General features: G+C 72.5%; 48 protein-coding genes, 5 pseudogenes and 1 riboswitch (1 of these 54 running past the window's edge). Of the genes and pseudogenes, 39 read left to right on the top strand and 14 right to left on the bottom strand.

The genetic code is table 11. The features are described 5' to 3' along the window. The 3 genes from ACIQAK_RS17935 to ACIQAK_RS17925 form a co-directional block, all read right to left on the bottom strand. Nucleotides 1-522: the 5' portion of a hypothetical protein gene (locus ACIQAK_RS17935; RefSeq protein ID WP_366389413.1), read on the bottom strand. 237 nt of this gene lie to the left of the window's left edge; the window shows 522 of its 759 coding nt (coding positions 1-522); it begins with the start codon at nt 520-522; the stop codon falls past the left edge of the window. A gap of 9 nt (nt 523-531) precedes the next feature. Further along, nucleotides 532-2,892, bottom strand: a complete 2,361-nt coding sequence (locus tag ACIQAK_RS17930) for an FHA domain-containing protein (RefSeq protein WP_366389414.1) — start codon at nt 2,890-2,892, stop codon at nt 532-534. A gap of 80 nt (nt 2,893-2,972) precedes the next feature. Continuing rightward, the gene (locus tag ACIQAK_RS17925) at nt 2,973-3,389 is read right to left on the bottom strand and encodes an ATP-binding protein (RefSeq protein ID WP_366389415.1); all 417 of its coding nucleotides are present in this window, start codon (nt 3,387-3,389) and stop codon (nt 2,973-2,975) included. Nucleotides 3,390-4,156: 767 nt separating this feature from the next. Here ACIQAK_RS17925 and ACIQAK_RS17920 point away from each other — a divergent pair. From ACIQAK_RS17920 to ACIQAK_RS17910, 3 genes are all read left to right on the top strand, one after another. Beyond that, entirely contained in the window at nt 4,157-5,437 is a 1,281-nt protein-coding gene (locus tag ACIQAK_RS17920) for an MFS transporter (protein WP_366389416.1), read from the top strand. An 82-nt stretch (nt 5,438-5,519) separates the two neighbouring features. After that, nucleotides 5,520-8,690, top strand: a complete 3,171-nt coding sequence (locus ACIQAK_RS17915; protein ID WP_366389417.1) for a condensation domain-containing protein — start codon at nt 5,520-5,522, stop codon at nt 8,688-8,690. Beyond that, complete coding sequence (locus tag ACIQAK_RS17910; RefSeq protein WP_366389418.1) at nt 8,687-9,523, top strand: alpha/beta fold hydrolase; 837 nt, start codon at nt 8,687-8,689, stop codon at nt 9,521-9,523. Before ACIQAK_RS17915 ends, ACIQAK_RS17910 begins: the two co-directional genes overlap by 4 nt. On the opposite strand, the gene ACIQAK_RS17905 is transcribed toward ACIQAK_RS17910, so the two are convergent. Further along, nucleotides 9,520-9,798 carry a hypothetical protein gene (locus ACIQAK_RS17905; protein ID WP_366389419.1) on the bottom strand — a complete coding sequence of 93 codons (279 nt, stop codon included), beginning with the start codon at nt 9,796-9,798 and terminating at the stop codon, nt 9,520-9,522. The two genes, ACIQAK_RS17910 and ACIQAK_RS17905, sit on opposite strands and share 4 nt — an antisense overlap. Before the next feature lie 71 nt (nt 9,799-9,869). Here ACIQAK_RS17905 and ACIQAK_RS17900 point away from each other — a divergent pair, with 71 nt between their 5' ends. The 12 genes from ACIQAK_RS17900 (at nt 9,870) to ACIQAK_RS17845 (ending at nt 21,770) form a co-directional block, all read left to right on the top strand. Further along, nucleotides 9,870-10,886 (top strand): hypothetical protein, encoded by a 1,017-nt coding sequence (locus tag ACIQAK_RS17900; RefSeq protein ID WP_366389420.1) that lies wholly within the window; start codon nt 9,870-9,872, stop codon nt 10,884-10,886. Between the two features lie 86 nt (nt 10,887-10,972). Then, nucleotides 10,973-11,815 (top strand): fumarylacetoacetate hydrolase family protein, encoded by an 843-nt coding sequence (locus ACIQAK_RS17895; protein ID WP_366389421.1) that lies wholly within the window; start codon nt 10,973-10,975, stop codon nt 11,813-11,815. 44 nt (nt 11,816-11,859) lie between these two features. After that, complete coding sequence (locus ACIQAK_RS17890) at nt 11,860-13,572, top strand: non-ribosomal peptide synthetase (protein ID WP_366389422.1); 1,713 nt, start codon at nt 11,860-11,862, stop codon at nt 13,570-13,572. Nucleotides 13,573-13,576: 4 nt separating this feature from the next. Beyond that, on the top strand, nt 13,577-15,349 hold the full coding sequence (asnB, locus tag ACIQAK_RS17885; protein WP_366389423.1) for an asparagine synthase (glutamine-hydrolyzing): 1,773 nt from the start codon (nt 13,577-13,579) through the stop codon (nt 15,347-15,349). An 8-nt stretch (nt 15,350-15,357) separates the two neighbouring features. After that, nucleotides 15,358-16,785 carry an AMP-binding protein gene (locus tag ACIQAK_RS17880; protein WP_366389424.1) on the top strand — a complete coding sequence of 476 codons (1,428 nt, stop codon included), beginning with the start codon at nt 15,358-15,360 and terminating at the stop codon, nt 16,783-16,785. 17 nt (nt 16,786-16,802) lie between these two features. After that, on the top strand, nt 16,803-17,015 hold the full coding sequence (locus tag ACIQAK_RS17875) for an acyl carrier protein (RefSeq protein ID WP_366389425.1): 213 nt from the start codon (nt 16,803-16,805) through the stop codon (nt 17,013-17,015). Beyond that, on the top strand, nt 17,002-18,234 hold the full coding sequence (locus ACIQAK_RS17870) for a cytochrome P450 (protein WP_366389426.1): 1,233 nt from the start codon (nt 17,002-17,004) through the stop codon (nt 18,232-18,234). The genes ACIQAK_RS17875 and ACIQAK_RS17870 overlap by 14 nt, the downstream gene beginning before the upstream one ends. Beyond that, nucleotides 18,231-18,956, top strand: a complete 726-nt coding sequence (locus ACIQAK_RS17865) for an alpha/beta fold hydrolase (RefSeq protein ID WP_366389427.1) — start codon at nt 18,231-18,233, stop codon at nt 18,954-18,956. The genes ACIQAK_RS17870 and ACIQAK_RS17865 overlap by 4 nt, the downstream gene beginning before the upstream one ends. After that, nucleotides 18,953-20,227 carry an APC family permease gene (locus tag ACIQAK_RS17860; RefSeq protein WP_366389428.1) on the top strand — a complete coding sequence of 425 codons (1,275 nt, stop codon included), beginning with the start codon at nt 18,953-18,955 and terminating at the stop codon, nt 20,225-20,227. The genes ACIQAK_RS17865 and ACIQAK_RS17860 overlap by 4 nt, the downstream gene beginning before the upstream one ends. A 39-nt stretch (nt 20,228-20,266) precedes the next feature. Further along, complete coding sequence (locus tag ACIQAK_RS17855; RefSeq protein WP_366389429.1) at nt 20,267-21,007, top strand: alpha/beta fold hydrolase; 741 nt, start codon at nt 20,267-20,269, stop codon at nt 21,005-21,007. Nucleotides 21,008-21,058: 51 nt separating this feature from the next. Further along, nucleotides 21,059-21,370 (top strand): NIPSNAP family protein, encoded by a 312-nt coding sequence (locus tag ACIQAK_RS17850; protein WP_366389430.1) that lies wholly within the window; start codon nt 21,059-21,061, stop codon nt 21,368-21,370. 28 nt (nt 21,371-21,398) lie between these two features. After that, the gene (locus tag ACIQAK_RS17845) at nt 21,399-21,770 is read left to right on the top strand and encodes a hypothetical protein (protein ID WP_401848374.1); all 372 of its coding nucleotides are present in this window, start codon (nt 21,399-21,401) and stop codon (nt 21,768-21,770) included. Here the strand turns inward: ACIQAK_RS17845 and ACIQAK_RS17840 are convergent. Together ACIQAK_RS17840 and ACIQAK_RS17835 are read right to left on the bottom strand one after the other, a co-directional pair. Next, nucleotides 21,710-21,946 (bottom strand): annotated as a pseudogene (locus ACIQAK_RS17840) (EF-hand domain-containing protein); the annotation flags it as partial. The gene ACIQAK_RS17845 and the pseudogene ACIQAK_RS17840 sit on opposite strands and share 61 nt — an antisense overlap. Nucleotides 21,947-22,224: 278 nt before the next feature. Next, nucleotides 22,225-23,433: a Dyp-type peroxidase gene (locus ACIQAK_RS17835; RefSeq protein WP_366389431.1), complete on the bottom strand. Its 1,209-nt coding sequence runs from the start codon at nt 23,431-23,433 to the stop codon at nt 22,225-22,227. Between the two features lie 268 nt (nt 23,434-23,701). On the opposite strand from ACIQAK_RS17835, the gene ACIQAK_RS17830 reads away from it, so the two are divergent. The 6 genes and pseudogenes from ACIQAK_RS17830 to ACIQAK_RS17805 all read left to right on the top strand — a co-directional run bounded on the left by ACIQAK_RS17830 (nt 23,702) and on the right by ACIQAK_RS17805 (nt 29,312). Next, nucleotides 23,702-24,922 (top strand): cytochrome P450, encoded by a 1,221-nt coding sequence (locus tag ACIQAK_RS17830; protein WP_366389432.1) that lies wholly within the window; start codon nt 23,702-23,704, stop codon nt 24,920-24,922. A gap of 19 nt (nt 24,923-24,941) precedes the next feature. Next, nucleotides 24,942-26,075, top strand: coding sequence for a type III polyketide synthase (locus ACIQAK_RS17825; RefSeq protein ID WP_366389622.1), 1,134 nt, complete (start codon nt 24,942-24,944; stop codon nt 26,073-26,075). Nucleotides 26,076-26,175: 100 nt separating this feature from the next. Then, nucleotides 26,176-27,366 carry a S8 family peptidase gene (locus ACIQAK_RS17820; RefSeq protein WP_366389433.1) on the top strand — a complete coding sequence of 397 codons (1,191 nt, stop codon included), beginning with the start codon at nt 26,176-26,178 and terminating at the stop codon, nt 27,364-27,366. Nucleotides 27,367-27,475: 109 nt separating this feature from the next. Next, nucleotides 27,476-27,742: pseudogene (locus ACIQAK_RS17815) on the top strand (hypothetical protein); the annotation flags it as partial. 134 nt (nt 27,743-27,876) lie between these two features. Then, on the top strand, nt 27,877-28,194 hold the full coding sequence (locus ACIQAK_RS17810; RefSeq protein WP_366389434.1) for a cupin: 318 nt from the start codon (nt 27,877-27,879) through the stop codon (nt 28,192-28,194). A gap of 155 nt (nt 28,195-28,349) precedes the next feature. Further along, nucleotides 28,350-29,312, top strand: coding sequence for a YihY/virulence factor BrkB family protein (locus ACIQAK_RS17805; protein WP_366389435.1), 963 nt, complete (start codon nt 28,350-28,352; stop codon nt 29,310-29,312). Here the strand turns inward: ACIQAK_RS17805 and ACIQAK_RS17800 are convergent. Further along, nucleotides 29,296-30,306, bottom strand: coding sequence for a zinc-binding dehydrogenase (locus tag ACIQAK_RS17800; protein ID WP_366389436.1), 1,011 nt, complete (start codon nt 30,304-30,306; stop codon nt 29,296-29,298). The genes ACIQAK_RS17805 and ACIQAK_RS17800 overlap by 17 nt on opposite strands. 56 nt (nt 30,307-30,362) lie before the next feature. After that, on the bottom strand, nt 30,363-31,208 hold the full coding sequence (locus ACIQAK_RS17795) for a M12 family metallo-peptidase (protein ID WP_366389437.1): 846 nt from the start codon (nt 31,206-31,208) through the stop codon (nt 30,363-30,365). A gap of 223 nt (nt 31,209-31,431) precedes the next feature. Here ACIQAK_RS17795 and ACIQAK_RS17790 point away from each other — a divergent pair, with 223 nt between their 5' ends. Beyond that, entirely contained in the window at nt 31,432-32,304 is an 873-nt protein-coding gene (locus tag ACIQAK_RS17790) for an ABC transporter substrate-binding protein (protein ID WP_366389438.1), read from the top strand. 6 nt (nt 32,305-32,310) lie between these two features. On the opposite strand, the gene ACIQAK_RS17785 is transcribed toward ACIQAK_RS17790, so the two are convergent. Further along, nucleotides 32,311-32,736 (bottom strand): nuclear transport factor 2 family protein, encoded by a 426-nt coding sequence (locus ACIQAK_RS17785; protein ID WP_366389439.1) that lies wholly within the window; start codon nt 32,734-32,736, stop codon nt 32,311-32,313. Between the two features lie 151 nt (nt 32,737-32,887). Between ACIQAK_RS17785 and ACIQAK_RS17780 the strand changes: the two genes are divergently transcribed. From ACIQAK_RS17780 to ACIQAK_RS17730, 11 genes and pseudogenes are all read left to right on the top strand, one after another. Then, nucleotides 32,888-33,442 (top strand): PadR family transcriptional regulator, encoded by a 555-nt coding sequence (locus tag ACIQAK_RS17780; RefSeq protein ID WP_366389440.1) that lies wholly within the window; start codon nt 32,888-32,890, stop codon nt 33,440-33,442. Nucleotides 33,443-33,488: 46 nt separating this feature from the next. Next, nucleotides 33,489-33,812: pseudogene (locus ACIQAK_RS17775) on the top strand (MFS transporter); the annotation flags it as partial. A gap of 290 nt (nt 33,813-34,102) precedes the next feature. Beyond that, complete coding sequence (locus ACIQAK_RS17770) at nt 34,103-35,035, top strand: carbohydrate kinase (protein ID WP_366389441.1); 933 nt, start codon at nt 34,103-34,105, stop codon at nt 35,033-35,035. Nucleotides 35,036-35,111: 76 nt separating this feature from the next. Next, nucleotides 35,112-36,245 carry a beta-ketoacyl-ACP synthase 3 gene (locus ACIQAK_RS17765; RefSeq protein WP_401848320.1) on the top strand — a complete coding sequence of 378 codons (1,134 nt, stop codon included), beginning with the start codon at nt 35,112-35,114 and terminating at the stop codon, nt 36,243-36,245. Further along, a complete protein-coding gene (locus tag ACIQAK_RS17760) occupies nt 36,229-37,485 on the top strand; it encodes a beta-ketoacyl-[acyl-carrier-protein] synthase family protein (RefSeq protein ID WP_366389442.1) in 1,257 nt (418 codons plus the stop codon). The genes ACIQAK_RS17765 and ACIQAK_RS17760 overlap by 17 nt, the downstream gene beginning before the upstream one ends. 63 nt (nt 37,486-37,548) lie before the next feature. Further along, nucleotides 37,549-39,573, top strand: a complete 2,025-nt coding sequence (locus tag ACIQAK_RS17755; protein WP_366389443.1) for an acyl-CoA dehydrogenase — start codon at nt 37,549-37,551, stop codon at nt 39,571-39,573. 88 nt (nt 39,574-39,661) lie between these two features. Next, nucleotides 39,662-39,937 carry an acyl carrier protein gene (locus ACIQAK_RS17750; RefSeq protein ID WP_366389444.1) on the top strand — a complete coding sequence of 92 codons (276 nt, stop codon included), beginning with the start codon at nt 39,662-39,664 and terminating at the stop codon, nt 39,935-39,937. After that, entirely contained in the window at nt 39,934-41,157 is a 1,224-nt protein-coding gene (locus tag ACIQAK_RS17745) for a beta-ketoacyl-[acyl-carrier-protein] synthase family protein (RefSeq protein WP_366389445.1), read from the top strand. The genes ACIQAK_RS17750 and ACIQAK_RS17745 overlap by 4 nt, the downstream gene beginning before the upstream one ends. 116 nt (nt 41,158-41,273) lie before the next feature. Beyond that, a riboswitch (cobalamin riboswitch) is annotated at nt 41,274-41,461 on the top strand. A 60-nt stretch (nt 41,462-41,521) separates the two neighbouring features. Beyond that, on the top strand, nt 41,522-42,571 hold the full coding sequence (locus ACIQAK_RS17740; RefSeq protein ID WP_366389446.1) for an ABC transporter substrate-binding protein: 1,050 nt from the start codon (nt 41,522-41,524) through the stop codon (nt 42,569-42,571). Nucleotides 42,572-42,582: 11 nt separating this feature from the next. Next, nucleotides 42,583-43,632, top strand: coding sequence for an iron chelate uptake ABC transporter family permease subunit (locus ACIQAK_RS17735; protein ID WP_366389624.1), 1,050 nt, complete (start codon nt 42,583-42,585; stop codon nt 43,630-43,632). Next, the gene (locus ACIQAK_RS17730; RefSeq protein WP_366389447.1) at nt 43,629-44,408 is read left to right on the top strand and encodes an ABC transporter ATP-binding protein; all 780 of its coding nucleotides are present in this window, start codon (nt 43,629-43,631) and stop codon (nt 44,406-44,408) included. Before ACIQAK_RS17735 ends, ACIQAK_RS17730 begins: the two co-directional genes overlap by 4 nt. A 126-nt stretch (nt 44,409-44,534) precedes the next feature. Here ACIQAK_RS17730 and ACIQAK_RS17725 read toward each other — a convergent pair whose 3' ends face one another. Then, nucleotides 44,535-45,554 (bottom strand): PRC and DUF2382 domain-containing protein, encoded by a 1,020-nt coding sequence (locus ACIQAK_RS17725; protein ID WP_366389448.1) that lies wholly within the window; start codon nt 45,552-45,554, stop codon nt 44,535-44,537. Between the two features lie 197 nt (nt 45,555-45,751). On the opposite strand from ACIQAK_RS17725, the gene ACIQAK_RS17720 reads away from it, so the two are divergent. Continuing rightward, nucleotides 45,752-46,534, top strand: a complete 783-nt coding sequence (locus ACIQAK_RS17720) for an adenosylcobinamide amidohydrolase (protein ID WP_401848315.1) — start codon at nt 45,752-45,754, stop codon at nt 46,532-46,534. A 3-nt stretch (nt 46,535-46,537) separates the two neighbouring features. Here ACIQAK_RS17720 and ACIQAK_RS17715 read toward each other — a convergent pair whose 3' ends face one another. The 4 genes and pseudogenes from ACIQAK_RS17715 to ACIQAK_RS17700 all read right to left on the bottom strand — a co-directional run bounded on the left by ACIQAK_RS17715 (nt 46,538) and on the right by ACIQAK_RS17700 (nt 51,490). After that, nucleotides 46,538-47,809 carry a sulfite oxidase gene (locus tag ACIQAK_RS17715; RefSeq protein ID WP_366389449.1) on the bottom strand — a complete coding sequence of 424 codons (1,272 nt, stop codon included), beginning with the start codon at nt 47,807-47,809 and terminating at the stop codon, nt 46,538-46,540. Nucleotides 47,810-47,858: 49 nt separating this feature from the next. Further along, nucleotides 47,859-49,007 (bottom strand): annotated as a pseudogene (locus tag ACIQAK_RS17710) (homoserine O-acetyltransferase); the annotation flags it as partial. Further along, on the bottom strand, nt 49,004-50,365 hold the full coding sequence (locus ACIQAK_RS17705) for a bifunctional o-acetylhomoserine/o-acetylserine sulfhydrylase (protein WP_366389450.1): 1,362 nt from the start codon (nt 50,363-50,365) through the stop codon (nt 49,004-49,006). The gene ACIQAK_RS17705 and the pseudogene ACIQAK_RS17710, both read right to left, overlap by 4 nt. Nucleotides 50,366-50,614: 249 nt before the next feature. Next, complete coding sequence (locus tag ACIQAK_RS17700; protein WP_366389451.1) at nt 50,615-51,490, bottom strand: RNA polymerase sigma factor SigF; 876 nt, start codon at nt 51,488-51,490, stop codon at nt 50,615-50,617. Nucleotides 51,491-52,322: 832 nt separating this feature from the next. On the opposite strand from ACIQAK_RS17700, the gene ACIQAK_RS17695 reads away from it, so the two are divergent. From ACIQAK_RS17695 to ACIQAK_RS17675, 5 genes and pseudogenes are all read left to right on the top strand, one after another. Then, complete coding sequence (locus ACIQAK_RS17695; protein WP_366389626.1) at nt 52,323-53,084, top strand: GNAT family N-acetyltransferase; 762 nt, start codon at nt 52,323-52,325, stop codon at nt 53,082-53,084. A 266-nt stretch (nt 53,085-53,350) separates the two neighbouring features. Next, complete coding sequence (locus tag ACIQAK_RS17690) at nt 53,351-54,559, top strand: PP2C family protein-serine/threonine phosphatase (protein WP_366389452.1); 1,209 nt, start codon at nt 53,351-53,353, stop codon at nt 54,557-54,559. 10 nt (nt 54,560-54,569) lie between these two features. Further along, nucleotides 54,570-54,821 (top strand): annotated as a pseudogene (locus ACIQAK_RS17685) (TetR family transcriptional regulator); the annotation flags it as partial. Between the two features lie 245 nt (nt 54,822-55,066). Beyond that, nucleotides 55,067-55,765 (top strand): SDR family NAD(P)-dependent oxidoreductase, encoded by a 699-nt coding sequence (locus tag ACIQAK_RS17680; protein ID WP_366389627.1) that lies wholly within the window; start codon nt 55,067-55,069, stop codon nt 55,763-55,765. Between the two features lie 124 nt (nt 55,766-55,889). Then, entirely contained in the window at nt 55,890-56,930 is a 1,041-nt protein-coding gene (locus ACIQAK_RS17675; RefSeq protein ID WP_366389453.1) for an NAD(P)-dependent alcohol dehydrogenase, read from the top strand. Nucleotides 56,931-57,079 lie beyond the last annotated feature (149 nt).

The following is a 57,079-nucleotide window of genomic DNA, read 5'->3' as shown; positions in this document are numbered from 1 at the left end:
CCCCGCCATGCCGGTCCCCGAGGACCCCGCCCCCGACCCCGGCCCCGACTCCACCGCGTACGTGGTCAGCTGTTTCCCGTCGCAGAAGACCCACCGCTCGTGCTCGGCGTCGTACAGCCACACCGACTCCCCGTCCACGACCATGCCCACCCGCATCCCCCGGGTCCGCTGCTGGAAGCTCTCCCCGTCGCTGCGCCCCTCCGCCAGGTCCTGCGCCGCGCGCCGGTACTGGTTCAGGGCCTCCTCCGCCCGGGCCAGCAGGGGGCGCGGGTCCGCCGTGCGGGCGAGCGGCCGACCGGGTTCCGGAGGGGTCCGCGGTACGGAGACGAGGAGCCGCCCGTCGACCCAGGCCGCCCAGCCGTTGAAGCAGGCGACGTACGCCCAGTCGCCGCGCCGCTCCACCAACCGCACCGGCAGCAGGGCGTCGAGCGGTTCGGTGGGCCGGGCGGCGTCGGGCGCCTGCCAGGCGGGCAGCCCGTCCGGCGGGATGACATGGGTGGGACGGAATTCCTCGGTCGCCATGGAACCGCCTTACTTCCGCATGACCGCGGGCTCGTGGCGCCGCAGCAGCTTGGCGACCAGGTATCCGAAGAGGGCGGAGAGGACGACCAGCATCCCCATGTCGAGCAGCCAGACCCCCGCAGAGTGCCCGAACAGCGGGTCGGACGTCAGATCGCCCGGCACGATCCGGGCCAGGTCGATCGTGCCGGCCATCGCTCCCAGCGCCCACCGCGACGGGATCAGCCAGGACAGCTGCTCAAGACCCGGCACCCCGTTCAGCTTGAGCAGGGCCCCGCAGAACACCACCTGGACGATGGCGAGGAGGACGAGCAGCGGCATCGTGACCTCCTCCTTGCGCACCAGCGCGGAGACCAGCAGGCCGAGCATCATCGCGGTGAACGACAGCAGGGCGACGGCCAGGGTGATCTCCGCGAGCGGTGGCAGGAACACGCCTTCGCCGCCCGGCGCGTCGAGGTCGGCGCCCACCAGACCGACCAGGGTCAGCACGATGGCCTGGAGGATCGTGATGGTCCCGAGCACCACGATCTTCGACATCAGGTACGCGGATCTGGACAGGCCGACGGCCCGTTCCCGCCGGTAGATCACCCGTTCCTTGACCAGCTCCCGTACGGCGTTGGCGGCACCGGTCAGCACACCGCCCACACACAGGATGAGCAGCGCGTTCATCGCCGTCTCCTGGGTGAGCCGGCTGCCCGCCAGGGCGCGGGCCATCGCTCCCATGACGAACGGCAGCGCGATCATGATGATCAGGAACGTGCGGTCGGCGGCGAGCGCGGAGGCGTACCGGCGGACCAGGGTGCCCAGCTGGGCCCCCCAGTTACGGGTCTTCGGCGGCGGAGCGACGAAGGCCCCGGGCGCGGCCGGAGGCAGTTGGGGCTGTGCCGAGGCGTTGACGATGTACCGCCGGTGGAAGAGCGAGTCCGCGTACATGGCCGCCCAGTCCCGGTCCCGGTCGTTCTCGAAGGCCTCGAACGCCTCCGGCCACTCCTGGAAGCCGAAGAACGCGAGAGCGTCCTCGGGCGGGCCGTAGTAGGCGATGCGGCCACCGGGCGCGAGGACGAGCAGCCGGTCGCAGACCTCCAGGCTCAGCACGCTGTGCGTGACGACGATGACCGTACGGCCGTCGTCGGCGAGCCCGCGCAGCATGTGCATGACCGAGCGGTCCATCCCCGGGTCGAGCCCCGAGGTCGGTTCGTCCAGGAAGAGCAGCGAGGGCTTCGTCAGCAGTTCCAGGGCCACGCTCACCCGCTTGCGCTGGCCGCCGGAGAGGCTGTGGATCGGCTGGTCCACCCGCTGTTCCAGACCCAGCTCATCGATGACCTCCGAGACCCGGGCCTGCCGCTCCGCCTTCGCCGTGTCCTGCGGGAAGCGGAGCTCGGCCGCGTACCCGAGGGCTTTGCGTACGGTCAGCTGGGAGTGGAGGATGTCGTCCTGCGGTACGAGGCCGATGCGCTGGCGCAGCTCGGCGAAGTCCCGGTAGAGGTCACGGCCGTCGTAGAGGACGGTGCCGGAGTCGGCCGGGCGCAGTCCCGTGAGGGCGTTGAGCAGCGTCGACTTCCCGGCGCCGCTGGGCCCGACGACGCCGAGCAGGCACTTCTCGCCGACGGGGAAGGAGACCCCGTCCAGCAGCGTCCTACCTCCCTTGCCCGCCTTGCCGACGGTGACCTCCAGGTCCTGGACGTCCAGCGACACCTCACCGGTGTCCACGAACTCCTGGAGCACATCGCCGACGAGGCTGAACGCCGAGTGGCCGATGCCGACGATGTCGCCGGCGCCGACGACCGCCCGGGTGACCGGCTGGCCGTTGAGGAAGGTGCCGTTGTGGCTGCCGAGGTCGACGATCTCGTGCCGGCCGTCGGGGAGCGCCCGCAGTTCGGCATGGTGCCGGGAGACCACGAGGTCGTCGATGACGAGGTCGTTGCCGCTGTCGCGGCCGATGCGCACGGTCCTCGCGGGCAGCGGCCGTACGGTGGTCGGTTGCCGGAAGGTGCCGGTCGCGGCGGGCACCGAGACGGCCGAGGGGCGGTCCGCGGCGGGGCGGGCGGGGGGCTCGCGGCCCAGCAGCACGGCGCGGGGGCCGTCGCCCGGGTTGCCGAAGTGGATGACGGTGCCCGCGCCGACGCCGGACTCATGGACGCGGTGGCCGCCGGTGTAGGTGCCGTTGGTGCTGTCCTCGTCCTGGAGCGTCCAGTGACCGTCCTCGGGATGGAGCACCGCGTGGTGCCAGGAGACCCGGGCGTCGTCGATGACGATGTCGCTCTCGGGGTCGCGTCCGACACGGTAGTCCCGGCTCGGACTCATCACCGTGGAGCCGAGGTCGGTCTCCAGGACGAGCTCGGGCGCCGTCGGCGCTGCGGGCCGCTCTCCCATGTCTGGATTCTATCGATACGTCACGATCGGCGCCCGTCGCCGCCGGAGCCGGCTCACTGCGCGGGGTCGGCGATGTGCGGTCAGCGGAGCACGGTGGCGAGGATGACCTTGCCGCCGTCCGCCGAATCGCGGACCGTGACCTCCTGGGCCAGCCGCTGGACCATCGGCCAGCCGAAGCCGCCGGTGCGGCCCGTCAGATCGGGCGTCCGGTCCTGCGGGTGCGCCGGGCTCGGATCGGTGACCCGGACGTGGACGCCGGTGCGGTCGGCAGTCAGCCACAGAGCGGTGACGGCTCCGGCGTGCCGGACGGCGTTGGTGACCAGTTCCGAGACGAGGAGCAGCAGGTTCTGCACCACGTGCGTGGCCGGAGCGGGGTGCAGTCGTGCCACGAAGCTGCTGACCGCGTCCCGCGCGTCGGCGGCCTTCTCCGGTCGGCATACGTAATCGGTACGGGTTTCCCCGTCCGGTGAGAGCGTCATCAGCATGCGGTCGTTCATGGTGGTCACCCCGTCGCGTGAGCTTTCCGGTCCTGACGTCCGGATACCCCCCGATCGCCGTTTCATGGAGAACGGCCACGGAGGATCGGCGGCCCCGACCGCGTGCGGCTCGCCGGTCATCCCGAACCGATCTTGGACGGGCACGGCCCCGTCCGTCCTCGCACCGGCAACTCGGCACCGCGGGGTGCCGTCCGAGGGCCGGCCGGCCGGAAGAAGAGCAATACGTCTTTCGGTGGTCCATCACCTGTTCTCCCGCGGTATTGCCGCGGGCGCCGCCGACGCGGAAATGAGCCGGAAAGCGTGATAAGGCCCCTTGCGGCCGGACCTTGATCGACACCGTTACCGAAAATATTCGGCCCGCCGAGAGCTCGGTTCATGATTTTTCCCGTGCGCGACACGAGGACAAAAGGGCCGCCAGGCAGGGTGAGCTGGCCCGTAGCACTCGACGGCGAACGGATCGGCCCCTCGGCCCGCCCGGGCCCGTACGCGCCGTGATGTTCACTTTCGGCCAATAGCCGGTTCCTCCGTGTGTGCGGTGGGTGCTCGGGCAGGCGAAGCCCGGCACACTTGCTCAGCGTGGAACCATCAGCATTCTTTGCCGTTATTTTCCTTGCGGCGATTCGAAATCCGTGCGCTTCAGGGGGATGGGCGATGCTCCGTTGTCATGGCCGGCTCTTTTCCAGGGTCGTCGGCTTATGTGGGTCCCGTGCCCAGCGTTCCCCGGGCGGTGGTGACGGCTGATGTCGAAGGACACGGAGAAGGCCCTTGTGAGGCAGTCGGAAACCCCGCCGAAAAGTCTGTGGCACAGCCGTGATTTCCTCACCTTCTGGTCGGGCGAGGCGTTCTCCCTGTTCGGAGCGCAGATCACCAATCTGGCGCTGCCGCTGACCGCGGTCCTGGTGTACGACGCGACACCCCAGCAGATGGGTCTGCTCAGCTTTCTGCAGCTGTCCCCCTACCTGTTCCTCTCCCTGCTCTTCGGTGTCTGGGTCGACCGCAGTCGGCGCAAACCGCTGATGCTGGCGGCGAACGCGATCAGGATGGTGCTGATCGCCTCCGTCCCGCTGCTGTCCGCCCTGCACCTCCTGACCGTCGAGGGGCTGCTGCTCATCGCCTGCCTGGTGGGCACCTGCTCCGTCCTCTTCGACGTCAGCTGGATGTCCTTCGTGCCCACCCTCGTCAAGGACAGGCGGCTCTACGTCGAGGCCAACCAGAAGCTCGGCGTGACCCAGTCGACGTCGGACGTGGCGGGCCCCGGGGTGGCCGGGGTCCTCGTCGGCTGGCTCGGGCCCCCGACGGCTCTGGTCCTGGACGCCGTGTCCTATCTGGCCTCCCTGATCAGCCTCCTGACGATCCGGACCAAGGAGCCCGCCCCGCCCAGGGCGACCGAGCGCCACCTGGGACGCGAGCTCAAGGAAGGCGTGAGCTGGGTCTTCGGCCACCACCTCCTGCGACCCCTGGCCCTGCTCGCCCCCTTCACGAACTTCTCGCTGACCAGCGTCTCCACGCTCTTCCTTCTCTACGGAGTCCGGGAGAAGGGGCTGACCCCCCAGCTCATCGGCCTGGTCTACTCGGTGTCATCCGTAGGAGCTCTCCTGGGCGCCCTCGGGTCGGCGGCGATCATCCGTCGCTTTCCCACCGGCCTGGTCTACGGTGTCGCCCTCACCGGCATCTACGCGGGCCCCCTCCTCCTGATCGTCGCCGGTGGACCCAGGCCGGTGATGATCGCAACCTTCATCCTGTCCCTGCTCATCAGCTACTTCGGCAGCGGCCTCTCCAACGTCGTGCAGCTGACGCTACGTCAGACCCTGACCGAGCAGTCGCTGATGGGACGCATGAACGCGGCCTTCCGCACGCTGCTGTTCGGCGGCGGAGCCCTGGGCGGGCTGTGCGGCGGTCTGCTCGGCGGGGCCCTCGGCCTGCGCAACGGCCTCGTCGTCCTCGCGCTCTGCTCCGCGGCCATGGTCATCCCGCTGCTCATGTCGCCCATCATCCGGCTGCGTGCCATGCCCGAGCCCGGGACGGAGAGCGCCGTGGCAACCCCGTAGGACGCCCTGCCGGATCCCCCGGATTCCGAAGGATTCCCGTTGTTCGCACCGCAGTCGCCGATCACGCCGGAGATGACCTGACATGCACGCCCGTGAAGAACACCCTCCACAAGCCCCCGGCCGAGCCGACCGGTCCATCCACCCTGCCTCCTACGCCCAGGAGCAGCTGTACTTCCTCGACGAGCTGGCGTCCGGCAACGCGGTCTACAACATCCTGATGGTGTGGCGGCTGACCGGCCCCCTGCGCGTCGACGCCCTCCGGGGCGCCCTGGACCTGGTGGTCTCGCGCCATGAGGCGCTGCGCACCACCATCCGCCGCACCGACGACGGCATCCGTCAGGAAGTCGCCCCGCACCGGCCGCTGACCCTGCTCACCACCGATCTGTCGGGCCTGCCCGAGGCCGACCGGGACAAGCGGCTGACCGCGGAGATCGAGGCGCTGAACGCGCAGCCCTACGACCTGGGTACGGGCCCACTGCACCGCTTCGGTCTCTTCCGGCTGGGACCGCACGAGCACGTTCTCTGCCAGGGCTTCCACCACATCGTCACCGACGGCTGGTCGACCGGGTTGATCAACGCGGAGATCTCCACCGCCTACCGCGACCTGTGCGCGGGAGTGACTCCTTCCCTCGGGGAGATCTCCCTGCATTACAGCGACTACGCCGTCGCTCAGCGCGAGCGCCTGGACGGTGCCGGGCTGAAGGAGGACCTCGACTTCTGGCGCGCGAAGCTGGACGGCGTCACCGTGCTCGACCTGCCGGCCGACCGGCCGCGAACGGCGGGCGGCGGACGCCACGGCAAGACCCTGAACCGAAGGCTCTCCGACGACGTCCGTGCCTACGTCACCCGGCTCGGCCAGGACGGAGCCTCGTCGTTCATGGTGCTGGCGGCCGCGCTGAACGTGGTGCTGAGCCGCTGCACCGGGCGCGACGACATCCCGGTCGGGGTCCCGATGCTGGGCCGGCCGCACCCGCGGCTCGAGTCCGTCGTCGGCATGTTCGTGAACATGGCGGTCCTGCGCTGCGACCTCTCGGGCGACCCGACCTTCCGGGACGTCGTCGACCGGGTGATGGAGGGGACCTTCGAGCTGTACGACCACCAGGAGGCGCCCTTCAACCAGGTGGTCGGCGCCGTGCGCCCCGACCGTGAGCCGGGCCGCAACCCGCTGTTCCAGATCAGCCTGCAGGTACTGGGCGGCAAGACCTCCGGTGAGAACCTCTCCCTGGAGGGGGTGACGGCCGAACTGCTGCCGCAGGCGGCCGAAGGATCCAGGTTCGATCTGGCGATCACCCTCGTCGACGACGGATCCGCCTTCCACGCGAGCGTGGAGTACTCCACCGACCTGTTCGACTCCTGGCGGCCCGAGGCGCTGCTGACCCACCTGGAAGCGGTGTTACGCGCGGCCGCGGACGACCCGGACCGGCCGGTGTCGCGCATCCCCCTGGTCGAGGGGGACGAGAGGCAGCTGCTCCTGGACGTGGGACACGGCGTCGAGGGCGAAGGCGGGAACGAGGACGTGCCCGCGTCCGTGGCCCGCATCGCGCGGACGCGGCCCGCCGCCACGGCGGTCGTCTGCGGCGAACGCGAACTCACCTATGCCGAACTCGACCACCGGGCCGAGGCGCTCGCCCTACGACTGCGGGCCACGGGCCTCGGGCCGGGGACGAACGTCGTGGTGGTCAGCGACCGGTGGGACCATGTCGCCGTCGCCGCGCTGGGCGTGTGGCGGTGCGATGGCGCACTGACCCACCTGTCGGTCGAGGAAGCCGTCGAGCGGCTGGCGTTCGTCGCCGTCGACACCGGCGCCCCGGTCGTCCTGAGCGACGACGGCGCCCAGGCCAGGCTCCCGCACTCGTCGGCCTGGGTCCTGCTGCCGATCGACTCCGCGGAACCGGACGTGCCGGTCACCGCGGCCGGTCCCCGCCCCGGGCAACCGAGTCCGGTGGACACGGGCGCCCACGAGCGGTCACCGGCCCAGATCGTCCACATCCCCGACGCGACGGGCGGATCGCGGGGCGTCCGCCTGCCGCACAGCGCACTGTCGTTCACCGCCAGGAGCCATCGGCGCGTCCTCGGACTCGGCGACGGCGACCGGCTGTTCCTGCCACCGATAGCCGCCGAGGCGCGGCACGGCGCCCTGTGGGCCGCGCTGACCTGCGGCGCCGCGGTCGTCGCCGCCGCTCCCGAGGAGGCCGCGGACGCCGGGCGCCTGTCCACGCTGCTGAGCGAGCGCCGTGTCACCCACGCCCACCTCCCGCCGGCCCTGCGGGCGCTGCTCGACCCCACCTCGCTGCCCGACCTGACGTGTGTCCGCGGCTCGGACCGCGAACTGTCCACCCCTGCCGCCCAGGCGTGGACGGGGGAGGGGCGACGCTTCGTGACGGTCCGCGAGCTGCCGGGTGCCGCGGTGGTCTGCGCGCGCTCGGGACACGGTGACATCGTCCCGTACGAGAACCGCTCGCTGTACGTCGTCGACGATGCCCTGAACCTGGTCCCCCGCGGCGTCGAAGGCCGCCTCCTGGTGGGGGGAGCGCCGGGCAGCCTCGCCGACGGGCTGCTCCGTCGGCCCGAGGCCGGTTCGCCGTACTTCGTCCCGGACCCCTTCCGTCCGGGGCGCATGGCCTTCCTCAGCGAGGAGAGGGCCCGCTGGACCCACGGGTTGCGGCTGGAGCTCCTGGGCGCCGAGCAGGAGCGCATCGAGCTGGGAGGCGTGTCGGTCCCCGCCGCCCATGTGGAAGCCCTGCTGTGCGCGCACCCCGATGTCGCCGCGGCCGTGGTGGCGCGGGACGGCGCGGCCGGGGTGAGCGCCTATGTCCGCCCGGCCGGCGACCGCGCCGTGGACCCGGCCGATCTCGGATCCCACCTCGGCGGACACCTCCCGGAAGGGCTGATTCCCGGGCGGTGGGTGGTGGTTCCCTCCCTGCCGGTGCGAGCCGACTGGGAGGTGGACCGCGCTGCCGTCACGGACGTGGTCGCCCCGGACGAGGCCGGCGGCACGGCCGGCGCGGAGCCCCTCACCCCGACCGAGGAGTCGGTGGCCGAGGTCTTCCGTGAGGTGCTGGACGTCTCCGAGCTGGAGGCCGAGGAGAGCTTCTTCTCGGCGGGGGGCAACTCGCTCCAGGCCATGCGCGCCATCAGCCGGGTCAACACGGCGTTCGGCATCAAGCTCAGCGTGCGGGTGATGTACGGGAACGTCACCGTGCGGGCGATCGCCGCGCTGGTCGAGGAGAAGCTCGGTGAGGTGCGCCCGTGAACGACTTCTCGACCCCTCTGTCGGACACGGACCTGATCGTTCCGCTGAACCCGACGGGCACCGCCGCTCCGCTGGTCTGCGTGCACGCGAGCGCGGGCTCGGCGTACTCCTACCTTCCCCTGGCCCACCTGCTCGGCGGCGACCGGCCGGTTCTCGGCATCGAGGCGCCGGGCTTCGACGGGGAGCAGGCGCCCGTACCCTCCGTCCCCGACCTGTCGGCCCGCTACACCGCCGCTCTGGGGGAGGTCGTGACCGGCGGCGCGGTGCATCTGCTGGGCTGGTCGTTGGGGGGTCTCATCGTCTTCGACATGGCGCGGCGGCTGACGGCCGCCGGCGTCGGGGTGGGCCGGGTGGTCCTGGTCGACACCAGTCCTCCCCATCCCTGTCCGATGCCGCCGGAAGCGGAGATCGCGGGGCGCTTTCTCCACGAGATCGCCGCCTCGCTCGGCATGGACTTCCCGGCGGAGATCGACACCCTGGCGGCCGACGGCGACGGGGACGCGAACGCGCTCTTCCACCAGGTGCGGCAGCTGGACTCGTGGCCGAGCGAACTGGACGCCGACCTGCTGAACGACCGTTACGCGGTCTTTCACGCACACGCCGTGGCCGCGCACGCCTACGAGGCGCCCGGAAGGTACGACGGACCGGTCTGGCACCTGCTGGCCTCGAAGTCCCCGCCGCAGGGCGGGCGATGGGCGGAGCTGGCACCCGACCTCACGGAACGCACGGTCCCCGGAGACCACCATTCGATCTGGTACGGCGACGGCCTCCAGCAACTCGCCGCCCACACGCGGTCCGCTCTGGCCGGCCCCCCACACCCCATGAGGAGTTAAATGCGTCGGAATTCTGCGTGGCGGTAAATATTTCCCCGGCAATTTCGCGGAATGCTTGCCACGGTGGAGAGCGGGTCGTAGCATAATTCCCACAGCGCAGGAATTGCCGAGAAGATGCCGCCCTCGAATACCTGGTGGCCGCAGTCGCGCTGCATGACGCACGCCACATTCCATGCGGTGGCGATTGCCCCACTGAATATTGCTCCACTGAATTCGAAGAACGTCGAATTCTTCGCGTGTTCCGGTGGAAGCTCCACCCGGTCTTCCGTCGACACGTAGTGATCATGTCCCGCACGACAGAAGCACATCTCGTGTCAAACGGTTCTCTCCCGTAAGGAGTAGCGGTATGTCTTTACCAGGCGGCCGACCCGCGGAAACGACGAAGATCGACCTGCTCGACTGCACACTGCGCGACGGAATGTACGCCGTGGACTTCCAGCTCGACGAGGAGTTCGTGACGAGGCTCCTCACGCGTCTGAACGAAACGCCCGTCACCAAGGTCGAGGTGGGGCACGGCTTGGGGCTGGAGGCCGAGCGGACCGGCATCACGGCGTGCAACATCGACCACCAGCGCTGGGGTGAGCTGGCCGGCGCCACCCTCTCGGCGAAGCCCTGGGGCATGTTCGCCCAGCCGGACTTCACCCGGCTGGAGACCGTCGAGAGCCTGGTGAAGAAGGGGATGACCTTCCTGCGGGTGGGAGTGGAACCCGACCGGGTCTCCGAACACCTCGCCTATCTGCGCCAGGCCACCGAGGTGTGCGACGAGGTCTACCTCAACCTCATGAAGTCCAGCGCCACCCCGGTCGACCGACTCGTTGACTATCTGGCGGACGTGCCCGACGCGGTCACCGGGGTCTATGTGGTCGACTCCTACGGGGCGATGCTGCCCAGTGCGGTGACCGAGTACGTGAGTGCCGTCCGCCGCCACTTCGACGTCGTCGGCTTCCACGGCCATGACAACCTCGGGCTGGCGAACTACAACAGCGTCACCGCGTACGAGGCCGGCGCGAGCATCGTGGACGCGACGCTCAACGGCATCGGGCGGGGATCGGGGAACGCCTCCATCGAGGCGGTCGCCGGCATCATCAAGCTGACCCACGGCGACCTGTTCGACTACCAGGAACTCGCCAGGATCGCGGAGTACGCCCACATCAACATGGAGGCCGTCCCCGAGGACCGCACCATGCAGGTGCTCGGCGCCGTCATCGGCATCCACTCCGGGTTCTTCCCGCTGGTGGAGCGGCTGGCCGCCGAGTTCAGCACCGATCCGGCGCGCCTGATGGAGACCGCCGTGGAGATCGCCGACCAGAGCCCCCGCGCCAACGACTTCCAGAGCGCCGCGGCACGCTGCTGCCCGGCGTAGGACAACTCCTGAAGGCCGGGGCGTCACACGGAGCCCCGGCCTCCCACCCGCAGGTGCCCAGGCGACCCGACGCAAGAGGAGAAGCAGTGAAACTGGCCAGGACATCCCCGCACCCGGGGCCCGGTGACATCGTGGTGAGCGACGGCGGCGGCTGGCTCCCGCTGAAGGGGCTCCCGGGGTACGCCGGGGTCGGCCGCATCGCCGACCTGGTGGGGGAGGGGGAGCTGCGCGCCCTCGCCGAGGCCGTGGAGCGCCATGGCGGCGAGGTGGCACCCGTCGACTTCGATCCGGCGCGGTCCGGCCCGGTGGCCGACCGCGACGCGGACATCTGGGGCGCCGGCCTCAACTACCTGCGGCACAGTGAGGACCTTCAGGCGCAGCAGCCGGCCTCCGGCCCCGGTTCCTACCTCCGGCCCGGGGGCTGCCTCATCGGCAACACGGACCACATCGAGCTGCCCGTCCAGTCGAAACGCGTCACCGCGGAGGCCGAGCTCGGCCTGGTCGTCGGAACCGCCTGCAAGAACGTGGCGCGCGACGAATGGCGGTCCGTGATCGCGGGTGTCACCTGCGTCCTGGACATGACGGCCGAGGACGCCATCCGGGAGAACCCCCGCTACATCCCGTGGGCCAAGGGCTTCGACACGTTCTGCAGCGTCGGACCGGTCCTGGTCACCCTGGACGAGTTCCCCGACGGCTTCGACGCCGTCCGGATCTCGACGGTCCTCAACGACGAGACGGTCGCCTCCGCCACCCCCACGTCCATGAAGTACGACCTGGGATACCTCGTCGAGTACTTCACCGCGGGGCGCACGCTCACCCCCGGAACCATCCTGTGCACCGGCACACCCGGCGCCACCGTGATCAGCCCCGGTGACACGGTCCGGTCGGTCGTCGAGGGTGTCGGCACCCTGACCCACCCCGTGCGGTGACCGGCCCGTCCGCCACCGACACGCCACAGACGAAGGAGGGCGAGGTGCCCGACCGCCGCAGAACGGTCGTCGACCGGATCGACGAGGCGATACGCCGTCATCCCGGCGCGGCCGCCGTACGCAATGCCCAACGCGTGCTGACCTACCGTGAGTTCGGCCACCTGGTCGACGACTTCGCACACCGCGTGGCCGCACGTACCGAAGCCGGTGAGTTCGTCGGCATCAGCAGCCACCGCGACATCGGAGCCGTCGTGGCGATCGTCGGCGCCCTCAAGGCCCGGCGCCCGTTCGTCGTCATCGACGACCGGGACAGCGCGGCCTCCAACAGCGCCAAGGTGAGCCTGCTGGGGCTGCGGACGGTGGCGGACACGACATCGCCGGACGGCGAGGTCACGCTCGGCGACGTGCCCGAGCGGTGGCGCCCCGCCGGCCCGCCCGCGCACACCGGCCCGCCGGCTCCCGGACCGCTGCCGGCCGATGTCGGCTACGCCATCCACACGTCCGGTTCCACCGGTCGGCCCAAGTGCGTGCTGGTACGGGCCGACCCCCTGGACCGTGTGGTGCGTGATCACGTCGAGCGGCTGGAGGTGGGGCCCGGCTCGCGGACACTGCAGTTCGCCCGGCTGACCTTCGACGGCTGCCTCACCGAGATCCTCTGGACGCTGACCGCCGGAGCCTGCCTCGTGGTGCTCGACGAGGCCAGGCTCACACCCGGCACCATCCTGGCGGAGACCCTGGAGGAGTTCGGCGTCACCCACCTGAAGACCACGCCGTTCGCGCTCACCGTCACCGAACCGACGGCCGGCATGCGGCTGCGCCACGTGATCAACGGCGGCGGCCCGTGCCGCCCCTCGGTGATCCGCACCTGGTCGTCGGCGAGGGCCTTCCACAACGCCTACGGGCTCACCGAGACCACCGTGTGCAACCTCCTCAGCGACCCGCTCGACCCGCAGGCGGCCCGCCACGCGGTGCCGCTCGGCACGGTCGTCGGCGACTGCGCGTACCACCTGCGGCCGGTGGGCGGCGAGGACGCCGTCCCCGAGCGGGGCGAACTCGTGATCACCGGGGAGAGCGTGGCGCTCGGCTACCTGACCGAGGAGGGCCTGACACCGTTCGGTGGGACCGGCGCCGAGGGCGGCTACGCCACCGGCGACATCGTCGAGGAGCGGGACGGCGCCCTGTACTTCGTCGAGCGGGTGGACCGCCAGGTCAAGGTGCGCGGCTACCGTCTGGACCCGGGCGAGATCGAGAACGCGGTCTGCCGACTGGACGGAGTCCTGGACGCCGTGGTCGTCGCCGAGGCGCACGACGGTCTGCGCGGCGGCGACCCCGACGTACTCGTCTGCTACTTCCGGGGCGACGGCGACCCCCGCCTCCTGCGCAAGAGCCTGGAGGGCGCTCTCGACCCCTACAAGATCCCCTCGGTCTTCGAGCGCGTCGAGGTCTTCCCGCACACGCCGAACGGCAAGATCGACCGCGATGCGCTGGGCGCGGGCCGACGCGAGCACCTGGCTCCGCCGACGGCGCCGGAAGCCGGAGCGGACCTGCGGATCCTGCACCTCGTACGCAACCTCACCGGGGTGGAGAACGTCAGGCTGGAGGACAACTTCTTCGAAGTCGGCGGCGACTCCGCCACCGCCGTCGTCCTGGTCACCCAGATGCGCGGACTGGGCTGGGTGGACGCGGGCGTCCGCGACGTACTCCGTGCGGAGAACCTGCGGGTACTGGCGGACCAGCTCCAGGAACGGGGCGTGTGACGTCATGTGCGGCCTCTGCGGAACCTTCGCCCCGGACGGCACCCTCGACCGGACCGTCTCCGCCACCATGCACGCCCGGCTCACCCACCGCGGTCCGGACGAGAGCTACTCGCTGAGTACGCCGACGCTGTCCATGAAGCTCGGCCGCCTCGGTATGACCGGGCTGCGCGACGGCTGGCAGCCCGCCGAGGACGCGACCGGCCGGTACGCGGCCGTGACCAACGGCGAGATCTACAACGCCCCCGAGCTGGCCCGGCGCCTGGGCATCCGGTCCGCCAACCGGGTCGATGTGGCCCTCGTGCCCGAGCTGTTCGCCCGGCATGGAACCGACGGGCTGAAGCTCATCGACGGACAGTTCGCCACCGCCGTCCACGACCGGGCACGCGACCTGCTGCACCTGGGCCGCGACAGGTTCGGGATCTGCCCGCTCTTCTACACCGTGGCCGGCTCCCACACACACTTCGCCTCCGAGCTGAAGACGTTGGTGACGTCGGTTCCCCAGGCGTGGAAGCTCGACCTCACCGCGGTCGACCAGTACCTGTCACTGGGGAACATCGTCGCGCCGAAGACCCTGGTCCGCGATGTCCACGCGGTCCCGCCCGGATGCGTGGTGACCTTCGGCGACGGAGAACCGCGGACCGCGCGCTACTGGCGCTACGGCGAGTTCGACACCACCGCACCGCCCGCCTCCGACGCGGAGATCCGGGCCACGCTCAGCGGCGCGATCCAGGACCGTCTGCGCGCGGACGTCGAGATCGGGGCCTACCTCAGCGGCGGATTCGACTCCTCCACCCTGGTGGTGGAAGCCTCCCGGCTGCTGGAGAAGGCGCCCAGAACCTTCTCCGTGCTCTTCGAGGACGCCGCCCTGGACGAGGGACGCTTCCAGCGCGAGGTGTCGCGGGCGGTGGGGAGCGAACACCGGCAGATCCACTGCGGGCCCGCGGACGTCGCCGCCGGCTTCGAGGACATGGTGCGCCACTGCTGCTACCCGCAGCGCGAGACGTACAACGTGGCCGCGCGCATGCTCTCCGACGAGGTGCGCCGGGCCGGAATCAAGGGGGTCATCTCCGGGGAGGGCGCGGATGAGCTCTTCTTCGGCTACGACTCGTACGTCTTCGACGCCGCCCGCCGCGTACCACCGGCGGCCCGGGACGAGAACGCCCACGCCTGGGGCCGGGCGGACTTCGGCTGGGAGGTCGACTGGGACCGGGCCGAGCGCAGGCGCCGGACCTGCTTCACCCCGCGGACGGAAGAGGCCCTGGCCGGAGCGGAGTTCTGGCGGGAGCGGCTGATCCCCTACAGCGACAAGGAGGCCGCCGCCCTCACCCCGATGCAACTGCGCTCCATCGCCGACGTGTACGTGCAGCTCGGCGGCCATCTCCTCGGTGACCACGGCGACCTGATGCTGATGGCCAACTCCATCGAGGGCCGCTACCCCTTCCTGGGCAACGGCGTCGTGGAGCTGGCGACGCACACGGCCGACGACCGCAAGGTGGCCGACTTCGAGGGCAAGGCCTGTCTGAAGACGGCGTACGCGGACGTGGTGCCCGCCCGCGTGGTGAGCCGGGCCAAGCAGGGCTTCACGGCGTACGGCCTGGACGCGATCTCCGACGAACGGCGCGCGGCACGCTGGCGTGACCTGGTCGCGGCCAGCGGCGTCTTCGCGCCGGACGCCCTCGACCGGCTGACGGCCGATCCCAAGCCCGACAAGTGGGACGTACGGCTCAGCCTCATCAGCATCAGCGCGATCATCGACGAGTTGGGACTGAAGCTGTGACCGGAGCCGTGACGGACGCGTGGCACGACCTCATCGGCGAGCACCGCTGGCGCTCCACCGAAACGGTCTGGGTGGAGGAGGGACGGGAGTACGGCCGGGAGCGCGTGGGCACGCTGGCCGCGGCCGTCCAGCGGGCCGTCGAGCGCTGCGAGGGCGCGCGCGTGGTGCGCCTGCGGGCGGACACCCGGCTCGGACACTTCGCGGGCCAGCTGGGAGTGTGGCGGGCCGGCGGCCTGGCCGTGGCCGACGACGGCAGCCTCGCCCCCGACGTACTCGACCGGGTCAGGCCGGATGTGACCCTGTCCGTCACCGTGGGCGAGGCGGCGGCCGACGACGAGGTCGAGGAGGTCGCACGCGCGGCCGAGCCGCTCCCCGCCGACCGTCTGCCACCCGACGTGGTGGCGGTGAACTTCACCTCGGGCAGCACCGGCCGTCGCAAGGCGGTCGCGGTGACCCGGCAGAACCTGCTGGCCCTGTTCGCGTGCCGTGGCCTGGACGTCCCCACGGAAGGGGTGCCGACGGCCGGCGCTTTCGCCGCCCCGGCCTTCGACGGCTGGTGGTTCGACACCTGGAAGACGGTGGCGGCGGGCGGCCGGGTCGTGCGCCTTCCCCACGTCAACGAGGACGTCTTCGCCTGGCCCGAGCTGGCCGAACGCTACGGCATCGACCGGGTCCTCCTGCCCGCGGCCGTCATCACCACGGTGGTCGGCGCCATGCCCGAGTGCCTGGCCGGCATCCCGTGGATCTTCAGCGGTGGCGAGCAGTTCCACGGGGCCACCTACCGCCAGGCCCGCCAGGCCGGACTGACCAACCGCTTCGTCAACCTCTACGGCCCCACGGAGGCGACCTTCGCCACCCACCGGTACGACCTCCCCGAGGAGTTCACAGCCGCCGCCATCCCCATCGGCCACCCCCTGGAGGGCTGCGACCAGACCCTGCCGGCCGCGGACGACTCACCACCGCACCTGCGACACCTCGTCGTCTCCGGCCCACTGGTCTGCGCCGGTTACCTGGACGGCGGGCGCCTCGCCGAGCCGTTCCCGGTGCGGGAGGGGCACGCCACCTACCGGACCGGAGACCTGGTGCACCAGGACGCCTCCGGAGCACTCGTCTACGCCGGGCGGCTCGACAGCCAGATCAAGGTCAACGGCACCCGGGTGGACACCGCGGCCCTCCAGTCCGCGGCCGGCACCGTCCCCGGCGTCCTGGACTGCCGCGTCGCCCAGGACCCCCGCGGCACCGTCGCCTTCGTCCAGCTCGGCAGGGACGCCCCGGCGCGGGAGACGGTCCGGGCACAGCTCGAACCGCTCGTCCGCTCGTTCTCCGACGCGATACGGCTCCACCTGGTGCACACGTTCCCGACGAAGGCCGGCGGAAAGATCGATTTCCCCTCACTCATGGACGACGCCCACACGGAAAGGGCCGGCAAGCGATGACGCAGATATCACCAGCCATGATCTTGGAGTGCCTCTTCAAGGTGTTCCACCGCGAACTGACCGAGGACACCGACATCTTCGAAGCGGGCGTCGACTCGCTCGTCGTCCTGCGGGTCCGGGCCCTGATCAAGCAGCAGACCGGCGTCAAGGTGCCGGGACACGTGTTCTTCGAGGGCCGCACCCCGGCCCGTATCGCCGAGAAGGCAGGAGCGCTCAATGTTGGTGGTTGAGAACAGCCCGCTCTACTCGGCGGAGTTCTTCGCCGCCGACGACCCCTACGCCTACCTCTCCCACCTGCGGGAGAACCACCCGGTCTCCCTCCACCGGCGGGCCGATGGCTACGCGTTCTACGCCCTGACCCGCTACGCCGACGTCTACGAGGCGTACGTCGACCACACGCGGCTCAGCTCCGCCTACGGCACGATGATCGACGGTTCGTACCGCCCGGAGAAGGACTCCGCCTCCGGCCGCATGCTCATCGTCGCGGACCGGCCCGAACACACCGCCCTGCGACGGCCGATCAAGCACAGCGGGTTCAACCGCGACATGCTGGACAAGGTCGGGCAGACGGTACGCCGCAACCTGCGCGCCGCGCTCGACCAGCTCTCGGTCGGCGACGTCATCGACTTCGACAAGGTCGTGGCCCCCGAGCTGCCCAAGGGCGTGCTGGAAGTCCTCTTCGGTATCGCGCCGGCCGACGCCCACGCCCTGCTGGAAGCCACCCGTACGATGATCGGCTACCGGGACGAGGCCTACACGGGCGCCTCCCCGCTGGAGTCGCTGGTCGACGCCCAGATGGAGGTCCTCGACTTCATCGACGGCCTCATCGGGCAGCGTATCGAGTCGGGGGCGAGCGACGACATGATCGGTTTCCTCGCCCAGCTCGTGGCCTCCGGCGACATGCCCCGCGACGTGGCCCTGCTCAACGGGCTCAACGTCGCCGTCGGCGGGAACGAGACCACCCCGCACACCGCCAGCCTCACCGTCGACACCATCCACCAAGAGCGGGCCCAGTGGCTCAAGGTGGTCGCCGGGGACGTGCCCGCCGACGTCGCCACGCAGGAGTTCCTGCGCTGGACCTCCACCAACAGCTACGTGCAGCGGCTGACGGTCGAGGACTTCCCGGTGGGCGGGGAGGTGATCCCGGCAGGCAGCTTCGTGACCCTGTGGAACATGGCCGCCAACCGCGACCCCGCGGTGTTCGACCAGCCCGACACGTTCATGATCGACCGGCAGGACAACAAACAGCTGGCGTTCGGCGCCGGTGTCCACCGCTGCATCGGGGCGCCGGTGGCCACGCTGGAGATCCAGACCTTCGTGGAGGAACTCGCCGCCTGGGACAAGGCGTTCGTCGTCGTCGAGGAGCCGCAGCGCCTGCGCTCCAACTTCATGCTGGGGCTGACCGAACTGCGGGTCGAAGTGGTCGATGCCAAGGATCTCGGCGCATGAGCGGACCGGAGGAGAGCAGCCTGCTCGTCGCCTTCCCCGCGGCGGGCTCCGGCGGCACCACACTGGAGCAGCTGGAGAAGCTCGCCGCCCGGCGCGGCATGGGCTTCCTGTCCCTGCCGAACCCGGCGGCGGCCGAGGCCGTCGAGTCCGGCGCGTGGCAGCAGGAGTGCCTCACGACGGTGTCGGCCACCCTCGGCGACACGGGCGCGTCACGGACCGTGCTGACCGGGCACTGCATGGGCGGACTGTCCGCGCTGCGCCTGCGGAAGGAACTCGTCGGACACACCGGGAGCCCCGCCGGGGTGCTGCTCATCAACACGCCCTGCCCGGACGGCGAGGGCCGGATCCCGACCATGTCGCAACTGGCGGACGACCAGATCGCCCGGATCCTCGCGCACGAGGGCTTCCCCCAGGACCTCCTGGACGACGAGGACGTGCTCGCGGAGGTCGCCGACCGGCTGCGGGCGGAGGCCTCGGTGGCCGACGGACTGGCCCGGTGGCTGCACACCACCGGCGCTCCACCGGACGTCCTGCACGTGCTGTCGACCCGCGGTGACTTCTTCATCCCGCCGCGGTACTGCGTGACCTGGCATGAACGGGTCCGCGGCGAGGCCCACGTGACGGTCGCGGACGGCGGTCACGCCATCGACGCCTCCATGGCCGGGCTGCTGGAGAGGTGCGTCGAGGCGGTCGTGGCGCAGACGCGAACGGAGATTGCGTGAAAGACCTGCACAAGTCGCTGGGGGGCGTCGTCGGGACCTTCCTGGCCCTGTCCACGATCCTGGGCAGCGGCATGATGATTCTGCCCGGCACCAGCTACCACACCCTGGCCCGGTCGGCGTGGATGCCGTGGGCCGTGGCCGCGCTCGCGGTCGTTCCCCTGCTCTACTGCTACGCCTGGCTCGGACGGCGCTATCCGTCCGCGTCCGGCGTGGCGCACTACGCCGAGGTGGCCTTCAACCCGGTCCTGGCGCGCACCTCGGGGACGGCCGCGACGTTCGCCCTGGTCGCCGGCATCCCGGCGACCGCGCTCACCGGCGGTCGCTACCTCGCCGAGTTCACCGGCGCCGGGGCCCTCACCTGGCTGTTCCCGGTGCTCGTCCTCTGTGTCGCCACCGCCGTCGCGTACGCCGGCACCGGTGTCTCCGGCGGACTCCAGGTCGCGCTGGTGCTCGCCCTCTTCGTCATGGTCATGTGCGTCGCCCTCGTGGCGCTCGGCTCCAGCGGCTTCCAGCCCCCCGGCACGCACCTGCCCCCGGCCGGTTCCTTCGGCATGGTGCTGACCGCCGTCTTCGTCGCCTTCACCGGCTGGGAGACGGTGGCGTTCACCTTCGAGGAGCACAAGAGGCCGGACATCATCCCGCGCGTCTTCGCCGCCTCGTACCTCATCGTCGTCGCCCTCTACGGGCTGCTGCTCCTCAGCCTCTTCGCCACGGTGGACCCGGGCGAGGAAGGACTCAACTCGGCGCCGCTGCTGCTGCTGGCCGAACGGGCTCTGGGCGACCTCGGCCGTCCGGTCGCCCTGGTCCTGGTGACCGGCGTCATCACCGCCAACGTCCTCGCGTCGGTGCTGGCCCTGTCCCGCCTGGTGTTCGGCATGGCGCGCAGCGGCTACCTCCCGGTCACGCTGGCGCGCCTGCGCCAACGGGACAGCAACCCGGTCACCGCTGTCGTGGCCGTGGGCGCGCTGCTCGTGCTGATCGCCGTGCTCAGCACGAGCGGCCTCGTGCCGCTGGAGCACCTGTTCACCTTCTCGGGCGGCATCTACTTCGTCCTGTACGGGGTCGGGGCGGCGGCCTTCGCCCGGCTGGCCACCGGCGGCAGCGCCCGGGCCGTCACGGCCCTGTGCGCGGTGACGGTCCTGGGGGTCACCCTGCTGGCGGGTCCGGCCATGTGGCTGTGCTGGGGCCTGTTCACGTTCCTCGCCGTGGTCGTCCTGCTGACGCGTCGCCGGAACGTGCGAGAGACCGGACCCGAACGGACCCGGGTCTGAGATCCGGCCCGACGGAATCGACAACAGGAGGCACACGACATGACCGGCGACGAACGCCGACTCGTACTCTTTCCCGGCGCCGGGTCCTTCGGGAGCGAGTTCCACGCCCTGCGCTCAGCGGCCGGGCCGAGCAGCAAGGTGATGCGCTATCCGGGCCGGAGCGGCCGTGACGCGGGGGAGGCGGTCTCCTTCGAGGCGGTCGTCGCGTCCTGCGCCGATCAGATCGCCGGCCTGCCGGGCGCGCGGCCGGTACTCCTCGGCCACAGCTACGGCGCGTACCTCGCCTACGCGACGGCTCTCGCGCTGGCCCGGCGTCCGGTGCCCGTCTCGCTGCTCGTGGTGGCCGGCGCATCGGCACCCGATCTCCTGCGGGTGCCGCCGGAGGCGACGGCCTCGGCCGAGGCCGCGGCGGCCTACCTCGACACCGCCGACCCCGGGCAGTTGGCCGCCGCCGCACCGGAGTGGCGCGAAGCGGTGGCCGAGACGGCACAGCGGGATCTGCGGGTGCTCGCGGAGCTGTCCCTCGCCGACCCGCCCGCCCGTCTCTCCTGCCCCGTCCTGGCCCTGCGCGGGGCGCGGGACCCGCTGACGAGCGACGCCTCGGTCGCGGAGTGGCAGCGATTCACCCAGGGTGACTTCGGCCGGCGGACGTTCGAGGGCGGCCATTCCGACCTCCTCGGCGACCCGCTACTCGCCGGACTCGTCCACGACGAGCTGGTCAGGGGGACCGGCGCGGTCCCCCCGGACAGCCACCGCACGGCAGGTCCCGCCCCACGGTGACCCCCGGAGATTCGCCGCTGCCCGGCCGTCGGGGGCGTCTAGTCTCGGGCCATGATCACCTGCGTAGTGAGGTATGTCATCGATCCGGCGAAGACCGAGGCGTTCGAGCGTTTCGGTCGCCGCTGGATGACGCTGGTCGACGCGCACGGCGGTACCCACCACGGCTACTACCTTCCCGCCGAGGGAGCGAGCGATGAGGCGCTGGCGCTGTTCACGTTCCCGGGTCTGGCCGAGTACGAGCAGTACCGCGAGCTGTTCGGCCGGGACCGCGAGTTCATCGAAGCCGACCGCATCCGCGAGGAGAGCGGCTGCGTGCTCCGCTACGAACGCACCTTCATGAGGCCACTGCGGCTGGACGACTGACCGCGCGCCCTCCGCTTCCACCTGGGAACTGCCCACGGACACCTTCGGCGCGCTGGTCCCGGTCCTCGCCCGGCTCCGCGCGGCGCCCGGGCCGCCCGAGACGCGTGGAGCGCTCTGCGTCCTGGAGGGCGAGGTCCCGGCGGCCCGGGTCCACGAGCTCCAGCAGCTGCTGCCGGGGCTGACCCGGGGCGAGGGCGCGCTGGAGTCCGCCTTCGCCGGCCACCGCCCGGTGACCGGCCCGGTCCCGAACCGCCCGCGCACCGCTGCACCGCTAGGAGTACCTGCTGCGCCGGGTGCGGCGGGTCGCCGGCTGAACCAGGGTGTCCACGGGGCGCCCGTTCAGACGGCGGTGCCGACGACCAGGTGGTCGCCGGGGATACCGGCCTCGCCCGGCGCGTAGTAGTCCTTGATCCCGGCGACCCAGGTCTCCACCCGGATCCGGTCTCCGTCGGAGGGCTCGAAGGCGTCGAAAAGCGCGTCGACGTGGGCGGGCTCGAACCCGACGGCCGTCATCAGCGCCATGAACAGAGGACGTTCGATCAGACCGTCGCCGTCCGGGTCGCCGAGCGCGACGCGCCGGGTGGCCTCAGTGGTCATGAATCCGTCACCTTTCGCCGTACGGTCCCGCCGACCGGAGTCCGGTCGGCCCACCCACTGTCCGGCCGAAGGGCGGCGGGCACGGCGAAAGCCGTAGCCCTTTCGCCTGAGGGACGCAACTGCCCCCGCGTAAACGTCGAGTTGAGGCAGACGGCGCGGATCGGCGCTCCCGCACGCCCTCCCGCGTACCGTGGACGACCGCGTCGAACCGTCCGGTCCACGGGGCCGCCCGGTGACGCCCGGCCGGCCCCACGGGCTCAGGAGCCCAGCAGCGAGGAGCCGTACCAGTCCTTCTTGTCCTTGACCCCGGGCAGGACCAGGAAGTAGCCGCCGCCCGTCGTCGTGGTGAAATCCGCCAGCCGCTCGCCCTCCAGCCGCTTCTGGACCGTCTCGAACTGCCGGGCCAGGTCCTGCTGGTAGCAGCAGAACGCCAGCCCCAGGTCGAGCGTCCCGTCCGGGGTGAGGCCCCGGTCGACGTTGTAGCTCCGGCGCAGCAGGACGGAGTCGGCCGACTGCGGCGTACGGGGGTTCGCCCGGCGGATGTGGGAGTCCAGCGGAGTCACCAGACCCTTGGGGTCCTTCGCGTAGTCGGGGACGTCCGTCTCCTTCTTCCCGTCGAGAGGAGCGCCGCTGGACTTCTGCCGGCCGAACATCTTCTCCTGCTGCCCCGTCGGAACCCGGTCCCACGCCTCGGCCCGCAGCCGGATGGAGCGGATCACCTGGTAGGTGCCGCCCCGGGCCCAGGCCGGACCGGCGGCCCGGGCCCCGAGCCACACCAGCCGGTCCATCTCACGGGCCGACCCGGTGTCCGGGTGGGCCGTGCCGTCCTTGAAGCCCAGGAAGGTGCGCGGCGCACCGGCCGGACGCGGTGGATTGACGAAGCCGTCGACCCGCCAGCGCGCCCGCATGCTGCCCGCCGTCTCGCGGGCCAGATCGCGGATGACGTGCAGCACGGCGTCGGGATGCTCCGCGCAGACCTGTACCGACAGGTCACCGTGGCAGGTCCGCTCCTCCAGCCGGTCCCCGCGGAACGAGGGCATGACGGCGAGTCCCCGGGGCCGGGCGGAGGCGAGCCCGAACCGCCCGTCGAAGAGGGAGGCTCCCACCCCCAGGGTGATGGTCAGCCGGTCCTGGGGCCACTCGGCGCCCTCCTTCAGGCCGGCCGTGAGGATCCTGGCGCGCTCCGTCAGCTTCCGGAACAGCGCCCTCAGCTCCGCGACGTCACCGCACGTCACATCGAAGGCCGCGAACCCGCCGAACCGCTGCTGCGGCGTGAGGATCCCGGCCTGGTGGACGCCGTGGAACGGCACCTGCCCGTCACCCACGGGGCTCGGCGCGGCCACCGGCCGGGCGAGGGCGAAGGCGTCCGGCCCGGACGACGCCACCGTCCCCGCCAGCGTGGCGGCTCCCAGGATGAACGTGCTGCGGCGGGTCGGAAGATCCCCATGGCGATTGCTGTCTGTCATCGGCGTGCCTCGTCCGCATTCCTCGTCGGGCTGGTGGTGTCCCCTGCACTGCTACCAGCACAGGCCCTTATTCAGCGGAATTTCATCCGTGTGAGGCGGGTGACTCGGCTCGACGGCCCTCTCGGCTGGTCCGGTCCCCCTCTGATCGGCTGACTGCGGAGCGTAATTGACATGTTTCACCAAGTGACGGGGGATACAGGGGAGGTCTGTTCCCGGACCTGGAGCCGGCACGCCCTGAAACCTCGAACCGGTCATTGGGAGAACCTCGGTGGAGAACACCTCGGTGCAGAACAAGGAAACCGTACGGAGCTGTCCCTTCGACTTCGCACAGCAACTGGAGTTCGACCCCCAGCTCAGGCAACTGCTGACCGAGGAGCCCGTCTCCCGCATCCGGATGGCCTACGGAGAGGGCGAGGCATGGCTCGTCACCCGCTACGAGGACGTCCGGACGGTCACCACCGACCGGCGTTTCAGCCGCAGTGCCGTCCTCGGGCGGGACTTCCCCCGGATGACCCCGGAACCGATCGTCCAGGCCGAGTCGATCAACCTCATGGACCCGCCCGCCAGCAGCCGGCTGCGTAGCCTGGTGGCCAAGAGCTTCACCGCGCGCCGCGTCGAGCAGATGCGGGCGGGCACCCAGCGCATCGTGGACCGGCTGCTGGACGACATGGCGGACGAGGGGTCCCCGGCCGACTTCGTGGCCCGCCTCTCCTCACCGCTGCCGCTGATCACCATCTGCGAGGCGCTCGACATCCCCGAGGCCGACCGCCCCTGGCTCCGCGCCCACGCCATGACGATGATGAACGTCGGGGCCGCGGGCAAGGAGGACGCGGTACGGGCCAAGGCCGAACTGCGCGGCTACTTCACCGAGTTGACCGCCGAGCGCCGCCGCTCCCCCGGCGAGGACCTCATCAGCACCCTGGCCACCGCCCGGGACGGCGCCGAGCTCCTCGACGACAAAGAGCTGGCCGTCATGGCGATGGTCCTGCTCATCACCGGCCAGGACACCACCACCTACCAGCTCGGCAACATCGCCTACACCCTGCTCACCCGGCCCGGGATGCTGAAGACGCTCCAGGCCGAACCGGAGCGGCTGCCCCGCACGATCGAGGAGCTGCTGCGGTACATCCCCTTCCGCAAGGGCGTCGGCATCCCCCGCATCGCCACCGAGGACGTGGAACTCGGCGGGGTCGCCATCAAGGCCGGCGACGTGGTCCATGTGTCGTACCTGACGGCCAACCGGGACGCCGCCAAGTTCGACCGCCCCGACGAGCTGGACCCCGACCGGCCGTCCATCCCCCACATGACGTTCGGCTGGGGCGCCCATCACTGCCTGGGCGCTCCGCTGGCCACCATGGAACTGGAGGTGGCCTTCTCCACGCTGCTGGCCCGCTTCCCGGCCCTGCGTCTCGACGTGGAGCCCGAGGACGTCCGGTGGAACACGACGTCCATCTGGCGTTACCCGCTCGACCTGCCCGTCACGTGGTGACGAGAGCCTCCGCTCCCAGATACGAGGAGAACCCATGGCGACCCTGTGCCGACCGGCCATCGCTGTGCCCGAACACGTCATTACGATGCAGCAGACCCTGGACCTGGCGCGGGAGACCCACCACGGGCACCCCCAGCGCGACCTCGTCCTGAGGCTCATCCGGAACACCGGCGTCCAGACCCGGCACCTGGTGCAGCCGATCGAGGAGACCCTCAAGCACCCCGGCTTCGAGGTCCGCAACCAGGTGTACGAGGCCGAGGCCAAGGCCCGGGTCCCCGACGTGGTGCGGCAGGCCCTCGCCAACGCCGAGACCGAGCCGGCCGACATCGACCTCATCGTCTACGTCTCCTGCACGGGCTTCATGATGCCCTCGCTGACCGCGTGGATCATCAACACCATGGGGTTCAGACCCGAGACCCGGCAACTGCCCATCGCCCAGCTCGGCTGCGCGGCGGGCGGCGCGGCGATCAACCGGGCGCACGACTTCTGCCGGGCCTACCCCGACTCCAACGTCCTCATCGTCTCCTGCGAGTTCTGCTCGCTCTGCTACCAGCCCGCCGACATCGGCGTCGGATCGCTCCTGTCCAACGGCCTGTTCGGGGACGCCATCTCCGCCGCCGTCGTCCGGGGGCAGGGCGGCACCGGTATGAGCCTGGAGCGCAACGGCTCCCACCTCGTGCCCGACACCGAGGACTGGATCTCCTACGCCGTCCGCGACACCGGATTCCACTTCCTGCTCGACAAGCGCGTCCCCGGCACCATGGAGATGCTCGCACCGGTCCTGCAGGACCTGGTCGACCTGCACGGCTGGTCGGTGCCCGACATGGACTTCTTCATCATCCACGCCGGCGGCCCGCGCATCCTCGACGACCTCTGCCACTTCCTGAACCTGCCGATGGAGATGTTCCGCTACAGCCGGGCCACCCTCACCGAACGCGGCAACATCGCCAGCTCCGTCGTCTTCGACGCCCTCGCCCGCCTCTTCGACGACGGGGGAGTCGCCACATCCGCGCAGGGCATGATCGCCGGCTTCGGACCCGGTATCACCGCCGAGGTCGCGGTCGGCAGCTGGACGAACCACGACTCCCGGCCGGACCCCGCCCAGGAGCTGGCCGAGCTGGAGCTCACGCCGAGCGTTGCGCTGTCCGGCTGAACCCGCTAAGGCGCCGTACGGCGGGGGACGAAGGAACGGGTGTTCGCGCTTCGCGGATGCGTATCTGCTCCGCGAACGACCCCCACCCGAGGAGACCTGCATGCGCCTGCGCGCCCGATGGGCCCCGGCAGCCCTGCTGCTGATCGCACCGCTGATCGGCACCACCACTCCGGCCACCGCCGACACCGGACCGGAAGGGGTCACGGTGGAGCAGTCCGCCCGGGCCGTGCCCGGGCAGTACATCGTCACCCTGGAGCCCGAACTCTCACCGGACGCCGTCCTGAAGGAGTTCGGGATCCAGTCCATGTTCACGTACGGAAATGTTCTCCACGGCTTCGCCGCCAAGCTCACCGCCACCGAACTGGAGGCCGTGCGGACCGTGCCCGGCGTCCTCGCTGTCGAGGAGAACGCCGAGGTGACGGTGGAGGCGCCCAGGGCGGGCGGCCTCTTCCGGGCCCCCGCGGCCACCTGGGGCACCGACCGGATCGACCAGCGCGCCCTGCCGCTGGACGACACCTTCACCACCACCGCCACGGGTGCGGGGGTGAAGGTGTACGTCGTCGACACCGGCATCGAAGCCGGCCACAGCGAGTTCGGCGGCCGGGTCGTCAGCGGCTACGACTCGGTCGGCGACGGCCGGAAGGGGCAGGACTGCAACGGCCACGGCACCCATGTGGCCGGAACCGCCGGGGGCGCCACCTCCGGTGTGGCGAAGGGCGCATCCCTGGTCAACGTGCGGGTGCTGGACTGCCAGGGCCGGGGCAGCTGGGCCGGCATCATCGCAGGGTTCGACTGGGTGGCCAAGGACGCGGCGGGCGGCACCACCCCCGCCGTCCTGAACGCCTCGCTGGGCGGGGGCCGCTCCCGTGCCGTCGACGCGGCGGTCGAAGCCGTCGCGGACGCGGGCGTGCTGCCGGTGGTGGCGGCGGGCAACGACGACATCGACGCCTGCCGTGTCTCCCCGGCCGCCGCCGCCGGCGTGGTCACGGTCGGAGCGAGCGACCGCGAGGACCGGGAGACCGATTTCAGCAACCACGGCTCCTGCCTCGCGCTCTACGCCCCCGGCGCCGACATCGTCTCCGCACGCCTCGGGGGCGGGACCGTCGCCCTGAACGGGACCTCCATGGCCAGCCCGCACGTCGCCGGGGTCGCCGCCCTCTACAAGGGGGAGAACCCCACGGCCACTCCCGCCGCCGTCACGCGCTGGCTGACCGACACCGCCACGCCGAACGTCCTCTCCGGCCTCGGCGCGGACTCGCCCGATCTGCTCCTCCACACCGGCGGCCTCTGACACGCCGCCAGGTGGGGCCGGTGAGCGGTCACCGTGGCAGACGATCCGCTCATCGGCCCCACCCTTCGGCCGCTGCCGGAACGGTGGACGGTCTCTCATTCCTCTGCAACACCCGATGAACGGGTTCGGGACCCAGCCGACGAAGATGGAGAACGTCTCGGTCGTCCGGTCCGGCGGGCACTTCCGGGGATCGCGGACCTTCCCCGGGATCTGGCTCTTCTCGGCGTCCCAGGTGTTCCAGGGCATCCGGATCTCGGACGTCGACATCATCGATCCGACGTACAGCGGCATCGTGTTCCGGACGAACTACGTCGGTGGGCAGCCGCAGTTCCCGATCAAGGACACCGTGCTCAGCGACATCTCGATCTCCGGTGCGTACGTTCCGGTCATCCGGTGACCGCGCTCCGGGACCCGCCATCCGCCGGTCCGCACCTACGGGACCCGCCATCCGCCGGTCCGCGCCTACCGGAGGGATCGCGGGGTGGCAGGCGCTGCGGCAGAGTGGGGACCATGGACGACCTCAACGCACTCGCCGAGGAGCACCTGACCGCCGCCCGCGATTCCGCGCACGGCCGCAGCGCCCGTCTCCTGATCCAGGAGCCGCCCCTGCGCCAGACGGTGATCGCGCTCACCTCCGGCTCGGCGCTCGACGAACACAACGCGCCGCCCGCCGCCTCCCTCCAGGTGCTGCGCGGCACGGTCCGCCTCACCGCGGACTCCGGTGACGCGGACCTCCCGGCCGGGGCGCTCCACCCGGTCCCGCAGGAGCGGCACGGTCTGCTGGCCCTACAGGACGCGGTGGTCCTCCTCACGGCCGTCAACGACTGACCGCCGGGCCGTATCTTTGGTAGTCCCGGACATCCGCGGGGTCAGGCAGGTGTGTCCGGGCGCCGGCGTGGCAGGAGACGATCGAGGGAAGCCGGGGCGTCCGTAGGGACGAGCACCCCGCCCGCCGCGCCCGACCACGTCCCCGGAGTACCAGCGTGACCACCCAGACCGCCGCAGCCGCGGGACATATCGTTCCCGCCGCCGGACGCCCCCGCACGCCCCGCCGCTGGCGCACCGCGCTGCGCCGCACCCCGGTCTCGTTGTGGAACGACGACATCACCGACTGGGCCGCCGCCCTGACCTACTACGCCATCCTCGCGCTGCTCCCGGCCCTCCTCGTCACCGTCTCCGTGATCGGTCTCGCCAACCCCGACGCGACCTCCGCCCTGATCGCCGACATCACCGCCTTCGCCCCCGCCGAATCCGGAGAGGCGCTGCGCCGGCCGCTGGAGGCGGCGACCGAGCAGCGCACCGCCGTCTGGCTGCTCGTCGCGACCGGATCGGTGAGCGCCGTCTGGTCCGCGTGCAGCTACCTCGCGGTCTTCCGGCGGGCCCTGCACGCCATGCACCACGTCCAGGACAACCGCCCGGCCCTGCGCCAGGCGCACATCATCGTCGCCTCCGCGATCGGCCTGCTCGCCCTCCTGATGACCAGCGCCTTCGCCCTCGTCCTGACCGGACCGCTGGCCCGCTGGCTCGGCCGCCGCGTCGGCCTGCCCCACGAGGGCGAGAGCCTGTGGGCGGTCCTGAAGTGGCCGGTGCTGCTCTGTCTCGTCGCCTGCCTGATCATGGTCCTCTTCAGTACCGGGCCACGCTCCGCGCGCGGTGTCCGCCGGGGCCTGCCCGGCGGCGTCCTGGCGGCGTTCCTCTGGCTCACCGCGTCGGCGGGCTTCGCGCTGTACGCGACCCAGATCGGCAGCTACAGCAGGCTCTACGGCTCGCTCGCCGGCCTGGTGGTCTTCCTGATCTGGGTCTGGTTCGCCAACCTCTCGCTGCTCGCCGGCGCCCAGTTCAACGTGGAGCTCCACCGGTCGGAGCCGAAGTCCGCCGCGGCCGGGGAGCCCGCTAGGGCCGCGGAGACCGCTACGGCCGGGGAGCCCGCTACGGCCGCAGAATGAGGCGGACCGGGTCGCCCTCCTTGGACTCCATCCGCCGCACCGCCGTCGCCACCTCTTCCAGGGGCAGTACGTCGGTGACCGACCGGGAGAAGTCCAGCCGCCCGCCCTCGGCGAGCCGGACGAGCTGCGCCACATGGTGCTCCTCGGAACCGTAGTGGCCCAGGATCCGGTGCTGGAGGTAGCTGAACCGGGTGGCGTCGGTGACCGTCAGCGGCCGGTCGCTCAGCCCGACCAGCACCAGGCGCCCCTTCGGCGCCAGCACGCTCAGCGCCTGCTCCCGGACCGGGGGCACGCCCGCGAAGTCGAAGGCCGCGTCCAGGCCCGTGCCGCCGGTCGCCCCGAGCACCCGCTCGCGCAGCAGCGGGTCGCCGGAGTCCAGGGCCAGGTCGGCGCCGAAGTCCAGGGCACGGTCGCGGGCGGCCGGCGCCGGGTCCACCGCGATCACCGGGTACGCGCCCACGGCCCGCAGCAGCTGCACGGCGTGCGCCCCGAGCCCGCCCGCGCCCCAGACCCCGGCGGCCTGCGCCGGGCGTACGCCACCGGTGCCGGTCACCGCCGCCCAAGGGGTGGAGACCGCGTCCGGGATGATCGCGGCCTGGTCCAGGGGGAGCGTGTCGGGCAGCGCGACCAGGGTGGTGGCCGTGGCCAGGGCGTACTCGGCCCAGCCCCCGTCGTAGTCGACCCCTCGCGTGTACGTCCGGTCCCCGCGCCGCTCGCCCGCCTGGAGGACCACCCGTTGCCCGGCCGTCCAGTCGCCGGCCCCGGGGCCGAGCGAGTCGACCGTCCCGGCGACCTCGTGACCCAGGGTGACGAAGTCGCCCTCCGCATACAGGGGGGTGAGCGTGCCGTCGACGAGATGCACATCGGAGAGACAGACCCCGGCCGCGCCCACCTTCACCAGCACCTCGCCCGGACCCGGTACCGGCTTCGCCACCTCCTGGACGGAGAGGGTGCGGGTGGGCAGATGCAGGCGCGCGGCGCGCATGCGGTCCATGGCGGGGTCCTTGTCGTGGCGGGTCGGCCCGGGCGCGGGCGACGGGACCCGGCCGGTCAGTCCCTCGAACGGTAACCGGCGACGATCGGCATCGTCTCGCGCAGCACCCGCACACTGTCGTTCGACCCGTCGCCGAGCCGTCGCCCCTTCCAGCTCCCCTTCGCACTGGAGAACCGGCTGATGCGCTTGCAGTGGGCGCCGCACGCGGCGCGGTACGCCATGAGGGTGTAGGCCCGTCCGTCCTCGGTGATCCAGCCGGTGTTGTACGGGCGGGTGCGGCTCACGTTCATCGACCCGCCGGGGTTCGACGCGAGCGTCGTACGGTCGTGGGCCAGGCCCAGGTTGTGCCCGATCTCATGACTCGCCGAATCCAGCGCGATGCCGTCGACCTCGACCACCGCGTACGCGTACTCGTGGGTGGACTCGTCGAGGGCGGAGGTGTAGTCCGCGGTGCCGCCGCCCCGCTCGGCCCGCTCCACGACGAGCGTCACCAGATCGGCGCCGTACCGCTCGCGCCGCTCGCGCACCTGGTGCCCGAAACCCGAGTCGTGGTCCTTCAACGCGGCGTACGCGGCGCGGAACTCCTCCGAACCGTCGTAGCTCCTCGCGGTGTACGGGTGGACGACCCGGATGATCCCGCACAGCCCGTCGGCCGCCAGGGAGCGGTTCATCCGGGTCGCGATCTGCTGGGCCGACGCCGGAACCCGGTGCTCGCCGCCCAGCCGCTCCGCGGCTCTGGGCGTGTAGACCACCATGACGTCGACGACGGGGCAGCGCGTCACCGCCGACGCCGCCGCCGCAGTGGCCGGGGCGCTCGCCGACGTGCCGGAGAGGAACGGGGCGGCGCAGAGGGACGCGGCGAGACCGACGGCCAGAGTCGCCTTCGGGAAGGGTGCACGCATGGGAAGTCGTCTCCATCCGGAGAGGGCGGGCGGAGGGCCGCCCGGATACCGAGCGTATTTCCTTTTTAACACTGGGTGAGGGAGGTCGCCCGTCGCGCCGAATGCCGGGCGGTACGAAGGTGGGGTCCGGGCCGAGGGGTGTGGCGCTGGGCGGGTGGGCAAGTACACCTGTACGAACTCGCACAAGCGGTAGGGCAGTCGGTGACAGAGGGGCGTGCGTGGCATGAGGGAAGAGAGCGAATGGCGTTTCTCCGACGACCGGGGTCAGGTGTCGGCGGCCCCCCGGCGCCCCGAGCGGGTGCTCGCCTACGTCCAGGCCGGGGCGACGCTGTGGGGCCTCGGCATCCAGCCGCAGGGGATCTTCGGCTCCGACCACGACGGCCCCGAGCCCGACCGGGCCAAGGCCGGGACGCTCCCGCTGGACGAGGTCGCGTACGTCGGGGCCGGCGGCGCGCTGGACGTGGAGCGGCTGCTCGGTGACGGGCCGGATCTGGTGGTCGCGGTGAGTTACGGCGGGGGCCATGTGTACGGGCTGGCGCCGGAGACCGCCAAGCCGCTGGAGGAGCGGGTCCCGGTCGTCGTCATCGACGTGAGCCAGGCCCGTACGTTCGCCGGGATCGGGGACCGGTTCGCCGAGCTGGCCCGCTCGCTCGGCGCTGGGGACCGCGCGGACGCGGACGCCGATCTCGACGCCGCCCGGGAGCGGCTGCGGGCCGTCGCCGCCGTGGGTCCGGCCGGCGCCCCCCGGGTGGTCGCCCTCTCCCCGGCCGGATCCGACCAGGCCCACGTGGCGCGCCCCGGGATGTGGCCCGAGCTGCGCGTCCTTGCCGAGCTCGGCGTCCACCTGGTGGAGCCGGCCCCGGGCCCGGGCGCCAACTGGTCCACCCTCGGCCGGGCGGAGGCGTTCGCCCTGCGCCCCGACGTGATCCTCACCGACATCCGCGCGCACGCCGCTCCGCTCGACGAGCTGCGCGGCAGCGGGGACCGCTCGGCCCCGGTCGTCCCGTGGAACCCGGAGCCGCTGTACGGCCCCCGTGACCACGCCCGGTTCCTCGGCCTGGTCGCGGACGCGCTGGAGGCGGCCCGGGTGAGGTAGGCGCTGCTACGGGGCGGGGACCAGTCCGTCGGCGATGAGCCCGGCAAGGACCGCCTCGCCGAGGGTGTGCACGGCGGACCGGGGGCGGACCATCACGGTGAACTCCTTGATCCGCCCGTCCTCGGCGAGGTGGACCAGGTCGATGCCGTGGATCTCCTTGCCGTCCACGGTCGCCCGGAAGAGCAGGACCGCGGCCGGGGCCTCGGAGCCGTCCACGCTCGTCTGCGCGGTCCCGGCGAACTCTCCGACGTAACGGAAGTCCTCGAAGGTCCGCAGGAGGACCCCGAAGAGTCCGAGCACCATCGGCCGGCCCTCGAACGGGGTGAACTTCACCGGGCTGTAGAGCCGGACGTCCTCGGTGAACAGATCGTCCAGGGCGTCGAGGTCACGGGTGTCGACGGCAGCGCGGAAGCGGTCCACTGCGGTGGTCATGGCGTCTCCTCGAAGGCATCGGTCAGAAAAGCGATTACTCAACGATGTGAGTAGTCATGTTTCTGACTATCATGGAAGCGCGCTCCTGGACAGAGGTCCAGCGGTGGCGGCCTGCGGTTCCGCGGGTGTCCCGATGGGAGGAGAGGGTCGGATGGCCTTGCGCCATGCCGTGCTGGCGGCACTGCTCGACGAGGAGCTGAGTGGATACCAGCTGGCCAAGGCGTTCGACACGGGTGTCGCCAACTTCTGGCACGCCCTGCCCCAGCAGCTGTACGCCGAGCTCGCCAGGCTGGAGAGGGCGGGCCTGGTCGCCGGGCGCGAGGTCGTGCAGGACACCCGGCCCAACAAGCGGCTGTTCCGGGTCACCGACGACGGACTCGCCGAGCTGGAGGGCTTCGCGGCGGTCGCCGCCAAGCCGTCGTTCATCCGGGACGACCTGCTCGTCAAGGTCCAGGCGGCCGACCACCTGGACACCGGCGAACTGATCGCCCGGCTCACCGAGCGGGCGGAGTTCGCCGAGACCAAGGCCGCGCAGTTCGAGGCGCTGCTCAAGGGGATGCGCGGGGACCGGGCGGAGGCGGAGTTCCTGCTCCACGGGGAGCGGATCGGCCCCTATCTGACCTGCCGCCGCGGGCTGGAATTCGAACGCGCCAACCGGGACTGGTGCCGGGAGGTCGTCTCGGTCCTGCGGGCCCGGTCCGCCTGAGAGGACGGGCGCCACTTCCCCGAAAACATTCTGCTTCTGGTTCCCCATCGGCAGGTCCATCGCCACCGGGGTGCTCCTCCTCACCGACCGGGGCACGGGCCTGGCCGCCGTCGCCGGGTTCTTCGCGTACGTGGACACCGTCCACGCCCACGCGGGCCCCGGAGCGGAGCTGCGTACGGGCCTGGCGCGCGGCAGCTCCGCGATGTCGGCCGCCCTCGCGCCCGGCACCCTGCTCGGCGGCGGGCTGCCCTGGCCGCTCGGCCTCGGCCCCGGCGTGGGGGAGTGGCCGGCCGAGGTGTCCGCCGGCCTCGTCATCCCGCTCTCCGTGCCCGCCCTCCTCGGCGCACTGGTCGAAGTCGTCTTCGTCCTGTCGGAACCCTGCCGCCGGGCCCGCTGCCCTGGCTGCTGGCCGACGCCGTCGTGCTGGCCGTGGCCCTCCTCCGGGTCCGCCGGGCCGCCCCCGCGAAACCGTTGCCGGACAGCGGGGAGCCCGCGGAGGCACGGCACCGACCGCTGCCCGTTCCGGCCGTACCGGCGTCCGATCGGTGACCGGCCGTCGCCCGACGCCCCAGGTGGCTTCCGTAGCAGGGGCAGGATCGGGCTGAATGGGTGCGGAGGCCCAGGACACCCACGTCACGGCAGTTTGGAGACTCGACCCCCATGCTCGACCACAGCGAACTGCTGGTCGTCGGCGAGTGCGTCGCCGACATCGTCCGGCTGCCGGACCAGGAGGACCGGGTCCACCCCGGCGGCAGCCCCGCCAACGTCGCCTACGGCCTGGCCCGCCTCGGCCACCGCGCCACCCTCCTCACCCAGCTCGGCCCCGACGGGAACGGGCGGCTCATTTGGGAGCACCTGGCCTCCGCCGGAGTCACCGTCCGCACCGACGGGGCGACCGCCGCCACCCCGTCGGCCGCCGTCACCCTGGACGGGGACGGGAAGGCCACCTACGCGTTCGACATCTCCTGGACCCTCGCCCCCGTCGCCGTGGAGCCCGCGCCGGGCCATGTGCACACCGGGTCGATCGGAGCGGTGGTGGAGCCGGGAGCGGCCACGGCCCTGGACGTCGTGCGGGCCGCCCGGGCCACCGCGACCGTCAGCTACGACCCCAACGTGCGGCCCGACCTCATGGGCGACCACGAAGCGGCCGTGCGCCGGGTCGAGGAGTGCGTCCAGCTGAGCGACCTGGTCAAGGCGAGCGACGAGGACCTGGCATGGCTGTATCCGGGGGAGGAGCCGGAGAAGGCGGCGGCGCGCTGGCTGGAGCACGGGCCGGCCGTCGTGCTGGTGACCCGGGGCGGCGACGGGGCCCTCGCCGTGCTGCCCGGTGGCCGCATCACGGTGGCGGCCGCATCGGTCGACGTGGTGGACACCGTGGGCGCGGGCGACGCGTTCATGTCGGGGACCCTGCACGCGCTGGCCGCGCACGGTCTCCTCGGCACCGGAGCGCGGAAGCGGCTGCACACCGTGGACCGGGACACCGTCACCGACGTACTGCGCCACGCGGTGGCGTCAGCCGCCGTCACCGTCTCCCGGGCAGGCGCCAACCCGCCCGACGCGGCGGAGCTCCGGGAGGCGCTCGGCCTAAACTGACCAACCGTCATGACCCGTTCGGCCCAGTCGAACGCACCCTCGCCAGGCGCCCCGCCGTTCGTCAACCGGCCGCAGTATGACAACGGGATCGGGGCAGCGGGTGGCGAGCAGACGGACAGCAGGCAGCGAGGCCGGGCCGCGAGCCGAGGAGCGCGCCTCGACGGGCGGCGGCAGGCGCACGGCGGTGCTGGAGGGCGTGGCGGGCTGGGTGCCGGGGGAGCCGGTCGGCAACGAGCGGCTCCCCGCCGACTGGGGCGTCGACGACGCCTGGGTCCGCCGCCGCACCGGCATCGGCAGCCGGCACCGCGCCGGCCCCGGGGCCGCCACCGGTGACCTCGCCTACGAGGCGGCCTCCCGGCTGCTCGCGGGCGCCCGGGCGGCCGGCCCCGTCGACGCGGTGGTCCTCGCCACCGCGACGCCCGACCACCTCTGCCCCGGGACCGCGCCCGCCCTCGCGGCCCGGCTCGGGCTCGGCACCGTACCGGCGCTGGACATCGCCGCCGTGTGCAGCGGCTTCGTCTACGGGCTCGCCCTCTGCCACGGGCTGATCGCCTCCGGCCTCTACGAGCGGATCCTGCTGGTCGGCGCCGACGTCTACTCGACCTGGCTCGACCCCGCCGACCGCTCGGCCGGTGTCGTCTTCGGCGACGGGGCGGGCGCGGCCCTGGTGGCGGCCGGGCGGACCGGCGACCCCGGTGAGCTGCTCGCCTTCGACCTCGGCAGCGACGGTACCGGCCACGACCTGATCACCGTCCCCGGCGGTGGCGCCCGGGCCCGGGCGAGCGGCAAGCCGCCCGAGTTGTCGGACGCGTACTTCCGGATGCAGGGCGGAACCGTCTACCAGCACGCCGTCGAGCGGATGACCGGCTCGTGCCGGGTGCTGCTGGAGCGGGTGGGCTGGGACCCGGCCGAGGTCGACCACTTCGTGCCGCACCAGGCCAACGCCCGGATCCTGCGCGCCGTCGCGGACCGGGTCGGCATCGCGGCGCAGCGCTGCGTCACCCATCTGGAGCGGGTCGGCAACACCGGCGCCGCCTCCATCCCCCTCGCCCTCGCCGACGCGGCGGGCCGGGGGGTGCTGCGCGGCGGCGACCGGGTGCTGCTCACCGCGTTCGGCGGCGGATTGACCTGGGGTTCGGCGGCACTTCGGTGGCCGGGGACCCCGCAGACCATTTCTACGGAAGGAACACAGCATGTCGCAGTCCGCTGATCAGGGCACCGGAGCCGGCGCCGGAACCGCCGTCGCGGTGACGGGGGTCGGCCTGGTGACCCCCGCAGGGGCTGACGAGCACAGCTTCTGGGAGCGGCTGTGCTCCGGGCACTCCACCGCCCGGCGGCGGCCGGAACTGGCCGGCCTCCCGGTCGACTTCGCCTGTCCCGTCGACTCGCTCGACCTGGACGAGGCGGTGGGCGGCCGCTCGGTGTGGCGGATGGCCCGGTTCGTGAAACTGGCCGTCGTCGCCGCCCGGCAGGCCGTCGCCGACGCCGGTCTCGACCCGGCGGTGTGGGACGGCGGGCGGGTCGGCGTGGTGCTGGGCGTCGGCGTCGGGGGCGTCTCCGTCCTCGTGGACAACGCCGCGAAGCTGGCCGCCTCCGGGCCGGAGGCGGTCTCGCCGCTGCTCGTCCCGATGATGATCCCCAACGCGGCGGCGGGTGAGGTCGCCATCGCGCTGAAGGCGGGCGGCCCGTCCCTCGCCCCGGCCACCGCCTGCGCCTCGGGGGCCACCGCGATCGCCGTCGCCCGCGATCTGCTGCTCGGCGGCAGTTGCGACGTGGTGGTGGCCGGGGGCGCCGAGTCGGTGCTGACCCCGCTGGTGGTGACCGCGTTCGCCCGGATGGGCGCGCTCTCCACCCGTACCGCCGACCCGGCGGGCGCGTCGCGGCCGTTCGCCGCCGACCGGGACGGCTTCGTGCTCGGCGAGGGCGCCGCCATGCTCGTCCTGGAGCGCGCGGACGCCGCCCGCGCTCGGGGCGGCCGGGCCCGCGCCCTGCTCACCGGGGCCGGGTCCAGCACCGACGCCCACCACCCCACCGCCCCGGCCCCCGACGGGCGCGGCGCCGAGCGGGCGGTGCGGGCGGCCCTGGACCAGGCGGGCTGGGCGCCGGGCGAGGTCGGCCACGTCAACGCCCACGGCACCTCCACCCCCCTCAACGACGCCATGGAGACCGCCCTCATCTCCCGGCTCTTCCCGCACCGCCCGCCGGTCACCGCGCCCAAGGGCGTCATCGGGCACACCCTCGCGGCGGCGGGCGCGATCGAGGCGGTCGCCACCGTCCTGACGCTGGAACGTTCCCTCATCCCGCCGATCGCCAATCTGGACGCCCTCCCCGAGGCCTTCCCGCTCGACTGCGTGATGAAGGAACCCCGCCGGCAGCGGGTGGAGCGGGCGGTGAGCCACTCCTTCGGCTTCGGCGGGCACAACGTGGCGCTTGCCTTCCAACGCGCCTGATCCCGCAGGGCCGTTCGGGAACGGCGAGGGGTGTCCTCGCCGTTCCTTGATCGTTACTCCGTCGTGACCCTATCCACGCATAATCCGCCCCCGCCCTCCACCGGTGAGCTGCTCACCCGAGTCCTCTACGGCGACAACTTCCGCCAGGAGCACGGGTCCTGGCGTCGACTGCTCACAACAGAACCGTTTCGGCGATCCGGTGGCGGCACCCCCGACGAACGACTCGCCCTCTCCTACCACCGGCTGCGCATCCTCAACGACACGCTCGACAGCGGCGCGAGGCTCGCCGCCGACCCCCGCGCGCTGGCCGCCCTGCACGAATGGCTCGGCCCGGTCGACCCGGCGCTGACCACCGTCGCGGGCATCCACTACAACCTCTTCCTCGGCAGCCTCCTCGACCACGACCCGGGGACGCCGCGCGACCTCTCGGAGTTCCTGGAGCTACGGAGCATCGGCACCTTCCTCTGTACGGAGGTGGCGCACGGCAACGACGCGCCGGCGGTCGAGACCACCGCGACGTACGACCACGAACGCGACGGCTTCGTCCTGCACACCCCGCACGCCGGGGCGCAGAAGTTCATGCCCAACACCAGCCCCGCCGGGGGGCCCAAGACCGGCGTGGTGGCCGCCCGGCTCCTCGTCGACGGCGCCGACCACGGGGTCTTCCTCTTCCTCGCCCCCCTCACCGACGACATCAGCGCCCTGCCCGGCGTACGGGTACGCCGGCTGCCCGCGCGGATGGGCTCCCCGGTCGACCACTGCCTGACCGCCTTCGACCGGTACTTCGTGCCGCGCGGGGCCCTGCTCGCCGGGGAACACGGGCGGATCGGCGAGGACGGGCGCTTCACCAGCGAACTGGCCAACCGCAGAAGGCGGTTCCTGCTCTCCATCGGGCGGGTCACCCCCGGCAAGCTCTCCATGAGCGCCTGCGCGGTCGGCTCCGCCCGGGTCACCCTCGCCCTCGCGATCCGGTACGCCGGCCACCGGCTGGTCTCCGGCTCGCGCGCCGGCCGGCGGGTGCCGGTCTACGCCCACCGCACCCACCACGGCCCGCTCGCCGGGGCGATGGCCACCGTCTTCGCCATGAGCCTCCTGCACCGCAGGGTGCTGGACCGCTGGGAGTCCGCCCCCGCCGCCGACCGGGACGAGGCGGAGCGCCTGGTCGCCGTAGCCAAGGGGTGGATCACCTGGCAGGCGCGGGGCGTCATCGTCGAGTGCCGGGAGCGCTGCGGAGCGCAGGGGCTGCTGGAGAACAACGGCATGACCGAACTGTTCACCGGCATCGAGGGCGCGATCACCGCCGAGGGCGACAACCTCGCCGTCCACGCCAAGGCCGCCGCCGAGATGCTGTTCGGCGTCACGGTCCGGGATGAGGCGCAGGAGGCGACCGGGGAGCTGGACGATCCCCGCTTCCTGGGCCGGTTGCTCGCGGCGGTGGAGGACATCTGGTTCGACCGTGCCCGGGAGAGGATGAGCGCCGCCCCGTCCGGCGACCCGCTCGGCCGCTGGAACGCCGCCTCGGGGCCGGCGCTGCGCGGGGTGGAGGCGTACGGCTACCGACAGGCCGGCGAGGCCTACGAGCAGGCCGCCGCCGCCCTGCCCGACGGGCCGGCCCGCGAGCGGCTGACCGAACTGCACCGGCTCTTCGCCCTCCAGTGGATCGCCCGCAACAGCGGTGACCTGCTCGCCGCCGGACGGCTGACCGCCGATCAGGTCACCCTCCTGCCCGACGCGGTGGAGCACCTCATCACGACCGTGGCCCGGCACGCCCCCGACCTGGTGGCGTCGTTCGCGCTGCCCGAAAGCCTGATGTCGGACTGGCCGATCGCCGGACCCGGTTACGCGGACGCGTACGACGACCCGGAGGGTTCCTGGCACCGGGGCCGCAGGCCGGGCCCCGGGCGCCGCACGGCGGATTTCCGGCGGCCCGCCTGCGGCAGCAGGCGGCGGCGTCCGCTGCGCGAGAAGGTGGCGGCGCTCGGTACCTGGGGCGTGCTGCTGGCGTACTGGGGGACCACATCGGTGCTTGCCCGATGGTTCGAGAAGCCGCAGGTGAGCGCAGACGAATCGGTTCGCCCCAGGGCGTAACCGGAGGATCGTCGTCCAGTTATTTCGGGGGCGGGGCCGCTGTGCGAGCCACCCGCCCCCCAGGAAGACGCCGATGAGAGGAACGACCATGACGACCATCCACCCGAAGATCACCGAGGTGCTGACCGCGACGTTCAAGGTGCCCGCCGCCGAGATTCTGCCGCAGTCCACGATGGACAGCCTGGAGATGGACTCCCTGGCCGTCGCCGAGTTCGCCGTCATCATCAAGGAGACCCTGGGGGTCGCCGCCGACTCCGAGAAGCTCTACAAGGACGCCACCTTGGCCGACATCACCGCGTTCATCGACGCTGCGGTCGGCGGCGGGGCGGCGGGCGGTGCGGTCCCGGTGAGCAACACCCGATGAACCGACCCGCCATCGCCGTCACCGGCCTGGGGATGATCACTCCGGCCGGCCACACCACCGACACCACCTGGGACGGGGTCTGCCGCGGGGAGTCCTTCGCGCACACCGTCCCCGAACTGCACGGCTGCGCCGTCGACTTCGCCTGCACGGTCTCCGGCATCGACCTGGACGAGGCGGTCGGCGGCCGCAGCGCCTTCCGCATGGGCCGGTACGTCAAGTTCGCCGTCCTCGCCGCCCGGGAGGCGGTGGCCGACGCCGGACTCGACCCCGCCCACTGGGACGGCGCCCGCGTCGCCGTCGTCGTCGGCACCAGCAGCGGGGGATCCGCCGGACTCACCGAACAGGCCGTCGCCCTGGAGCGGCGGGGCCCCGAGGCCACCTCGCCCTCGGGCATCCTGCTCACCATCCCGAGCATGCCCGCGGCCGAGATCGCCATCCAGATGAAGGCCACGGGCCCCAGCCTGGCACCGTGCACCGCCTGCTCCTCCGGGGTGACCGCGCTCTCCGTGGCCCGCGACATGCTGGCGCTGGGCCGGTGCGACATCGCGATCGCCGGCGCCACCGAGTCGATCGTCTTCCCGGTCGCCATGACCGGTTTCGCCCGCTCCGGTGCGGCGGCGCCGCGGGACGGGGACCCCGCCCGCCGGTGCCGCCCCTTCGCCATCGACCGGGCCGGACTCGTCATGGGCGAAGGCGCCGCGATCATGGTCCTGGAGCGGGCGGAGGACGCCCGCGCCCGAGGAGCGGCCCCCCGGGCGCTGCTGGCCGGCACCGGCGCCACGACCGACGCCCACCACCCCACCAGCCCGCACCCCTCCGGGCAGATCGCGCGGGCGGCCGTCGACGCGGCGCTGGCCGACGCGGGCTGGCGGGCCGAGGACGTCGACCACGTCAACGCGCACGGCACCTCGACACCCCAGGGCGACGCGACCGAAGCCGCCCTCATCGGCCGGGCCTACCCGCACCGGCCGCCCGTCACCGCCCCCAAGGGCGTACTGGGCCACTGCATGGGGGCGGCCGGTGCCATCGAGGCGGGGCTGACCGTCCTGACGCTCCAGCACGGCATCGTCCCGCCGATCGCCAACCTGGACGCCCCCGACCCCACGTTCGCCATCGACTGCGTCACCAAGGCCCCGCGTGCGCTGCCCGTACGACGGGCCGTCAGCCACTCCTTCGGGTTCGGCGGGCAGAACGCGGTGATCGCGCTCCAGGCCCCGTAAGGGAGTCCGCCGGCTTCACGGCAGCGAGCCGGGCCGGTGCGGCGGGACGATCCCGCGCCGCACCGGCCCGCCGGGGGAGTGGTCCGCGCACCGGCTCTGAGCTGCGCGAAGACCCGTGATAGCTTGCCGGGGCCAGTCGAACCCCAGCGACGGGGTCAGGGAATCCGGTGCGAGACCGGAACTGACGCGCAGCGGTGAGGGGGACGGGCGGGGCCACGGCCACTGGAGCACACACGTGCTCCGGGAAGGCGTCCCGCCCGGACGAACCCGAGTCCGAAGACCTGCTGGCACCCGCGCCCCGCACCGGGGCTCGGGCACCGTACGACGGGCTCCGCGGCTGGGCCCAGAGACACCGAGGTCCTCCGTGCTGTCCAAGGCCACCCCTGCCCCGATACGCACCGCCGTCCTGTTCGCGGCCGGCGTCGTCCTGCTCACCGCCTGCGGCGGCGGGACCACCAACTCCTCCGCCGACGGCGGCGCCAAGGCCGACGGCTTCCCGCTCACCCTCAAGAACTGCGGGCGCACCGTCACGGTGAAGGCGCCGCCCCGGCGGGCCGTCTCGGTCGACCAGGGATCGACGGAGATCCTCCTCTCGCTCGGCCTCGCCGACCGGCTCGCGGCCACCGCGACCTGGAGCGACCCGGTCATGAAGGGCCTGGAGAAGGCCAACAAGGGCGTCGAGCGCATCTCCGACAACCGGCCCTCCTCGGAGAAGGTCCTCGACAAGGAGCCCGACTTCCTCAGCGCCTCCTTCGCCTCCACCCTCGCCAAGGGCGGTGTCGCCCCCCGCGAACAGTTCGAGAAGCTGGGTGTCCCCACCTACATCTCGCCCGCCGACTGCGTCGGCAAGGACAACGGTGGCGGCGGTGACGGAGCCCGTACCGCACCCCTCACCATGGACAGCGTCTACACCGAAGTCCGTGAGCTGTCCGAGGTGTTCGGCGTCCCCGAGCGCGGCGACGCCCTGGTGAGGAAGCTCCAGGCGCGGGTGGCCAAGGCCACCGACGGCGTCGAGGCCTCGAAGGCCTCCCTCCTCTACTGGTTCTCCGACTCCAAGGCCCCCTACCTCGCGGGCTGCTGCGGTGCCCCCGGTGTCATCACCCGGGAGCTCGGCGCGAAGAACGTCTTCGACGACACCCACGACGAATGGCCCCAGATCAGCTGGGAGACCGTCGCCGACCGCAACCCCGACGTCCTGGTCATCGGCGATCTGAGCCGCACGATGCAGACGGCCGAGAGCGCCGAGAAGAAGATCGAGTTCCTGGAGTCCAACCCGGTCACCAGGACCATGGACGCCGTCAGGAACCGGCGGTACGTGCTGCTCAGCGGACAGGCGATGAACCCCACCATCCGGACGGTCGAGGGCCTGGAGCGTGTCGCCGCCGGGCTGCGCGACTTCGGGCTCGCGGGGTGAGCGGCGGCAGCCTGACGGTGGAGCGGCCCGCCGAGGTACGACGGGTGGGCGCGTCGGCCCGGGCGCTGCTCTGGACCGGCGGGCTCCTGCTCCTGCTGTTCTCCGTCGCCGTCGCCGTCACGATCGGGCCCGCCCGGATCTCCGTCCCCGACGTCTGGTCCGCCGTCGCCTCCCATCTGGGCTTCGGCGCCTCGGAGCTGAGCCCGATCCGGGACGGCATCATCTGGAACCTGCGCATGCCGCGCACCCTGCTCGCCGCCGTGTGCGGCGCCGGGCTCGCGGTGTGCGGCACGGTGATGCAGTCCCTGCTGCGCAACCCGCTCGCCGACCCGTTCGTCCTCGGCGTCTCCTCCGGGGCCTCCACCGGGGCAGTCGTGGTGGTCGTCCTCGGTGTCGGCGGCGGAGCGGTGTCGCTGTCGGCCGGGGCCTTCGTCGGCGCCATCTGCTCGTTCGCCCTGGTCCTGCTGCTCAGCCACACACTCGGCTCCACCACCGACCGGGTGGTGCTCTCCGGTGTCGCCGCGATGCAGCTCTTCTCCGCCCTGACCTCCTTCGTCGTGATGACCTCCGCCGACGCCGAGCAGACCCGCGGGGTGCTCTTCTGGCTGCTCGGCTCGCTCAGCGGGGTCGGCTGGAGCGAGGTGGCCCTGTGCGCCGCCGTCCTCGCCGTCTGCCTGGCCGTGTGCCTGGCCCACGCCCGTACGCTCGACGCCTTCGCCTTCGGGCAGGACGCCGCCGCCGCGCTCGGCGTCGACGTCGCCCGCACCCGGATCGTGCTGCTGTGCACCACCGCCCTGCTGACCGCGGCCCTCGTCAGCTCGGCCGGGGCGATCGGCTTCGTCGGCCTGGTCCTGCCGCACGTGGCCCGTGCCCTGACCGGCTCCGGGCACCGGCGTCTGCTGCCGGTCACCGCACTCGCCGGGGCGGTCTTCCTGGTGTGGGTCGACACCCTGGCCCGTACGGTCCTGGACCCGCAGGAGGTGCCGGTCGGCGTGGTCACCGCGCTGATCGGCGTCCCCGCGTTCGTCCTCGTCCTGTACCGCACCCGGAGCACGCCATGAACAATTCCGAGGGGCTGCGCGCCGACCGGGTCGGCCGGGAGGCCGGCGGCCGGCTCATCCTCGACGGGGTGGACATAGCCCCGCCGCCCGGCGCCACCGTCGGCCTGCTCGGCCCCAACGGCTCCGGCAAGTCCACCCTGCTGCGGATCCTCGCGGGCCTTCTCGCCCCGGACACCGGCACCGTCATCCTGGACGGCGACCCCCTCGCCGGCCTCGGCCGCCGCACCGTGGCCCGCCGGATCGCCGTGGTCGACCAGCACGCCGGCACCCAGGTCGACCTCAGCGTCCTGGACGTCGTACGCCTCGGCCGCATCCCGCACCGCCGCGCCTGGTCCGCCCCCGACCGCGGCGACGAGGAAGCCGTCACCGACGCCCTGCGGCGCACCGGCCTCACCGACCGGGCCGCCCAGTCCTGGCACACCCTGTCCGGCGGCGAACGCCAGCGGGTCCAGATCGCCCGCGCGCTGGCCCAGCGGCCCCGCGAACTCCTGCTGGACGAGCCGACCAACCACCTGGACATCCAGCACCAGCTGGAACTGCTCGCCCTGGTCGCCGAGTTGCCCCTCACCAGCGTCATCGCCCTGCACGACCTCAACCTCACCGCGATGTTCTGCGACCGGATCACCGTGATGAAGGCGGGCCGGGTGATCGCCGGCGGCACCCCGGCCGAGGTCATCACCGAGGAGCTCATCGAGGACGTCTACGGGGTCCGGGCGGTCGTCACCCCGGACGGGCCTCAGGGACGTCCCTCGGTACGGTTCCTGCCGCGCCGCTGACGGCGCCGGGCCGTCACCCAGCGGGCGGCGGGCTCCGGACAGCCCTCCGGGCGGACCCGTTGCGCGAGTCCGCCCGGAGGCCGAGGACATGGGAGCCGCCTTCCGGCCGCCGAAGGGGGTGTGCCGTCAGCGGCGGCGCCCCTTGCCGAATTCGCCACCGGTGTCCTTGCCGGTGTCCATGTCCTTGCCCTCCCCGTAGTCGATCTTCTCCTTGCGGACCTCCGCGGAGACTTCCTTCTGCTCGGTGACCTTGTTGGTCTCCATACGGACCCGCTCCACCGGGACGGCCTCCTTGCGGACGGTGGCGCGCTCCGCGTGCAGGGTGACCTCCACGTCCTGCTCACCGAAGTCCGTGGTCCCGGTCACCTTCTCACCGGGCCGCAGCGGCTCGCGGACCACCCGCACCTCCTCGTGGGAGACGGGCACGGACCGGGTGACCTCCTCGGTCACCACGTACTTGTGCAGCCTCGCCCGGCCGCTCTCGTACTCCTCCGTACCGACGTGCAGCTGCTCCTCGGAGCGGATCATCTCCTCCTTGCCGCTCATGTCGGCGCCGCGGGACGTACCCGCTCCGGCACCCGCCAGCGGGCGGGACGTGGCGGAGGTGTCCGTGTCACGGTGCTTGCCGGTGCCGGTCATATCGGCTCCGGTGGTGCCCGCGGCCTGGGCGCTCGTGGTGGTCCTGCCGGTCGCCTTGGCGTTCGGCGGCGTGCCCGTGCCACGGGCCCCGCCCGCCCCTGCCGCGCCCATGGCGCCGGTACCGGCGACGGTCCGGGCGTCCGCACCGGTGCCGGTGCCCTTGGTGTCACCGAGGTTGCCGGTCTTCCTGGTCAGGCCGTAGTGGCGGTAGAGCTCCTCCTCCTCGGCGACGGAGAGGTGCGCGTCGGCGTCCACCCGGGGCGCTTCCTTGACCGTGTCCTTGGAATGCGCGACGTGCAGGTCGGAGCCCACCCGACGGGCTCCGGCGAGCGGTACGAAGCTCTCCTTCATGCCGAACATGCCGGTCTTGACCGTGACCCAGTCGGGCTTGCCGGTGTCGTCGTCGACGTACACCCGGCCCACGCTGCCGACCTTCTCGCCCTCGTTGTCGTACACGGTCAGACCGTCGAGCTCTCCGGAATCCGTGAAACCGTCAGCGGCTCCCATAACCGAAACCCTCCTCGCTGGGCGCGCCCTGTGGGTGGCTCCACCAGATGTAGGCACGTCCGGCTTCCATCGCGCCCCACCCGCCTGGACGCTGCAACCGCCCGGCCACCCGGGCCCGGGAGATCCGGAGGCCCGGTGGTCGCTGCTGGCCCCGTACCGGGCCGCTGAGCGGCCCCCGGACCGGTTAGGCCGATCGGGTGAGCGGGAGGGGCCCGCATAGGATCGCCGGAGCGCGGCGGCCCCGGGAGGACGGGCCGTCGCCGGTCCCGCCGAGCCACCAGGGGTGCGTCATCCGTTCCGTACGCGTCCACCTGCCCGCCCGCCGCGGCGACATCCCGGACCGGCGCCGCGAACTGCGCGACCGGCACGAGGACGGCCACCACCTCCACCACCTCGTGTGGCGGCTGGGCCCCGGAGTGCGGGTCTGCGGCAGCGCGGTGCTCGGCGGCGGCATCGGCCCCCGCGCCTGGATCCTCAATGCCCAGGTCCCCGGCGGCTACCCCCGCCTCGACCCGGACCGCCACCTCGCCGAGATCGCCGCCGCCGAGGGGCTCACCGGCCCCGGCGCCGGGCTGATGACCGCCGCCGACGTCGCCGCGTACACGACCGGCCACGACGGCGGTGTCACCGCGACCGTGACGGCGGGCCTCGGCGTACGGGGCTGGGCGGCGGCCCCCGAGACCGCCACTCCCGCACCGCCCCGGCCGGGCACGGTCAACATCGTGGTCACACTGCCCGCCGCACTCTCCGACGCCGCCCTGGTCAACGCCGTCGCCACCGCCACCGAGGCCAAGGTCCAGGCCCTGCTGGACGCCGGACTCGACTGCTCGGGCACCCCCACGGACGCCGTGTGCGTCGCCGCCCCGGAGCCGGGTCCCGGCGGCGGCGAGCCCTTCGCCGGGCCCCGCTCCACCTGGGGCGCGCGGATCGCCCGCGCCGTGCACACGGCCGTGCTGGCGGGGGCCCGTACGGCGGGGTGAGCCTCAGCTCACCGTCACGGGATGCCGCACCACCGCGTCGAAGAGATACCCCTGCGTGTTGTGCGCCGTCGTCTTCGGCTGCGTACGCCCCGACCGGTCCGTGGCGCGCGCCAGCAGCTCCGCCGGGCCCCGGTGTGCCGGCACCCAGTCCACCGACCACCGCACCCAGCTCCAGGCCCGGGGCCGGTCGTGCAACCGGGCCCGCCGCCAGAGCTGCCCACCGTCGGTGCTGACCTCCACCGACCGCACCGGCGCCCCGCCCGACCACGAACGGCCGGTCAGCACCGTGCGGCGACGGGCGGGGAACGAGGCACCCCGCACCAGCTCGAAGGCGCTCTTCAGCGTCTGCCGGGTCAGCGGGGCGCTGCCCTCCGGCGGATACCCGGGACCGAACAGGCGGTAGAGGCCGGTGTTCCACGGGGTGAGCAGCGGCTCCGCGCTCACCTCGATGTCCCCGAGCCACTTGATGTTGGCGATGCCCACCCACGACGGCACGATCACCCGGACCGGGTACCCGTGGTCCGGCGGCAGCGGCTCGCCGTTCATCTCGTACGCCAGCAGCACGTCGTCCAGCGCCTTCGCCACCGGCACCGGCCGCCGCACCCGGCCCAGGTTCACGCCGTCCGTGACGACCTCGGCGTCCAGGCCGCGCGGCAGCACGTCCACGGCGTGCCGCCCGGTCCCGGCCCGGCGCAGCACATCCCCCAGCCGCACCCCGCGCCAGCGGGCCGTGCCGATCGCTCCGAGTGTCCAGGCGGTGCCGCTGACCGCCTGTCCCTGCTGCGAGGCGAAGAAGCTGCGCCCGTTGCCGGCGCACTCCACGAAGGCGGTACGGCTCACCGAGGGCAGCGCCCGCAGGTCGGCGTAACCGAAGTCCACCGGGCCGCTTTTCAGCCCGTCACCCCAGACCGTCAGCTTCCAGGTGCCCCGGTCGATGCGCGGGGTGGCGGTGTGGTTGCGGACGAAGAACCGGTCGGCGGGGGTGAGCAGCCCGGTCTCCTTGAACGCGGCGAAGTTCGTCTCCGCGTTGGTGCCGCGCAGCGTGAACAGCTCCGGCGGCAGCGGCTTGACCACACCGGGCAGCCCGGCGGCCGCCGCCTGTGCCGCCTGTGCCGGGGCGGCGACCGAGGCCGGCGGCAGCGCCGCCGAGGCGGCCGCGAGGAGCTTGAGCAGATCGCGGCGGTCGATCCCGGCGGAGCGCGCCGCCCCGGCGGACCACTGCCGCAGCCGTATCCGGTCGTAGGCGTCCTCGGACGGTGGGGATGGCGGGGTCATGGCAGCTCCTCGCAGAGAACGGGGAAACGGGGGAGGGGGGAGAAGAGGGTGGCAGCAACTCCTGGATGAGCGAACCCACCTGCTCGGTCTCGATGAGGAAACCGTCATGTCCGTAAGGAGAGTTGACGATCCGTAGGGCGTCCGCCCCCGGCAGCAGCGCCGCCAACTCCTCCTGCTGGGAGAGCGGGTACAGCCGGTCCGAGTCGACGCCCACGACCAGCGCGGGCATCCGCGCCCGGCGCAGCGCGCGGGCACTCCCGCCCCGGGCCCGGCCGACGTCATGCCCGTTCATCGCCTCGGTGAGCACCACATAGCTGCCCGCGTCGAACCGGCGCACCAGCTTCCGCGCGTGGTGGTCGAGATAGGACTCCACCCGGTAGCGCCCGCCGCGCCCCGGCACCTCGCCCGGCTGCGGCTCACCGCCGAAACGGGAGCCGAGCTCGGGCTCGCTGCGGTACGTGATGTGGGCGATGCGGCGCGCCTGGCCGAGGCCCCGGTGCGGACCGCCGCCGGGCGGAGCGCCGTGGTAGTCGCCACCCCGCCAGCCCGGGTCGCAGCGGATGGCGCCGATCTGCACCGACCCCCAGGCGATCTGCTCGGCGGAGGCGGCGGCCGGGGCGGCGAGCACCAGCAGCGAACCGGTGCGCTCCGGGCGGCTCACCGCCCACTCCAGCGCCCGCATCCCGCCCATGGAACCCCCGACGACGGCCGCCCACCGTCCGATGCCCAGCACATCGGCCAGCGCCGCTTCGGCCGCCACCTGGTCCCGAACCGTCAGATACGGGAAGCGGGAGCCCCAGGGCGCGCGGTCGGGCCCGGGGGAGGAGGGGCCCGTACTGCCCTGGCAGCCGCCCAGCACGTTCGGGGCGACGACGAACCACCGGTCCGTGTCGAGCGCCCGGCCCGGGCCGACCAGCGCGTCCCACCAGCCGGGGGTGGGGTGGCCGGGACCCGCAGGGCCGGCCGCGTGGCTGTCCCCGGTCAGCGCGTGCAGGACCAGCACGGCGTTGGAACCGTCCGCCGCCCGCCGCCCCCAGGTCTCGTACGCCAGACGGACCCCCGGGAGCCGGACGCCGGACTCCAGGGGCAGCGGGTCCCCGATCGCCGCCCAGCGGCGACGACCGGGCGGGTCCCCCTCGCTCCGGCCGCCGGAGGCCGGCGGGAGGGAGAGTGCGGCGGACGCGGCGCCACGGTTCAGGACGCCGCCTTCGCGGCCCGGAACCCTGCCTCCAGGTCGGCTTTGAGGTCGGCCACGTTCTCCAGGCCGACCGACAGCCGCACCAGGCCCGGCGTGGCGCCGGTGGCGATCAGCTGCTCCTCGGTCAGCTGGCTGTGCGTCGTGGAGGCGGGGTGGATGATCAGGCTCCGTACGTCACCGATGTTGGCGAGGTGGCTGAACAGCTCGACGGCGTCCACGAACTGCTTCCCCGCCTCGGCCCCGCCCTTCAATTCGAAGGCCAGCACCGCTCCGGCACCGCGCGGCAGATAGCGCTGCCCCGCCTCGTACCAGCGGTTCGACGGCAGACCGGCGTAGTGCACGGTCTCCACCTCGTCGCGCTGCTCCAGCCAGCGGGCCAGCTCCAGCGCGTTGGAGGTGTGCCGCTCCAGCCGCAGGCTCAGCGTCTCGACGCCCTGGAGCAGCAGGAACGCCGAGTGCGGCGAGAGCGCGGGGCCCAGGTCGCGCAGCAGCTGGACGCGGAGCTTGACGGCGACGGCGCCCGGTCCCAGGTCCGGCCAGTAGCGCAGCCCGTGGTAGCTCGCGTCGGGCTGGTGGAAGTCCGGGAAGCGTTCGGCGTGCGCACCGAAGTCGAAGGTGCCGCCGTCCACGACGACCCCGCCGATGGTGGTGCCGTGTCCGCCGAGGAACTTGGTCGCGGAGTGGATCACGATGTCCGCGCCGTGCTCGATCGGCCGCAGCAGGAAGGGGGTGGGCACGGTGTTGTCCACGATCAGCGGCACCCCGGCGGCGTGCGCGGTGTCGGCCACCGCCCGGATGTCCAGCACGTCGCCGCGCGGATTGCCGAGCGTCTCGGCGAAGAACGCCTTCGTGTTGGGCCGGACGGCGGCCCGCCACGCGTCCACGTCCTCGGGGTCCTCGACGAAGGACACCTCGATGCCGAACCGGGGCAGCGTGTGGTGGAAGAGGTTGTAGGTGCCACCGTAGAGCGAGGGCGAGGAGACGATGTGGTCGCCCGATCCGGCCAGCGTCAGGAGCGCGAGGGTCTCGGCCGCCTGCCCGGAGGCCAGCGCCACGGCGGCCACTCCGCCCTCCAGCGCGGCGATGCGCTGTTCCAGGACGTCCTGCGTGGGGTTGTGGATACGGGTGTAGATGTTGCCGGGCTCGGCGAGGGAGAACACGTCGGCCGCGTGCTGGGTGTCGCGGAAGACGAAGGACGACGTCTGGTAGATCGGCACCGCGCGGGCACCCGTCGTCGGGTCCGGGGCGGCCCCGGAGTGGATCTGCTTCGTCTCGAACGACCAGGCGGCGTCCGGTTCCCGCCGGTCCACGTCCTCGGGGGTGTGGCCTGCGGTGACGGAGTCGAGGGGCTGGCTCATGTGTTCCTCGCACGTGGTTCGGTCGCCGTACGGCGTACGTCCGCCGGGCGGCGGAAGCCCGGGGGCGACGGGCTGACTACGGACCGTAGGACGAGCCGGAGCGCCCCGGAAGCGTGTCGCCCGCTTGGCCACGAACCTGCAATACGGCGGCAACGCAGAGGCCGGTCCGGAGTCCGGACCGGCCTCTGCGCCGAGGGCCTCACGCCCGGATCACGCCGGGCGCGCGGGGGTTCAGCGGGTCAGGACGCGTCACTCCTGGGTGAGCATCCCGCTGCGCAGCTTGCCCAGCGTCCGGCTCAGCAGCCGGGAGACGTGCATCTGGGAGATCCCGAGCTCCGCACCGATCTGCGCCTGCGTCAGCTCCTGGCCGAACCGCATGTCGATGATCCGGCGCTCCCGCTCGTCCAGCTCGCCGAGCAGCGGCGCGAGGGCGTGCAGGTTCTCCACCGTCTCCATGGCGGGGTCCGGCCCGCCCAGGACGTCGGCGAAGGTCCGCCCGCCGGTGGGCTGGGGGCCGGCCTCCGCGGAGTCGGTCGGCATGTCCAGGGAGCCCGCCGTGTAGCCGTTGGAGGCGACGATCCCCTCGGTGATCTCCGCCTCGTCCATCCCCAGGTGCTCCGCCAGCTCCTGCACCGTCGGGTCCCGGTCGAGGTCGCCCGCGAGGGTCTCCTTCGCCTTGGCGATGTCCACTCGGAGCTCCTGGAGGCGCCGGGGCACGTGGACGGCCCAGCTGGTGTCCCGGAAGAACCGCTTGATCTCACCGACGATGTAGGGGACGGCGAAGGAGGTGAACTCGACCTCGCGGGAGAGGTCGAAGCGGTCGATCGCCTTGATCAGCCCGATCGTGCCGACCTGGACGATGTCCTCCATGTCGCCGCTGCCCCGGTTGCGGAAGCGGTTGGCGGCGAACCGGACCAGCGAGAGGTTCATCTCGATGAGGGTGTTGCGCGCGTACTGGTACTCGTGCGTGCCCTCCTCCAGGACCTGGAGGCGGTCGAAGAAGAGCCGCGAGAGCCGACGCGCGTCCAAGGGGGCGATCTTGCCGGCGTCCTCGATCCACGGGAGGTCCTCCGTGGCACCCGTCCGCTGCTCCGTACCGGTCGTCTGTGCCATGTGCGCCGTCATGTCGTCACCCTCCCACGGTCGTAGGCCATCAGGTTTCCTCGCATGCCCGGAGGTAGCGCACTCATGCGTGCCGGACGGATGTGATCCGACCAGGTAGGGCGAGTCGGCCGAAACACGTGTCGTCCGGCCCTGAATCGGCGTCACAGGGCGGGAGGAAGCACAGGGGGCGCACAGAACCGCCCCACCGGTACGGGGGAGCCCGGTGGGGCGGTCGCCACCAGAGTGCCACAGACGCCGGGAAGTTGGGACCGGACCGGCGCGTATCGGCCGACGGATGAGTCGAATTCGTCGTTCGTCCACGCGGGCGCACGCCGGTTCCCACCGTGCTCCGGAACCTCTCCCTCCACCGTCGCGGAGCCGGTCCCGCGCCCCGGTTGATTGCGGCATCGTGAACAGTTCCCCGCCCCGGAATACGCCCTGCGCGCATCGGCTTTTCGCGGTCGGCGGGCGCGCGGCGCCAGAGCACCGGGGTGCTCGCGGGGAGGAACCGCGCGATGGACGGAACGAGGGAGACCATGCGCAAGCCGTACGCGTACGAGCAGTGCCCCGGAGGGGTGGCCCGGGGCGGAGCCGAACGGCCCGATCCGATCGCCGGGGTGGGCCCGTGAGCACCGTGGACCAGCACGGGCTCCAGCCCCCGCACGGGCTCCAGCCCCCGCACGGGCTCCAGCCCCCGCACGGGCTCCAGCCCCCGCACGGGCTCCAGCCCCCGCCCGAGCCCCGGCACCAGCCGCAGCCCGAGCCCCGGCACCAGCCGCAGCCCGAGCCCCGGCACCAGCCGCAGCCCGAGCCCCGGCACCAGCCGCAGCCCGAGCTCCAGCACCAGGACCTCGTGGCACGGCAGTCCGCCGCCGCCGCGCCGACGGCGGCCGACCCCGGCACACCCCACCCGCTGGACAACCCCGCCCTGTCCTCGCTCACGGGTCCGCACGCCCACTTCGCCGAGCGCCAGGGCCGGATCCTGCGCTACCCCGTCGACGTCACGCCCTGGACCGCTCACCCCGACGTCCCGGACGCACAGGACTGGGCCGATCTCGCGGCACTCGCCGGTCCGGGCGGAACCATCAGCCTCAACACGCTCCAGGGGGAGCCGCCGCAGGGCTGGGAGATCCTGCACCGGATCGCCGGCGTCCAGCTCGTCGACGTGTCGGTGGTCCCGGCGCCCGACCCCGAAGCCGTACGGCTCGGCCCGGCCGATGTGCCAGAGATGCTGGACCTGGTGGCGCGCACCCGCCCCGGCCCCTTCCTGCCGCGCACCGTGGAACTCGGCACCTACCTGGGCATCCGCCGGGGCGGGGCTCTGGTGGCGATGGCGGGGGAGCGGCTGCACCCGCCGGGCTGGACCGAGATCAGCGGGGTCTGCACCGACGAGTCCGTACGGGGTCAGGGGCTGGCGAGCCGCCTGGTCAGGGCAGTGGCGTACGGGATCCGTGAGCGCGGCGAGACCCCGTTCCTGCACACCTCCGCCGCCAACACGGTGGCGATCCGGCTCTACGAATCCCTCGGCTTCCAGCTCCGCGCCCACCCCGAGTTCCTCTCCGCCCTGGCTCCGGCGACGCTCCCGCCCGCCGAGGGCACCCCTCGGGCCGCGTAGGGGTGACCCGGGACGGGGCCGCGAGGTGGAACTCCGGCACCCGCGGGGACCTCGGTTCCCGGGACCTACGGACCCCCGGCGGGCCGGTCCCGGGGCCTCGGGCCCCCGCCCCGAGGTCCGGAGGTCCCGGGCCGGACGGCCTGCTCGGGACCTTCGGCACCCCCTCCGGGCCCTATGCCCTCCTGTGCCCGGGCCCGGATCCCGGTCAACTGGAAGGGACCGGCCCCATCGCGGGCGGCACCGAGAAGTGAGCGGGAGGAGAGGCCGTGGCCCTGGGCGAACGGCGCACGGCAAGGGACCGTACGGCGGTGCTGCCCGGTACGGAGGCGGGCGCCTCGGCGTCCACGGGCCGGATCGGGAGCTGGCTGCTGGCCGGCGGGGTGGCACTGCTGAGCACGCTGGTCGTCCTCCTCGACCTGGCCACGGGCGACGACCTGCGGGTCATCCCCCTGCTGGTGGTCATCCCGGCTTTGGCCTCGGTCTTCTGCACCCTCCGGCAGACCGTCTGGGTAGCGGTGTGGATCACGGCGGTCGTCGTCGGGCCCGGGCTCGGCGGGAGGGGCACCTTCTGGGACTTCGTCTTCGGCATCGGCTTCACCGTGCTGGCCTGCGGCCTCGGCGTCGCCGCCTGCGCGGCCCGGATACGCCACGTCACCGAGATGGCCCGGCTCCGTTCCGCCGCCGTCGCCCTGCAGCGCCAGATCCTGCGGCCCCTGCCCGTCGTCACCGACCAGGTCTTCGCGTACGGCCTCTACGAGCCGATCGAGGAGGACCGCTTCGTCGGCGGCGACATCTACGAGGTCGTCCAGTCGTCGTACGGGACCCGCGTGATCATCGGGGACGTCCAGGGCAAGGGGCTCGCGGCCATCGGCGCCGGGTTCGCCGCCATCGCCGCGTTCCGCGAGGCGGCGGTCCGCGAGCCGACGCTCACCGGAGTGGTGCAGGCCCTGGAGGACGCCGTCATCCGGCACAACGTCTTCTCCGCCCAGACCGGCGAGACCGAACGCTTCGTGACGGCGCTGGTCCTCGGGTTCGACGGGCAGGACGGCGTACGGGCGGTGAACTGCGGCCATCTGCCGCCGAGGCTGCTGCACGAGGGCCGGTCCTCGGCCGTCCCGCTCGACCGGACCTACGTGCCCCTCGGCCTGGCCGGCCTCAGCCGCGAGACCCGTACGGAGGAGTGGTTCGCCTTCCCGCCGGAGGCCACGCTCCTCGCCGTCACCGACGGCGTGACCGAGGCCCGCGACGCGGCCCACGCCTTTTACCCGCTCGACCGGCGGCTGGTCGGCTGGGCCGGGCACGGCCCCGGCGAACTGCTGGACGCGCTCCACATCGACCTGGAGAAGTTCACCGGCGGGATCAGGCGCGACGACGTCGCCGCGCTCGCCCTGCGCCGGGCACCGGGCGACGGCAGGCCGATGCCGACGCTCTCCGCCGAAGGCGTACGACCGGTCGCGGGGGCGCTGAGCGACTGAGCCGGGTGACGCCTTCCATCACATCCGGCTGGACGCCCAGGAGGACTCGGTCGCCATCGTCGCGGACCGGCTCGGCGTCGACGCGCGCCACGACATCCGGCCCGCCGTGGCCGTGGCGGCGGGAGCGGGCGCCCTGCTCGCGGCCCAGGCCGCCTGGGTGCGCGGCGGTCGCCCGGACGCCCTGCCCGCGCTGGTCACCGAGGCGTTCGACGCCCTGTCGGCGGACCTGCTCACGGCATCCGGCCAGGGCCGGGAGAGCACCGCCGGAAACCGGACCGGCACAGCACCGCCGGAAACCGGACCGGCACAGCGCGGCCGAAAACCGGGACCGGCACAGCGCGGCCGAAAACCGGGACCGGCACAGCGCGGCCGGAAACCGGGACCGGGGCCGGGACAGCACCACGGAAGACCCAGCAGAAGAGGCGATCTCATGAGCACCACCCTCCCCACCCCCCCTGGGCCGAGTTCGCCGGCCGATCCGCCCTCGTCACCGGCGGAGCCTCCGGCATCGGCCTCGCCGTCGCCCGGCTGCTCGCCACGGCCGGCGCGGCCGTCGTCGTCGCCGACCACGACGAGGAGAACGCCCGCAAGGCCGCTGCCCAGCTGGAGAGCGCCGGCGCGCGAGCGGCCGCCGTACGCATGGACGTCACCGACCCGGCCTCCGTCGAAGCCGGTGTGCGGTTCGCCGTGGACACCTTCGGCGCCCTGCACCTCGCCGTGAACAACGCCGGGGTCGCGGGCCCCTCCGGTCCCACCGGCGCGTACCCCGTCGAGGAGTGGGACCGTGTCGTCGCCACCAACCTCAGCGGCGTCTTCTACTCGCTGCGCCACGAACTGCCCGCCATCGTCGCGTCGGGCGGCGGAGCCGTCGTCAACATGTCCTCGATCCCCGGCACCAACGGCTTCGCGGGCTCGCCCGCCTATGTCGCCGCCAAGCACGGAGTCGTCGGCCTCACCAGGACGGCGGCGCTCGAATACGTCGCACAGAACGTCCGGATCAACGCGGTCGGCCCCGGCTTCATCGACACCCCGCTCCTGCGCGACGCCGACCCGCGGGCCCGCGAGCACCTGATCTCCCTGCACCCGGCCGGACGCCTCGGCACCGCCGAGGAGGTCGCCGAACTCACCGTCTTCCTCCTCTCCGACAAGGCCTCCTTCATCCACGGCAGCTACCACCTGGTGGACGGCGGCTACTCCGCCCCGTGACGGCGCCCGGGTGGCGGCCGGGGGAGACGCGGGCGACAAAGGACATGCGGAACGTGCGGGGCATGCGGGGCATGCGGGGCGCGGGGGCCGACGAAGCGAAGCAAGGAAGAAGCGAGGAGACCCCATGAAAGCCGTTCAGTACCGGGCCGTCGGTGCCGCCCCTGAGGTCGTCACCGTGCCGGACCCCGAGCCCGGCCCCGGCCAGGTCCTGCTGAAGGTCACCGCCGCCGGAGTCTGCCATTCCGACATCGCCGTGATGAGCCGCCCCGCCGACCAGATCCCCTTCCCGCTGCCCCTCACCCTGGGCCACGAGGGCGTCGGCACAGTCGCCGCGCTCGGTGACGGTGTGGACGGCCTGTCCGTCGGCGACTCCGTCGCGGTGTACGGGCCCTGGGGCTGCGGCATCTGCGTGAACTGCGCCGAGGGCAAGGAGAACTACTGCCTGCGCGCCGAGGAGCTCGGCATCATGCCGCCCGGACTCGGCGCGCCCGGCGCCATGGCCGAGTACATGATCGTCGACGACGCCCGCCACCTGGTGCCGATCGGCGACCTGGACCCGGTGAAGACGGTGTCGCTCACGGACGCCGGGCTCACCCCGTACCACGCGATCAAGCGCTCGCTGCCGAAGCTGGTGCCCGGCGCCACGGCCGTCGTCATCGGCACCGGCGGCCTCGGCCATGTCGCGATCCAGCTCCTGCGCGCCATGACCGCAGCCCGGGTCATCGCCCTGGACATCACCGAGGACAAGCTCGACCTGGCCACGTCCGTCGGCGCACACGAGGCCGTCCTCTCCGACGAGAAGGCGCCGGCCCGCGTCATGGAGCTGACCGGCGGACTCGGCGCGCACGTCGTGCTGGACTTCGTCGGCGCCCCGCCCACCGTGGAGACCGCCGGAGCCGTCGCCCGGGTCGACGGGGACGTCACGATCGTCGGCATCGGCGGTGGCGCGCTCCGCGTCGGCTTCGGGACGCTCCCGTACGGCACCAGCGTCAGCGCCCCCTACTGGGGCTCGCGCAAGGAGCTCGCGGAGGTGCTCGACCTGGCCCACGCGGGGGCCGTGGACGTCCACGTGGAGACGTACTCCATCGACGAGGCCCCGCTCGCCTACGAGCGGCTGCACGACGGCCGGATCAACGGCCGCGCGGTCATCCTTCCGAACGGCTGAACCCTCCTGCCACGGCTGCGGACCGTCACGGAACCAGTCCCGACCATCGAAAATCCCCAGCACCGTCCGACGCGCGCCGATACACTCGGCGCCATGGGTTCGTACTACTACTTCCGCTGATTCCCGGCCCGGGCAGCCGCCGCGCGACG

This window comes from Streptomyces sp. NPDC088706 (genome assembly GCF_044752765.1).
Classification (GTDB): domain Bacteria; phylum Actinomycetota; class Actinomycetes; order Streptomycetales; family Streptomycetaceae; genus Streptomyces.
Note: the sequence above shows the minus strand (reverse complement) of the source record. Positions and strands in the feature narration are given on the sequence as shown.

Bases quoted from the DNA above. Each gene is read 5' to 3' on its own strand.
- ACIQAK_RS17930 (WP_366389414.1), bottom strand. From the start codon at position 2,892: ATGGGAGAGCGGCCCGCAGCGCCGACGGCGCCCGAGCTCGTCCTGGAG.
- ACIQAK_RS17925 (WP_366389415.1), bottom strand. From the start codon at position 3,389: ATGAACGACCGCATGCTGATGACGCTCTCACCGGACGGGGAAACCCGT.
- ACIQAK_RS17915 (WP_366389417.1), top strand. From the start codon at position 5,520: ATGCACGCCCGTGAAGAACACCCTCCACAAGCCCCCGGCCGAGCCGAC.
- ACIQAK_RS17900 (WP_366389420.1), top strand. From the start codon at position 9,870: ATGTCTTTACCAGGCGGCCGACCCGCGGAAACGACGAAGATCGACCTG.
- asnB (WP_366389423.1), top strand. From the start codon at position 13,577: ATGTGCGGCCTCTGCGGAACCTTCGCCCCGGACGGCACCCTCGACCGG.
- ACIQAK_RS17875 (WP_366389425.1), top strand. From the start codon at position 16,803: ATGATCTTGGAGTGCCTCTTCAAGGTGTTCCACCGCGAACTGACCGAG.
- ACIQAK_RS17870 (WP_366389426.1), top strand. From the start codon at position 17,002: ATGTTGGTGGTTGAGAACAGCCCGCTCTACTCGGCGGAGTTCTTCGCC.
- ACIQAK_RS17865 (WP_366389427.1), top strand. From the start codon at position 18,231: ATGAGCGGACCGGAGGAGAGCAGCCTGCTCGTCGCCTTCCCCGCGGCG.
- ACIQAK_RS17855 (WP_366389429.1), top strand. From the start codon at position 20,267: ATGACCGGCGACGAACGCCGACTCGTACTCTTTCCCGGCGCCGGGTCC.
- ACIQAK_RS17850 (WP_366389430.1), top strand. From the start codon at position 21,059: ATGATCACCTGCGTAGTGAGGTATGTCATCGATCCGGCGAAGACCGAG.
- ACIQAK_RS17835 (WP_366389431.1), bottom strand. From the start codon at position 23,433: ATGACAGACAGCAATCGCCATGGGGATCTTCCGACCCGCCGCAGCACG.
- ACIQAK_RS17820 (WP_366389433.1), top strand. From the start codon at position 26,176: ATGCGCCTGCGCGCCCGATGGGCCCCGGCAGCCCTGCTGCTGATCGCA.
- ACIQAK_RS17810 (WP_366389434.1), top strand. From the start codon at position 27,877: ATGGACGACCTCAACGCACTCGCCGAGGAGCACCTGACCGCCGCCCGC.
- ACIQAK_RS17800 (WP_366389436.1), bottom strand. From the start codon at position 30,306: ATGGACCGCATGCGCGCCGCGCGCCTGCATCTGCCCACCCGCACCCTC.
- ACIQAK_RS17795 (WP_366389437.1), bottom strand. From the start codon at position 31,208: ATGCGTGCACCCTTCCCGAAGGCGACTCTGGCCGTCGGTCTCGCCGCG.
- ACIQAK_RS17790 (WP_366389438.1), top strand. From the start codon at position 31,432: ATGAGGGAAGAGAGCGAATGGCGTTTCTCCGACGACCGGGGTCAGGTG.
- ACIQAK_RS17785 (WP_366389439.1), bottom strand. From the start codon at position 32,736: ATGACCACCGCAGTGGACCGCTTCCGCGCTGCCGTCGACACCCGTGAC.
- ACIQAK_RS17780 (WP_366389440.1), top strand. From the start codon at position 32,888: ATGGCCTTGCGCCATGCCGTGCTGGCGGCACTGCTCGACGAGGAGCTG.
- ACIQAK_RS17770 (WP_366389441.1), top strand. From the start codon at position 34,103: ATGCTCGACCACAGCGAACTGCTGGTCGTCGGCGAGTGCGTCGCCGAC.
- ACIQAK_RS17765 (WP_401848320.1), top strand. From the start codon at position 35,112: ATGACAACGGGATCGGGGCAGCGGGTGGCGAGCAGACGGACAGCAGGC.
- ACIQAK_RS17760 (WP_366389442.1), top strand. From the start codon at position 36,229: ATGTCGCAGTCCGCTGATCAGGGCACCGGAGCCGGCGCCGGAACCGCC.
- ACIQAK_RS17750 (WP_366389444.1), top strand. From the start codon at position 39,662: ATGACGACCATCCACCCGAAGATCACCGAGGTGCTGACCGCGACGTTC.
- ACIQAK_RS17745 (WP_366389445.1), top strand. From the start codon at position 39,934: ATGAACCGACCCGCCATCGCCGTCACCGGCCTGGGGATGATCACTCCG.
- ACIQAK_RS17730 (WP_366389447.1), top strand. From the start codon at position 43,629: ATGAACAATTCCGAGGGGCTGCGCGCCGACCGGGTCGGCCGGGAGGCC.
- ACIQAK_RS17725 (WP_366389448.1), bottom strand. From the start codon at position 45,554: ATGGGAGCCGCTGACGGTTTCACGGATTCCGGAGAGCTCGACGGTCTG.
- ACIQAK_RS17715 (WP_366389449.1), bottom strand. From the start codon at position 47,809: ATGACCCCGCCATCCCCACCGTCCGAGGACGCCTACGACCGGATACGG.
- ACIQAK_RS17705 (WP_366389450.1), bottom strand. From the start codon at position 50,365: ATGAGCCAGCCCCTCGACTCCGTCACCGCAGGCCACACCCCCGAGGAC.
- ACIQAK_RS17700 (WP_366389451.1), bottom strand. From the start codon at position 51,490: ATGACGGCGCACATGGCACAGACGACCGGTACGGAGCAGCGGACGGGT.
- ACIQAK_RS17675 (WP_366389453.1), top strand. From the start codon at position 55,890: ATGAAAGCCGTTCAGTACCGGGCCGTCGGTGCCGCCCCTGAGGTCGTC.